This is a genomic window from Lutibacter citreus (assembly GCF_003260195.1).
GTDB classification, from domain to species: Bacteria; Bacteroidota; Bacteroidia; order Flavobacteriales; family Flavobacteriaceae; genus Lutibacter; species Lutibacter citreus.
Genome location: NZ_QEIH01000002.1, coordinates 576,714 through 634,384 on the forward strand (window position 1 = coordinate 576,714; position 57,671 = coordinate 634,384).

The 57,671-nt window shown below is 29.4% G+C and carries 55 protein-coding genes and 1 tRNA gene (2 of these 56 cut by a window edge); 26 read left to right on the forward strand and 30 right to left on the reverse strand.

The window, feature by feature from the left end; translation table 11 throughout:
- From DAD81_RS05530 to DAD81_RS05560, 7 genes are all read right to left on the reverse strand, one after another.
- Nucleotides 1-332 carry the beginning of a DEAD/DEAH box helicase gene (locus DAD81_RS05530; protein WP_111707235.1) on the reverse strand. It extends 907 nt beyond the left edge of the window, so 332 of the gene's 1,239 nt are visible here — the first part of the coding sequence; its start codon is at nucleotides 330-332; its stop codon lies off the left edge, out of view.
- A 54-nt stretch (nucleotides 333-386) separates the two neighbouring features.
- Nucleotides 387-2,582 (reverse strand): B12-binding domain-containing radical SAM protein, encoded by a 2,196-nt coding sequence (locus tag DAD81_RS05535; protein ID WP_111707236.1) that lies wholly within the window; start codon nucleotides 2,580-2,582, stop codon nucleotides 387-389.
- An 8-nt stretch (nucleotides 2,583-2,590) separates the two neighbouring features.
- Nucleotides 2,591-2,830: a VF530 family protein gene (locus DAD81_RS05540; RefSeq protein ID WP_111707237.1), complete on the reverse strand. Its 240-nt coding sequence runs from the start codon at nucleotides 2,828-2,830 to the stop codon at nucleotides 2,591-2,593.
- Between the two features lie 23 nt (nucleotides 2,831-2,853).
- A complete protein-coding gene (locus tag DAD81_RS05545; protein WP_111707238.1) occupies nucleotides 2,854-3,372 on the reverse strand; it encodes a TlpA family protein disulfide reductase in 519 nt (172 codons plus the stop codon).
- Between the two features lie 40 nt (nucleotides 3,373-3,412).
- Complete coding sequence (locus DAD81_RS05550) at nucleotides 3,413-3,784, reverse strand: VOC family protein (protein ID WP_111707239.1); 372 nt, start codon at nucleotides 3,782-3,784, stop codon at nucleotides 3,413-3,415.
- Between the two features lie 57 nt (nucleotides 3,785-3,841).
- Nucleotides 3,842-4,294, reverse strand: coding sequence for a GNAT family N-acetyltransferase (locus DAD81_RS05555; RefSeq protein WP_218939667.1), 453 nt, complete (start codon nucleotides 4,292-4,294; stop codon nucleotides 3,842-3,844).
- A gap of 98 nt (nucleotides 4,295-4,392) precedes the next feature.
- The gene (locus DAD81_RS05560) at nucleotides 4,393-6,294 is read right to left on the reverse strand and encodes a toll/interleukin-1 receptor domain-containing protein (protein WP_111707240.1); all 1,902 of its coding nucleotides are present in this window, start codon (nucleotides 6,292-6,294) and stop codon (nucleotides 4,393-4,395) included.
- A gap of 176 nt (nucleotides 6,295-6,470) precedes the next feature.
- Here DAD81_RS05560 and DAD81_RS05565 point away from each other — a divergent pair, with 176 nt between their 5' ends.
- Nucleotides 6,471-6,650: a hypothetical protein gene (locus DAD81_RS05565; protein WP_111707241.1), complete on the forward strand. Its 180-nt coding sequence runs from the start codon at nucleotides 6,471-6,473 to the stop codon at nucleotides 6,648-6,650.
- Nucleotides 6,634-6,813, forward strand: coding sequence for a LamG domain-containing protein (locus DAD81_RS05570; RefSeq protein ID WP_111707242.1), 180 nt, complete (start codon nucleotides 6,634-6,636; stop codon nucleotides 6,811-6,813). The genes DAD81_RS05565 and DAD81_RS05570 overlap by 17 nt, the downstream gene beginning before the upstream one ends.
- 65 nt (nucleotides 6,814-6,878) lie before the next feature.
- Here DAD81_RS05570 and DAD81_RS05575 read toward each other — a convergent pair whose 3' ends face one another.
- Nucleotides 6,879-7,118, reverse strand: coding sequence for a DUF1059 domain-containing protein (locus DAD81_RS05575; RefSeq protein WP_111707243.1), 240 nt, complete (start codon nucleotides 7,116-7,118; stop codon nucleotides 6,879-6,881).
- 219 nt (nucleotides 7,119-7,337) lie between these two features.
- Between DAD81_RS05575 and DAD81_RS05580 the strand changes: the two genes are divergently transcribed.
- Together DAD81_RS05580 and DAD81_RS05585 are read left to right on the forward strand one after the other, a co-directional pair.
- The gene (locus DAD81_RS05580; protein ID WP_111707244.1) at nucleotides 7,338-8,642 is read left to right on the forward strand and encodes a voltage-gated chloride channel family protein; all 1,305 of its coding nucleotides are present in this window, start codon (nucleotides 7,338-7,340) and stop codon (nucleotides 8,640-8,642) included.
- A 94-nt stretch (nucleotides 8,643-8,736) separates the two neighbouring features.
- Nucleotides 8,737-9,909: a carboxypeptidase-like regulatory domain-containing protein gene (locus DAD81_RS05585; protein WP_111707245.1), complete on the forward strand. Its 1,173-nt coding sequence runs from the start codon at nucleotides 8,737-8,739 to the stop codon at nucleotides 9,907-9,909.
- Nucleotides 9,910-9,920: 11 nt separating this feature from the next.
- Here DAD81_RS05585 and DAD81_RS05590 read toward each other — a convergent pair whose 3' ends face one another.
- Nucleotides 9,921-11,177, reverse strand: a complete 1,257-nt coding sequence (locus DAD81_RS05590; protein WP_111707246.1) for an ATP-binding cassette domain-containing protein — start codon at nucleotides 11,175-11,177, stop codon at nucleotides 9,921-9,923.
- A gap of 86 nt (nucleotides 11,178-11,263) precedes the next feature.
- Complete coding sequence (locus DAD81_RS05595) at nucleotides 11,264-13,303, reverse strand: sensor histidine kinase (protein ID WP_111707247.1); 2,040 nt, start codon at nucleotides 13,301-13,303, stop codon at nucleotides 11,264-11,266.
- A 207-nt stretch (nucleotides 13,304-13,510) separates the two neighbouring features.
- Between DAD81_RS05595 and DAD81_RS05600 the strand changes: the two genes are divergently transcribed.
- The 4 genes from DAD81_RS05600 (at nucleotide 13,511) to DAD81_RS05615 (ending at nucleotide 16,110) form a co-directional block, all read left to right on the forward strand.
- Nucleotides 13,511-14,032 carry a GNAT family N-acetyltransferase gene (locus DAD81_RS05600; protein WP_157961084.1) on the forward strand — a complete coding sequence of 174 codons (522 nt, stop codon included), beginning with the start codon at nucleotides 13,511-13,513 and terminating at the stop codon, nucleotides 14,030-14,032.
- Between the two features lie 173 nt (nucleotides 14,033-14,205).
- Nucleotides 14,206-14,979: a GNAT family N-acetyltransferase gene (locus DAD81_RS05605; RefSeq protein ID WP_111707249.1), complete on the forward strand. Its 774-nt coding sequence runs from the start codon at nucleotides 14,206-14,208 to the stop codon at nucleotides 14,977-14,979.
- A 46-nt stretch (nucleotides 14,980-15,025) separates the two neighbouring features.
- Nucleotides 15,026-15,553 (forward strand): GNAT family N-acetyltransferase, encoded by a 528-nt coding sequence (locus DAD81_RS05610; RefSeq protein ID WP_245949177.1) that lies wholly within the window; start codon nucleotides 15,026-15,028, stop codon nucleotides 15,551-15,553.
- Nucleotides 15,544-16,110: a DUF1572 family protein gene (locus tag DAD81_RS05615; RefSeq protein ID WP_111707251.1), complete on the forward strand. Its 567-nt coding sequence runs from the start codon at nucleotides 15,544-15,546 to the stop codon at nucleotides 16,108-16,110. Before DAD81_RS05610 ends, DAD81_RS05615 begins: the two co-directional genes overlap by 10 nt.
- A 12-nt stretch (nucleotides 16,111-16,122) precedes the next feature.
- On the opposite strand, the gene recJ is transcribed toward DAD81_RS05615, so the two are convergent.
- Together recJ and DAD81_RS05625 are read right to left on the reverse strand one after the other, a co-directional pair.
- On the reverse strand, nucleotides 16,123-17,820 hold the full coding sequence (gene recJ, locus DAD81_RS05620; RefSeq protein ID WP_111707252.1) for a single-stranded-DNA-specific exonuclease RecJ: 1,698 nt from the start codon (nucleotides 17,818-17,820) through the stop codon (nucleotides 16,123-16,125).
- 190 nt (nucleotides 17,821-18,010) lie between these two features.
- The gene (locus DAD81_RS05625) at nucleotides 18,011-18,430 is read right to left on the reverse strand and encodes an OsmC family protein (RefSeq protein ID WP_111707253.1); all 420 of its coding nucleotides are present in this window, start codon (nucleotides 18,428-18,430) and stop codon (nucleotides 18,011-18,013) included.
- A gap of 194 nt (nucleotides 18,431-18,624) precedes the next feature.
- Here DAD81_RS05625 and DAD81_RS05630 point away from each other — a divergent pair, with 194 nt between their 5' ends.
- The 8 genes from DAD81_RS05630 (at nucleotide 18,625) to ppnP (ending at nucleotide 25,532) form a co-directional block, all read left to right on the forward strand.
- Entirely contained in the window at nucleotides 18,625-19,203 is a 579-nt protein-coding gene (locus tag DAD81_RS05630) for a hypothetical protein (RefSeq protein ID WP_111707254.1), read from the forward strand.
- A gap of 8 nt (nucleotides 19,204-19,211) precedes the next feature.
- On the forward strand, nucleotides 19,212-20,843 hold the full coding sequence (locus DAD81_RS05635; RefSeq protein WP_111707255.1) for a flotillin family protein: 1,632 nt from the start codon (nucleotides 19,212-19,214) through the stop codon (nucleotides 20,841-20,843).
- A gap of 65 nt (nucleotides 20,844-20,908) precedes the next feature.
- Nucleotides 20,909-21,814 (forward strand): mechanosensitive ion channel family protein, encoded by a 906-nt coding sequence (locus DAD81_RS05640; RefSeq protein WP_111707256.1) that lies wholly within the window; start codon nucleotides 20,909-20,911, stop codon nucleotides 21,812-21,814.
- The gene (locus DAD81_RS05645) at nucleotides 21,815-23,017 is read left to right on the forward strand and encodes a cation:proton antiporter domain-containing protein (protein WP_111707257.1); all 1,203 of its coding nucleotides are present in this window, start codon (nucleotides 21,815-21,817) and stop codon (nucleotides 23,015-23,017) included. It begins immediately after the preceding gene.
- A gap of 11 nt (nucleotides 23,018-23,028) precedes the next feature.
- Entirely contained in the window at nucleotides 23,029-23,316 is a 288-nt protein-coding gene (locus DAD81_RS05650) for a hypothetical protein (protein WP_111707258.1), read from the forward strand.
- Between the two features lie 11 nt (nucleotides 23,317-23,327).
- Entirely contained in the window at nucleotides 23,328-24,614 is a 1,287-nt protein-coding gene (locus tag DAD81_RS05655) for a DUF2157 domain-containing protein (RefSeq protein WP_111707259.1), read from the forward strand.
- Nucleotides 24,604-25,191: a GDYXXLXY domain-containing protein gene (locus DAD81_RS05660; RefSeq protein WP_111707260.1), complete on the forward strand. Its 588-nt coding sequence runs from the start codon at nucleotides 24,604-24,606 to the stop codon at nucleotides 25,189-25,191. The genes DAD81_RS05655 and DAD81_RS05660 overlap by 11 nt, the downstream gene beginning before the upstream one ends.
- Before the next feature lie 59 nt (nucleotides 25,192-25,250).
- On the forward strand, nucleotides 25,251-25,532 hold the full coding sequence (gene ppnP / locus DAD81_RS05665; protein WP_111707261.1) for a pyrimidine/purine nucleoside phosphorylase: 282 nt from the start codon (nucleotides 25,251-25,253) through the stop codon (nucleotides 25,530-25,532).
- A gap of 53 nt (nucleotides 25,533-25,585) precedes the next feature.
- Here ppnP and DAD81_RS05670 read toward each other — a convergent pair whose 3' ends face one another.
- The gene (locus tag DAD81_RS05670) at nucleotides 25,586-27,685 is read right to left on the reverse strand and encodes an ATP-binding protein (protein ID WP_111707262.1); all 2,100 of its coding nucleotides are present in this window, start codon (nucleotides 27,683-27,685) and stop codon (nucleotides 25,586-25,588) included.
- A gap of 126 nt (nucleotides 27,686-27,811) precedes the next feature.
- Between DAD81_RS05670 and DAD81_RS05675 the strand changes: the two genes are divergently transcribed.
- Nucleotides 27,812-29,371: an NAD(P)/FAD-dependent oxidoreductase gene (locus DAD81_RS05675; RefSeq protein WP_111707263.1), complete on the forward strand. Its 1,560-nt coding sequence runs from the start codon at nucleotides 27,812-27,814 to the stop codon at nucleotides 29,369-29,371.
- Here DAD81_RS05675 and DAD81_RS05680 read toward each other — a convergent pair.
- Nucleotides 29,355-30,158, reverse strand: coding sequence for a Cof-type HAD-IIB family hydrolase (locus DAD81_RS05680; RefSeq protein WP_111707264.1), 804 nt, complete (start codon nucleotides 30,156-30,158; stop codon nucleotides 29,355-29,357). The genes DAD81_RS05675 and DAD81_RS05680 overlap by 17 nt on opposite strands.
- Before the next feature lie 167 nt (nucleotides 30,159-30,325).
- On the opposite strand from DAD81_RS05680, the gene DAD81_RS05685 reads away from it, so the two are divergent.
- Nucleotides 30,326-31,603, forward strand: a complete 1,278-nt coding sequence (locus DAD81_RS05685; RefSeq protein ID WP_111707265.1) for a DEAD/DEAH box helicase — start codon at nucleotides 30,326-30,328, stop codon at nucleotides 31,601-31,603.
- A 162-nt stretch (nucleotides 31,604-31,765) separates the two neighbouring features.
- On the opposite strand, the gene DAD81_RS05690 is transcribed toward DAD81_RS05685, so the two are convergent.
- From DAD81_RS05690 to DAD81_RS05705, 4 genes are all read right to left on the reverse strand, one after another.
- Nucleotides 31,766-33,100: a Gfo/Idh/MocA family protein gene (locus tag DAD81_RS05690; protein WP_111707266.1), complete on the reverse strand. Its 1,335-nt coding sequence runs from the start codon at nucleotides 33,098-33,100 to the stop codon at nucleotides 31,766-31,768.
- 32 nt (nucleotides 33,101-33,132) lie between these two features.
- Nucleotides 33,133-34,092 (reverse strand): formylglycine-generating enzyme family protein, encoded by a 960-nt coding sequence (locus DAD81_RS05695; RefSeq protein WP_111707267.1) that lies wholly within the window; start codon nucleotides 34,090-34,092, stop codon nucleotides 33,133-33,135.
- A gap of 132 nt (nucleotides 34,093-34,224) precedes the next feature.
- Nucleotides 34,225-34,815 carry a hypothetical protein gene (locus DAD81_RS05700; protein WP_111707268.1) on the reverse strand — a complete coding sequence of 197 codons (591 nt, stop codon included), beginning with the start codon at nucleotides 34,813-34,815 and terminating at the stop codon, nucleotides 34,225-34,227.
- 14 nt (nucleotides 34,816-34,829) lie between these two features.
- Complete coding sequence (locus DAD81_RS05705; protein WP_111707269.1) at nucleotides 34,830-35,810, reverse strand: FAD:protein FMN transferase; 981 nt, start codon at nucleotides 35,808-35,810, stop codon at nucleotides 34,830-34,832.
- 164 nt (nucleotides 35,811-35,974) lie between these two features.
- Here DAD81_RS05705 and DAD81_RS05710 point away from each other — a divergent pair, with 164 nt between their 5' ends.
- Complete coding sequence (locus DAD81_RS05710) at nucleotides 35,975-36,715, forward strand: helix-turn-helix domain-containing protein (protein WP_111707270.1); 741 nt, start codon at nucleotides 35,975-35,977, stop codon at nucleotides 36,713-36,715.
- Nucleotides 36,716-37,006: 291 nt separating this feature from the next.
- Here the strand turns inward: DAD81_RS05710 and DAD81_RS05715 are convergent.
- The 6 genes from DAD81_RS05715 to DAD81_RS05740 all read right to left on the reverse strand — a co-directional run bounded on the left by DAD81_RS05715 (nucleotide 37,007) and on the right by DAD81_RS05740 (nucleotide 43,498).
- Nucleotides 37,007-37,080 (reverse strand) — tRNA-Ala (locus DAD81_RS05715).
- A gap of 13 nt (nucleotides 37,081-37,093) precedes the next feature.
- Complete coding sequence (locus DAD81_RS05720; protein ID WP_111707271.1) at nucleotides 37,094-37,828, reverse strand: hypothetical protein; 735 nt, start codon at nucleotides 37,826-37,828, stop codon at nucleotides 37,094-37,096.
- Between the two features lie 133 nt (nucleotides 37,829-37,961).
- On the reverse strand, nucleotides 37,962-38,705 hold the full coding sequence (locus DAD81_RS05725) for an NYN domain-containing protein (RefSeq protein WP_111707272.1): 744 nt from the start codon (nucleotides 38,703-38,705) through the stop codon (nucleotides 37,962-37,964).
- 260 nt (nucleotides 38,706-38,965) lie between these two features.
- Nucleotides 38,966-40,165: a winged helix-turn-helix domain-containing protein gene (locus DAD81_RS05730; RefSeq protein ID WP_111707273.1), complete on the reverse strand. Its 1,200-nt coding sequence runs from the start codon at nucleotides 40,163-40,165 to the stop codon at nucleotides 38,966-38,968.
- 65 nt (nucleotides 40,166-40,230) lie between these two features.
- A complete protein-coding gene (locus tag DAD81_RS05735) occupies nucleotides 40,231-41,280 on the reverse strand; it encodes an endonuclease/exonuclease/phosphatase family protein (protein WP_111707274.1) in 1,050 nt (349 codons plus the stop codon).
- A gap of 208 nt (nucleotides 41,281-41,488) precedes the next feature.
- Nucleotides 41,489-43,498 (reverse strand): glycoside hydrolase family protein, encoded by a 2,010-nt coding sequence (locus DAD81_RS05740; protein ID WP_111707275.1) that lies wholly within the window; start codon nucleotides 43,496-43,498, stop codon nucleotides 41,489-41,491.
- Between the two features lie 153 nt (nucleotides 43,499-43,651).
- Here DAD81_RS05740 and DAD81_RS05745 point away from each other — a divergent pair, with 153 nt between their 5' ends.
- The 3 genes from DAD81_RS05745 (at nucleotide 43,652) to DAD81_RS05755 (ending at nucleotide 49,080) form a co-directional block, all read left to right on the forward strand.
- Nucleotides 43,652-46,405 carry a carboxypeptidase-like regulatory domain-containing protein gene (locus DAD81_RS05745; RefSeq protein WP_111707276.1) on the forward strand — a complete coding sequence of 918 codons (2,754 nt, stop codon included), beginning with the start codon at nucleotides 43,652-43,654 and terminating at the stop codon, nucleotides 46,403-46,405.
- Between the two features lie 87 nt (nucleotides 46,406-46,492).
- Nucleotides 46,493-48,559 carry a DUF5689 domain-containing protein gene (locus DAD81_RS05750; protein WP_111707277.1) on the forward strand — a complete coding sequence of 689 codons (2,067 nt, stop codon included), beginning with the start codon at nucleotides 46,493-46,495 and terminating at the stop codon, nucleotides 48,557-48,559.
- A 194-nt stretch (nucleotides 48,560-48,753) separates the two neighbouring features.
- Entirely contained in the window at nucleotides 48,754-49,080 is a 327-nt protein-coding gene (locus DAD81_RS05755) for a hypothetical protein (RefSeq protein WP_111707278.1), read from the forward strand.
- A 250-nt stretch (nucleotides 49,081-49,330) separates the two neighbouring features.
- Here DAD81_RS05755 and DAD81_RS05760 read toward each other — a convergent pair whose 3' ends face one another.
- From DAD81_RS05760 to DAD81_RS05775, 4 genes are all read right to left on the reverse strand, one after another.
- Nucleotides 49,331-50,257 (reverse strand): DUF3078 domain-containing protein, encoded by a 927-nt coding sequence (locus tag DAD81_RS05760; protein ID WP_111707279.1) that lies wholly within the window; start codon nucleotides 50,255-50,257, stop codon nucleotides 49,331-49,333.
- A 196-nt stretch (nucleotides 50,258-50,453) separates the two neighbouring features.
- Nucleotides 50,454-50,960, reverse strand: a complete 507-nt coding sequence (locus tag DAD81_RS05765; RefSeq protein ID WP_111707280.1) for a DUF2480 family protein — start codon at nucleotides 50,958-50,960, stop codon at nucleotides 50,454-50,456.
- Complete coding sequence (locus DAD81_RS05770; protein WP_111707281.1) at nucleotides 50,961-51,281, reverse strand: DUF59 domain-containing protein; 321 nt, start codon at nucleotides 51,279-51,281, stop codon at nucleotides 50,961-50,963. It abuts the gene before it with no gap.
- Nucleotides 51,282-51,331: 50 nt separating this feature from the next.
- Nucleotides 51,332-51,754, reverse strand: coding sequence for a SufE family protein (locus DAD81_RS05775; RefSeq protein WP_111707282.1), 423 nt, complete (start codon nucleotides 51,752-51,754; stop codon nucleotides 51,332-51,334).
- Between the two features lie 98 nt (nucleotides 51,755-51,852).
- On the opposite strand from DAD81_RS05775, the gene DAD81_RS05780 reads away from it, so the two are divergent.
- Together DAD81_RS05780 and DAD81_RS05785 are read left to right on the forward strand one after the other, a co-directional pair.
- Nucleotides 51,853-52,779, forward strand: coding sequence for a PfkB family carbohydrate kinase (locus DAD81_RS05780; protein ID WP_111707283.1), 927 nt, complete (start codon nucleotides 51,853-51,855; stop codon nucleotides 52,777-52,779).
- Nucleotides 52,780-52,851: 72 nt separating this feature from the next.
- Nucleotides 52,852-54,750, forward strand: a complete 1,899-nt coding sequence (locus DAD81_RS05785) for an amidophosphoribosyltransferase (protein ID WP_111707284.1) — start codon at nucleotides 52,852-52,854, stop codon at nucleotides 54,748-54,750.
- A gap of 63 nt (nucleotides 54,751-54,813) precedes the next feature.
- Here the strand turns inward: DAD81_RS05785 and DAD81_RS05790 are convergent, their stop codons facing one another.
- Both DAD81_RS05790 and fbp read right to left on the reverse strand, forming a co-directional pair.
- Nucleotides 54,814-55,422, reverse strand: a complete 609-nt coding sequence (locus DAD81_RS05790; protein ID WP_111707393.1) for a superoxide dismutase — start codon at nucleotides 55,420-55,422, stop codon at nucleotides 54,814-54,816.
- A 149-nt stretch (nucleotides 55,423-55,571) separates the two neighbouring features.
- The gene (gene fbp, locus DAD81_RS05795; protein ID WP_111707285.1) at nucleotides 55,572-56,594 is read right to left on the reverse strand and encodes a class 1 fructose-bisphosphatase; all 1,023 of its coding nucleotides are present in this window, start codon (nucleotides 56,592-56,594) and stop codon (nucleotides 55,572-55,574) included.
- Nucleotides 56,595-56,715: 121 nt separating this feature from the next.
- Here fbp and DAD81_RS05800 point away from each other — a divergent pair, with 121 nt between their 5' ends.
- On the forward strand, nucleotides 56,716-57,192 hold the full coding sequence (locus DAD81_RS05800) for a GNAT family N-acetyltransferase (protein WP_111707286.1): 477 nt from the start codon (nucleotides 56,716-56,718) through the stop codon (nucleotides 57,190-57,192).
- Between the two features lie 2 nt (nucleotides 57,193-57,194).
- Nucleotides 57,195-57,671, forward strand: the 5' portion of a protein-coding gene (locus DAD81_RS05805) for an aspartate kinase (protein ID WP_111707287.1). Its footprint extends 771 nt past the window's final position; the window shows 477 of its 1,248 coding nt (coding positions 1-477); it begins with the start codon at nucleotides 57,195-57,197; its stop codon lies off the right edge, out of view.

Genomic DNA, 57,671 nt, shown 5'->3' on the forward strand with positions numbered 1-57,671 from the left:
CCATAAACAACAGTTGATCTTAAGCTAGTGAACTTACTATAGTTATTAAAATTTTCTTCTATTTGTATTGCTAATTCACGAGTTGGACTGATAATTAGTGCTCTAATTTTCTTTGCTTTTTTTCCAGAATCTTGTCTGTTAAACAATAATTGCAAAATAGGCAATGCAAAAGCCGCTGTTTTTCCAGTTCCAGTTTGTGCTGTTGCAATAACATCTTTTTTAGCTAAAACTAACGGAATGGTTTCCGCTTGAATAGGTGTTGCCGAGGTATAATTTTTTTCAGCAATGGCTCTTAATATAGGTTTGTTTAACTGTAGTTCTGTAAATTGCATAGGTTTTGTTTAAAACAAGATTTTTGCAAAGATACAGAAAATAGGTAAGTTGAATTACAAAACTAGTAAGCCATAATTTCTTAACTTTTTTATAGGCTTTGAATACCAAAACAATTCAAAATCAATAAACTGTTGTTCAAAATTTTCTTTTAATTGTTTGTAGGTGCAGGGTTTTCCTTCTTGAATTGAAATTTCTTCTAATAAATCTAAAAGCCATTCTCCTTTTTCCTTTTCTAGGGAAGTTTCAAAAATTTCATTTTTAGTGTGAAATGCCAGTTGGATAAATTCTTGTGTTTTTCCTCTTTTCTTTTTTGAAGAATATGAAATTAAAGGTTCACCACCTAACCACACTATTTTTGCAGATGGTTTTGTTGTAAAACTTTCTTCGGAAACTAAAGAGTCTTCAATATAATGCGGTTGAATTGTTGTTTGTGGAACTTTAAAATCGAACCAATTTTGTAAATCTGCATCAAAACCAACTCCGTGCATAAAGTTGAAAATTGATTTTTTAAGACCATAACTAAATTTATCATGGTTTATTCCTGTAACATCTTTAAAATCAACATCATTGTTTGCGAAAGTAATTTCTTTGTAATTTGGAATAACTCCATAATCTGAAGGGTTTAATCCAATTGGGCTATGAGCTGTTAATGAAAATTGATGCCAAAATCCAGAATTTATAATACCCAATTCAAATTGTTGACGAACGAGTTCTAAACTATCAATTGTTTCTTGAATAGTTTGGGTTGGAAAACCATACATTAAATAGGCATGTACCATAATATCCGATTCGGTAAAATTCAAGTTTACCTGCGCTACTTGCTCAACGGTTACACCTTTGTCAATTAATTTTAAAAGGCGGTCTGAAGCTACTTCTAATCCACCAGAAACGGCTATTAACCCAGAAGCTTTTAAAAGTGTGCATAAATTTTTGGTGAAACTTTTTTCAAATCTAATATTTGCCCACCAAGTAACTGTTAAATCTCGCTTTAAAATTTCAAGTGCTAATGCTCTCATTAATGCTGGTGGAGCAGCTTCATCCACAAAATGGAAACCACTTTCACCGGTACACGCAATAATTGCCTCCATTCTATCCACTAACAATTTTGCTGTAATTGGTTCGTAAATTTTTATATAATCTAAAGAAACATCACAAAAAGTACACTTGCCCCAATAACAGCCGTGTGCCATGGTAAGTTTGTTCCAGCGACCATCACTCCATAAACTATGCATTGGATTTGCAATTTCAATTACAGAGATGTAATTATTTAATAATAAATCAGTATAATCAGGAATTCCTAATTCACTTTGTTTGTAATCGTTTTTAATTGTTGTGTTGTTATAAACAACTTTATTATTCTCCCTTAAAAATGTTCTTTTAAAAGAGTTGTTTTTTACAGTTGGATTTAGTGTATATTTATGCAGTAACTCTATTGGTAATTCACCGTCATCTAGTGAAATAAAATCGAAATAATCAAAAACACGAGTATCGGAAATAGAGCGTAATTCTGTATTTGGAAATCCACCACCCATAGAAACTATAATTTCTGGGTAATTTTTTTTAATGAATTCAGCACATCTAAAACCGCTATATAAATTACCTGGAAATGGTATTGAAAAACAAACCAATTTTGGTTGAACAGATTTTAATTTTTCATCTAAAATATGAAGTGTTATTGAATCAATATATGTTATGTTTTGTTGTAAATTAGTGTATAATTCATTAAAACTATTAGCACTTTTCCCAAGACTTTCTGCATAGCGGCTAAATCCAAAATTTTCATCTACACACTCCTTAATAAAATCTGATAAATCTTCTAAATATAAAGTAGCCAAATGTTTTGCTTTATCCTGAATTCCCATTGATCCAAACGCCCATTCTAAATCATCTAATTGTTCAAAACGTTCAGCTTTTGGCAAAAAGGATTCTGTACATATTTGGCGAGCTAGTGTTTCGTTTTTCCCTTGAAGAAAAGAAATTACAGGGTCTATGGTTGTAAAATAACTGGTTTTTAAAGCATAAATTCGTTGTGAATTTTCAGAATTAATAGTATTGTTTTCAACAGCAAAATTAAAAACATTTAACAAGCCTTCTTTTGTAAATAAAGCAGCAATAACTTCAATCCCTAAATCTGTTTGGAAGGAACTTATTTCTTTAGTATTTAAAAAACCTTTTAAATAAACAGTTGCAGGATACGGCGTATTTAGTTGTGTAAAAGGAGGTGTTATAAGTAGAATGTCTTTAACCATTATAGCTATTATTCTTTAATAGTTCTTAAATACAAATCTTCTACTTTTGATCTTGCCCAAGGTGTTTTTCTTAAAAACTTTAGACTTGATTTTATTGTAGGATTACTGTTAAAACAGTTTATTTTTACTCTAGAGCCTAATTCTTCCCAACCGTAATATGAAACTAAATATTGAACTATATCAGCTAGTTTTATTCCATGTAGTGGGTTATTTAGTTGCTCTTGTGGTTGATTTTTATTTTTCTCCATAAATAGTTAGTTAAAAGAATTTATTATTTTTTTAATTCAGTTTTAATTGTTTGAATCATTTTATTGAATTCTTTCTCTTTGTATAATCTTGATAGAAAAACAATTTTACCGTTTTTATCTAGTACAATATTTCTGGTAACCCCAGCATTTGGTAAAGTGAAACTTTCAAATAAAGAACCATCATAATCAATAGCGAAAGGATAGGTTACTTTCATTTGTGAAATGAATCTTTTTACCTTTTCTAAATTTTCTTTTAAATCGATTCCTATAAGAATAAAATCTTCATTTTTAAATTGTTGCCATACGTCACTTTCTAAATGAGGCATTTCTTTTCTGCAAACGCTGCACCAAGATGCGGTAAATTGTAAAACTATTACTTTTCCTTTTAAACTTTTGTTGGTGTGTTTTGTTCTATCCAATAAAGAAAAGTTTAAATTAGGACATTGCTCTCCTACTTTTACACTATAACCTCTGTTTGCATCTTCTTGACTGTAGCCAATAGATATAAAAATCAGAAAAGCGATTAGGATGATTTTTTTCATAAAAAAAATTAATCTGGCAAAGATACTCTAAAATTGAAAACTATACATGCTGATCAATTAAGATAACGTTTCCGTCTGGATCTAAAACTACTAAATTTGCTGGGCCAGTAGAATTTTCTTCAACTTCACTCTCTAATTTTTCTCCTTCATTTTTTAAATGTTCTTGTATTTCTCGAACATCATTAAATGAATCTAATTTATTAGCATTTTCGTCCCAACCGGGGTTAAAAGTTATAATATTTTTTTCGAACATTCCTTGGAAAAGTCCAATTAGTGAATGCTCATTTTTCATAATAAGATAGTTGTTTTTTAAATCTCCAGCGAATACAGAGAATCCTAATTTTTCATAGAACAACTTGGAAGCTTTGATATCTTTAACGCTCAAACTAACAGAAAACGCACCTAATTTCATATAAAGAAATTTTATAGTTAATGTTATAAAGTTACATTTTTTTTAGAATGATGAAAATTACAAGGCTTTTTCAAAGCAAACACTATTTTCTACATTTTCATACATACCAAAATTAGAGGTAATTTTATAATTACAACTTTTGTATAATTCAATGGCTTCAGGTTGTTGTTTACCGGTTTCTAGAATGCATTTTGTAAAATTTAATTCATTTGCCCAGTTTTCTAATTCAGTTAAAACTTTTGAAGCGATACCTTTTCTTCTTCCCTTTGGAGGAACATACATCCGTTTAATTTCTACAAAATTATTTTCGTGTATTTTAAAAGCTCCACAACCTAAAGGGATTTTATTTTCATAGGCAATTACCACATGTTTTAATCCACCAATTTTATTAAATTGATCATAAAAACCATGTTCAGGGCCATCACATATTTTTAAATATGCATCAAGTTGGTTTACTAGTTCAATAAAATCTTTGTTTGTTGAGTTGGTTCTTTTTAATTGAATTATCATTTTGTTTTGCTATTTTTTTAGGTTTGAACTCAATAAAATTTTAATTGATTTCAATTTACTTAAATATTATTATTTTGATTATCAAGTTATATTTGGGTCTATTCAATGAGGAAACGTTTTTTATCATCTGAATTTAAGGTGGCAATAGATCCCATGATTTTTGTATCATTAATTCTATTTAAAATAATTGTTGGATCTAATGCAAAAATGCGTTCTGGGCCATCTAGATAACTTAATTTAAAAAATTTGCCATCTTTAGAAAAGCAGTAAGCAACACCACTATTGTCTATAAAATAGGAACTTAAGGTAATTAATAATTCATTTTCTTTATTAAAAACACCTTGGTAGTTAACTAAATAATCTCCATTTGAACTTGAACTGCTTTTTGGAGAAATACCTATTGCATTTGGAAACTCTGCAACAAGAATCGAGTCTTGGTTTTTAAGTGTTTGAGCGTTATGAAACTTAAAGTAATCTTCTAAATCATTTTCAAGAGTAGTTATATAATGTACTCCACTTATTGAACTATTCCCTTGTTTTGAGTTTGAGTTAAAAATTTCAATATAAGGAAACGGTGTTGTTTTCCATATATTCACTTTGGTTCCTTTAACTTTATTTTGTTCAGAATTTATCCAAATTAATTCTAAGTTTTTAGTAATAATATAATTATTGTTTTCTGTAAAATCAACATCAAAAATAGCATCTCTACTACTGGTTTTGAGAATGGCTCTAGTTTTAAAAATATTACTATTATTTAAATCATTAAAAAATGCATTGTTATCAATTAATGCAGTTTTACTATTTGCAGCACTTAAAACAGAATAAAGACCATCTGATGAAATAGCAACATCTAAAAAGTAACCTGTAAAACCGCTAAAACCTTCTAATTTAACTTTTACTGATTGCTGGTTTTTAAAAGTATTGGTATTATTTGTAAAGTTATATAGCTCTGGAAATTCGAGTTTTCCTCCAGCAATTAAAAATTTAGTTTCATTTGTAAGTGGATTTATAACGATATCTGTTGAAGGCGCTCCTAAATATTCATGTGAAGGAACTTCATTAATAATTTCATGAATATTCTGTTTAAAAACTCCAATAATTTCTTCATTATAATGTTCTTTTTTTACATTTAAAGATGAAATTTTTAAATTAGGTTCCTGGTAAAATCCATAACCGCTATAAACTACCTTTATAAGTTGTTCAGTAGCTTTTTTTGTTGGTAAACTATTTTTATTTGCATAACGATAAGCATACTCTGCTAAGCGTAAAGATTTTGTTGGGTCTTCATTTAATTGTGCCTGTGAGCTAGCAATATAGGTGGATAATAGTGCTTTCTTAGTTTCAAATTTAGCAATATTTTTTTGTTTAGTTGCATATATAGATAACAGAATTGCGGCTACTAATAAAGCACTTAAAATACCAATTGCTGCGTTTCTAATACGCATAGTACGTTTGTGTTGTTTTACGGCTTCACCAACCATATCTCCTACAGTTTTTTTATGCAAGGTTGCTGCAATTAACACTAATTTGTTTTTAAAATCGGGATTGTCTAGTGTTAAATTCTCTGAGTTGTTTTCTCTAAAATCTACATAAAGTGGTTCGTTTTTAAATACACCCGATAAATTTTTGGGTACAGCCGTGGTTTTACTCCAATCAAAATCTGATTTAGCTTGATCCCAAATTAATTCTCCATCGGTTAAAACAATTAAAAATTTAGAGATAGATTTTGTTTCTATCCAATGAGTTACTTCTTTTTTACAATAATGAGATTGCGCAGCTAAGGGCGAAGCTAAAAAAATGAAATATTCTGAAGTATTTAAACCGTCTTCAATTTTACCCCATAAATCTGGTGAAATAGAAAGATCGTTCGAATCTCTAAAAATGTTAAGAGCTTTACGTTTAAATGTTGGTTTTGCAAACTTTTCGAGAGCAGTTTCAAGACTAGGTGCTAACTTAAAATCTTGTCCGTGGCTGTAGGAAATAAAGGCGTTATATTTCATTTTTTTGGTTAGTTAATTTAAATAATAAAATAAAGTAGTTGTTAAATATACTGAAATTCAGAAACTTATATATAAAATGCATTTGATTTTTGTTAAGTAATTTTGGCTGTTAAAATTTACAAATGAATGTGATTTCATATTTAAAATTTTATTAGAAAACAATTCATTCAACTTTTATGGCTCCAGTTGAGGTTGATAATGTTTTAGGTGTAAAAACGGAACAAACTTTAGGTTTGCTTTTAGTAAGTTCAGCTTCTTGTAGTTTTAATGTAACCGTAGTAAGAAATGCTCTAGCTCAGATAATCCTTATTTTGTGGAAAATAACAATCCCAAACCAGTATGGGAAAATGGGTTAAAGTTGAAAATTTAACGGATGAATTTAATGAAGATGTTTTAGATGAAGTTAAATGGAATAATAGAGATCCTTTTAAATGGTTTGTTAGGGTTCCAGGTTTATTCAAAAAGAATACAGTTTTTCAAATTAATGGTAATTTACAACTAACAGCAAATAATCAATAAGTGTAAATATTTACCTAAAAATTTATATTTATTTATTAATAGTAATCATTTGGTTTGTTTGAACCTTATTTATTATCGGGAAGTTGATCAAATTCTTTTCTTTTGTTTTCAAACCATTCATTCATGGTTTCTGGAGAGCTCATTAATTTTCTCATTTCACTCCTTGCTTTTAAATGTGCTTTGTCTCCTTTTAGAAACATTTCTTTTCCATGATTTTTGCTCATTGCAGTTATTCCTTCAAAAGTATTTGCTTTAAATTTAAGGTTACAGGCGCCACCTAATTGATTACAAGTCATTGTTTTCATAATTTCATTTTAATAGTTGTACCTAAAAATAGGGATTTAATTAGAGTAAATAACAATTATAAATTCAATATTATTTATACAACCAAAGAAACAGAAAACTATCGTTACTGTTTTTTTAGCTATTTTCTATTCAATCACAGGAATTAATTTAAATTTGCAACACTTTTAAATCGCACATTAGAGTTTAATCTTTTCTAGATTCTTATTATTTAAGAAATTATGAATATAAATAAAATTAAAAATTTTATACTATCAATTGAGCAAGTTCCATCTTTAATTTATCTGTTTAAATGGGTTTTTATCTGTTTACTTTTAGGAGCTGCAGCAGGAAGTGTATCTGCATTTTTTCTTATAAGTTTAAATTGGGCTACAGATTGGCGAGAATCACATTTATGGATAATATGGTTGCTTCCTATTGGTGGTTTTATAATAGGATTATCATATCATTTATACGGTAACAGTGTGGTTAAAGGTAATAATTTATTGCTTGAAGAATTTCACTCACCAAAAAAGATTATACCTTTTAGGATGGCACCGTTGGTATTATTAGGAACTATTCTTACCCACTTTTTTGGAGGTTCAGCAGGTAGAGAGGGAACTGCGGTACAAATTGGTGGTGCAATAGCAGACAGGTTTACAGAGGTTTTTAACCTTTCAAAACGCGATCGTCAAATAGTGTTAATTGCTGGTATTAGTGCTGGTTTTGCTTCAGTATTTGGAACACCGTTAGCTGGTGGAATTTTTGCACTTGAAGTGTTAGTATTAGGCCGTATTAGATTAGATGCCATTGTGCCTAGTTTTTTATCGGCTGTTTTAGCCAATTATTTTTGTGAAATTTGGAATGTATCGCATACACATTATCATATTTCTTCTGTAGCAGAAATGAACCCAGTAAACTTATTATGGGCTTTATTAGCGGGTATTATTTTTGGTTTAGTAGCAATGTTGTTTTCTAAATCAACACATTTTTGGAGTAATTTATTTAACAAACATATAAATTATCCTCCATTAAGGCCAGTAGTTGGAGGAGCTATTTTAGCTATCGTTGTTTTTTTAATGGGAACAACAAAATATATTGGACTAGGAATACCAACTATTGTTGATGCTTTTAGTATAAATTTAAACTCGTATGATTTTCTTTTAAAAGTGCTGTTGACATCATTTACTTTGGGAGCTGGATTTAAAGGAGGTGAAGTAACTCCATTGTTTTTTATTGGAGCTACATTAGGAAATGTGTTAGTTTGGTTTATTCCGTTACCAATGAGTATGCTGGCAGGTATGGGGTTTGTGGCTGTTTTTGCGGGGGCAACAAATACACCAATTGCCTGTACTATAATGGGAATTGAGTTGTTTGGAATTGAGGCAGGTGTTTTTATTGCATTGGCTTGTAGTACAGCTTATTTATTTTCTGGGCATTCAGGTGTTTATTCTTCGCAAATTATTGGAAGACCAAAAAATCACAAATATAAACGTGAAAAAGGAATGTCTCTTTCAGAGATTGAGAATAGCAGAAAAAAGAATTAAAGTGAGTTATAAAAAGGTTGCTTAACCATAACTTTTTTGAGGAATAAAAGATTTAATTATATTTGTTTCCAAGCATTTAATAATTGTTCTCAATATGTTTCAAAAAACTTACAATAAATTACCCTTAATAATTACATTCTTTTTAATCTATATTATTTCATTTTCAATAACTGCACAGGAAAAGAAAATTGAATTAAAAGGAACTATTTTTGATACAACAAATATTACTATTCCTTATGTTTCTGTAAGTATTATTGAAAAAGGGATAGGTACCTCTAGTACTGAAGATGGTGAGTTTTCTATTTTAATATCTAAAAACGAACTTCAAGACAGTCTTTCAATTTCATCCTTAGGATTTAATTCTTATAAAATAAAAGTACAAGACTATTTGTCTCAAACAGAGAAGAAAATTATTTTAAAAGAAAGCGTTGTAAAAATGACAGAAATAGTACTGTTAAAACCTTTTGAATATGTTGAAAAAGCAGTTAAAAATCTAAAAGAAAACACAATTAATACGCCTCATAAATTAGAATTATTGTATAGACGTGCAGCAACGGAAGGTGGAAAATCTAAATTTTTTGTTGAAAACTATATAAAAATAAGAGATAGAGGTCCAGCCTATAGTTTGGGTAGTGTTGAGGTTTCTGAAGTGAGAAAATCTGCTGATTATAGAATTTGGAAACGTACACAATGGACACATTCTATTAATTATATGGCGACTGGAAATCCGTTAAGACCATCAGATAAAAAACCAAATCTTAAAAAGTATAAATGGAAAAAAATTGGAGATACTTCTTATGAAGGTGAAGATGTTGTAATAATTAAAGGAACTCCAGAAAAAGGTTGGGGTTTTATTACATTTTATATAGGGCTAGATAATTATGGCGTTTATAGAATAGAACGTGAAAAATCATTGTATTTATATAAAAAACATAAAAGTGGAAAATTACACTTAAACTATTATTCTAAAGAATGGGGATTTGGGAGGGATATGATTCCAAAACAATATTGGGGTACGGAAGCAGAAAAAATGACTTACCGTTTAGAGGCTTTTGTATATAATGTTGAAACTGATAAAAAGAAAATTAGAGTTAGAAATTATGGAGGAGAAACAGATATGGGTTCAATAGAATTACCATATCACGAAGATTTTTGGAAAAACTTAAGTATGCCACCAGATACAAAGTTTTTTAAGAGAATAAAATCAGAGTTAGAGGGATTGTATGGTGTTCCTTTAGAGCGTCAGTTTGAGCTTGTTAATAAATAGATCTCGTATTTTTAATTATCAGTTAGTGTTTTTCCTATTGAACCTTCTTTGGTAGGGATAAGCTCATAAGTAACTTTAGGGTTTAATCCTTTTTCTTTCTTATGTGAAACATAGATAATTGCTGTTTTACTTTCTTTTGAAATCTTGTTTATAAGAGTGGTAAGCACCAAAACATTATAATCATCTAAGCCATGGGTTGGCTCATCTAAAATTAATAAGGGTGGGTGTTTTATCATAGAGCGTGCAATGAGTACCATACATTGTTGTTGTTCAGAAATATCTGAAAACCATGCTTGTTTTAAATTTGTAAGACCAATTAAATCAATCCATTTATTAGCTAAAGCGGTTTCCATAGATTTTGGTGATTTATACAACCCAATAGAATCATGCAAACCAGAAATAACCATACTCTCAACAGTATGTCTTCCTTCAAATAAAACTGTCATTGCAGGAGTTACGTAGCCAATTTTCTTTTTAATTTCCCAAACACTTTCTCCAGTTCCTTTTTTTCTTCCAAACAAAGTAATATCCTGTCCAAAGGCTTTAGGATTATCGCCAGTTATCATTGTTAAAAGTGTTGTTTTACCAGAACCATTAGGACCTTTAAGTTGCCAGAAATCTCCTTTTTTTATTTCCCAGTTAATGTTGTTTACAATGGTTTTGTCACCATATTTTACGGTTACATTTTTAAAATGAATTAAGGGATTATTTATTGAATCTATTTGATTTAATGGTGGAGGAATAGTACCATTTATGTTGAAAGTTTTTTCAACTTTATATTCATTTTCGTAATTAGATATTGAACCTGAATACACAATAGTGTCGTTTTCAATTTTTACCACATTTTCAATAAAAGACAAGACTCTTTCTTTTCTTCTAAAAATTTGAATAATTATTAACTTTTTAGAAAGTTCATAAAGTCTTAAAGATAAATCCTTTTGAGCTTCTGTATCTAACATATCAAAAGCATTGTCTAGAACTATAAAATCTGGATGTTTTAAAAGGAGATGATTCAATAAAGCTTTTTTCTGTTCACCACTTGAAAAGGTTCTAATACTTCTAGTTGTACCCTTTGAAAGTGTAAAATCACTGTGAATTTCTTCTTCTTTAATAAATTTATTTAAATTATGACTAGAAAAAAGAACACCGGTTTTTCCTGCAAGATGTTTAAATGGTTCTGGGGCATTTCCTTTTAGTAAATTTTTAAGAAATAAAGATTCAATTTTAATGTTGGAACCATAAATTGCGCAATGTTTTTTTTGTTTCAAACGATTAATTTTTGGAATAATTACTAACTATAATTAGGTTGTAAAGTTACCAAGATATTTAAAATTTATTGTAGTTTTTAACGTAATTAATCTTCTGGGATTAAAACTTTAAATGTTGAACCATTGCCAAGTTGACTTTCAACATTCATTTGCCAATTATTTTTCGCAACAATTCCCTTACAAATAAGCAAGCCTAAACCAGTTCCTTTTTCATTATTAGTTCCTGGCATTGATAAACTTTCATCTAATTTAAATAATTTATCAATGGTATCTTCACTCATTCCAATACCTGTATCTTTAATGCTAAGTTCAATAGTATCATTTATTTCATTTAAATCAAATTCAATACAGCCGCCATTTGGCGTAAATTTAATCGCATTTACCAATAAATTTCTAATAACTGAGTTAATTGAATTTAAATCAATATTTAATAAAGGACTTAGTTTTATTTTATTTTTTATTGAGATTCCTTTTAATTCTGCATCATTCAAATAAAGGTTTATGTTTTTCTTTATAATTAAATCAAGATAATCAGTTTTTTTATTAATTTCAAGATGATTATTTTGCAATCTTGCCCACTCTAACAAGTCTAATAATAACACAAATATTTTTTGAGAAGCTTGTAAAGATGCTTCAATCATTTTGCGTCGTTGACTATCACTGTAATTACTGTAGTTATTGTGTAAAATATCTAAAAGACCAAGTAAGCCGTTGAAAGGAGATTTTAAATCGTGAGCAATAATGGCAAAAAATTTGTCTTTATCATTGTTTTGCTTTAGTAATGAAGCTTCGCTTTCTTTTAAGTTTGCTTCTAATTTTTTAAGTTCGCTTATATCTATAAAAGCAGCCATTATACACAAGGTTTTTTTCTCATGTATAACGGGGCTAGCTAACACAATACTATTAAATATTGTACCATCCATTTTTTTAGGTTTAATTTCCCCAATATATACATCCCCTTTTTTTATTTTATCTAATATTGTTTTATCATAATCATTTTCTGAAGCGAATTTAGAAATATGTTTGCCAATTATTTCTTTTTTATCATCATAACCAAAAAGTTTTAAATAGCCATTATTAGAATAAGTGATATATCCATTTAAATCTGTAAAAGCAATGGCATTTGGTGAATTTTCTAGAGCATAATCTTTTAATCTAAGCTGTTCTTCTAACATTTTTTTTTCTGTAATGTCAGATGCAACACCTCCCATTTGAAAAGGTTTTCCAATTTTATCATACACGATTGATTTTCGTTCATGAAGCCACATTATAGTTCCGTCAGCTTTAATTATTCTATATTCACATTCTGCATTTCCATTAATTATTAATTCTTTATTTGATTGTATTGCAATCTTTTTGTCATCTTCATAAACAATATCTAACCACATATCTGGATTTTTCGCAAAATCAGATGAAGGATATCCAAAATATTTCATAAATGAATCATTTAAATCAATAATTTCTGTTCCATCTCCTTTAGCTACCCAAACAATATCATTCAGTTGATTTACAAGTTGATTAAATTTAGAATGAGCAATTGCTAATTCATTTTCTTTTTTTGTTATGGCTTCAAAATCCCGTAATTTATTAATTGCAAACGATGCTTGTGAGGCAAGGCTTTCAATAGCAAGTTTGCAATTTTTACTTGAACAACTTTGACTTTCATATGATTTTGGAATAAAAAAAGTTGCACCTCCAAAATAATTTTTAGAAATACAAAAACTAATAGCATAAACTTCAGAAACACCAAGAATCTTTTCAATTGTTTTACAAACAGTTTTATTAATTCTTCCATTCACAGCATCATATAACCCTTCAGGAAAATGATGAAGTTCTCTGTTTTGGAACTCTTCTTGTTCAGCTTCTGATAAATCACTAAAAGGGAAATCTATTTCAAAAGGATCCTTACCAACTAATGTTTTTATGGTTGTAAGATATTTATCTAATCCAAAACTATGAATTATCCTAAAATTCATATCATCGGGCTGAAGTTTAGTAATAAGAAAATAAGAGTCAGGTAGTATTTCCTTAATTGCATCATTCATTATCTGATAAATTTCAAGTTCATCATTAACATCAGTTAATTTATTAGAAACACTATGTATTATTTTAATAAGGTTACTCATCTTTAACTATCTATAGCTGTTTTTTTAATAGGAGTTGTTAGAGGTATGTTAAAACAACTACAAACCCAGTTTATAAAAACCGATTGAAAAATAGAAATATGCAATTTTTTTCTAGGTTAAAGATAAACAAACTAACTAAAAGAGCGTATAATAATTATCTTATTTTAAAGATATATCTTCGTAATTATTTAGTTGAAAAAAATAGAAATGATATTTGAAACAGAAAGATTATTGGTGCGAAAACTTAATATAAAAGATTCGGATTTATTTTATGAAATGATGAGCAACCCAAAAGTTATGGATCCCATTCCTCAAAAAGTATTTTCAAGAAGTGAAAGCGATGCAAAATTGAAGGTGTTAATTTCTCCAGAAAAAGGAATGAACCTAAAAATTTGGGGGTTATTAGAAAAAAGAAATAATTCGTTTATTGGAATTTGTGGTTTCTTAAAAAATAATGAAAATGATGATGAAATTGCCTACCGTTTAATTGAAAGGTATTGGGGAGTGGGTTATGGAACTGAAATAGCAAAAGCACTTGTTGAATACAGTTTTAATATTTTAAAAGTTGAAAAAATAACTGCAGATGTTAATATAGAAAATGAAAAATCAGCCAAAATATTACAAAAATTTATGAATCCAGTTAAAGAGTTTTTCAATAAAAGTGATAGTTGTACAGATAGGAGATATGCAATAACAAAAACGGAATACTATACCGCAAATAGTAGATAATTGTTTTAAAAATAATTAAAATGTTTTATATATTTAAACTTCTTATTTAGATGAAATTAATAATGAATTTAAAATAGAAAAAAGCATGTTTAACTCAAGGAAGGATGATCTTTTAGAAGGTAATTGTAGGGACATAACTTTTGTGAAAAATGGATTTATATTAGTATTATTAAATGAAACAGTTAATTAACCTAAATACAGAAAACATATCAGCAGAGCATATTTGCTGCGCCATATCTGATAAAAAATGCTCCAACAGTTATGAAGCTAAAAAAAATTGGTTAACTAAAGAATTTAATAACGGATATATATTTAAACGTATTAATGAAAGGGCAAAAGTATTTATAGAATACGGACCTGCAGAAACAGCTTGGGTTCCAATTACGGCCCCAAATCACCTAAATATCAATTGTTTTTGGGTGTCTGGAAAATATAAAAAGAATGGCTACGGAAAAAAACTTCTAAAATCAGCTATTAGTGATGCTGAAAATCAAGGAAAAGATGGTTTAGTAACGGTTGTAGGGGCTAAAAAATATCACTTTATGAGTGATACAAAATGGCTTTTAAAACAAGGGTTTGAGGTAGTTGAGCAAATTTCAAGTGGGTTTAATCTTTTAGTGAAAAAATTAAATCCTAAAGCTGAATTACCGAAATTTAATGAATCTGTTAAAAGCGGTGAATGCTCAGAGAAAAATGGCGTTGTAGTTTATTATTCCAATCGTTGCCCTTTTGCAGAATTTCATGCGCAAAACTCTTTGGTTGAAACTACTAAAAATAGAAAAATTCCATTAAAAATAATTAAGTTAAAAACAATGGAACAAGCTCAATCCGCACCAAGCCCAGCAACCATTTTTAGCTTATTTTATAATGGAAAATTTATTACAACCGATATTAGTATTTGTATGGATAAAAGGTATGATAAGATAATGGACAAAATATTAAAATAAATATGTTGTATTTTCACATAACTAAATCAAATCCAATAACCTTATTTTGATTGAATCAAAAAGAATTATTTTAAGACCATTAGAACCTTTAGACAACACTCAAATTTTTAAATATAGATCCGATACTGAAACAAATAAATACCAAAGTTGGATTCCTGAAAAATTAAAAGATGTTGATGAGTTTATTTCAAAACTTCCAATGGAGTTTAACAAAGCTGAAACCTGGTCTCAACTTGCTATAATTGAGAAAAGATCCAATATTGTTATTGGTGATATTGGAATTCATTTTATAGGTGAAGACAATTTACAAAGTGAAATAGGAATTACACTAAGTAAAAATAAACAAGGAAAAGGTTTTGCTACAGAAGCTATGAAAGCAACAATTGATTTTCTGTTTAAAGAATTAAATAAACATAGAATTATAACTTCTATAGACCCAGAAAATACAAGATCTATAAAGCTTGTTGAACGATTAGGTTTTAGAAAAGAAGCACATTTTAAAGAAAGTTTATTTATTAATGGAGAATGGGTTGATGATATTATTTATGCAATTTTATACAACGAATGGAGCTAGATTATATTAAAAATACAAAATCACAATTTGAGTATTACAAATCTCTTGGAGAAAAAACTATTGAACAATTAGATGAAAAAGATTTATTCTGGCAGTTTAATAAAGAGTCTAATTCTATTGCTATAATTGTTAATCATCTTTCGGGAAACATGAAATCTAGATGGACAGATTTTTTAATTGCAGATGGAGAAAAAGAATGGCGAAATAGAGATTTAGAATTTGATACTGTAATTAAAAATAAAGAAGAATTACTTATAAAATGGAATGAAGGTTGGCAATGTTTATTTGATGCTTTAAATTCTATAAATCAAGAAAATTTTAATACTAAAGTGTACATTAGAAATCAATCTCATTCAATTGTTGAAGCAATAAACCGGCAATTGGCTCATTATTCATATCATATTGGTCAACTAGTATTTATTGGGCGTATGATAAAAGGAACCGCTTGGAAAAGCCTATCAATTCCAAAAGGAAAATCGAATGATTTTAACAAAACTAAATTCTCTAAAGGGAAACATGGAGGTCATTTTACAGATGATTTAAAAGAGAAGATATAATTATTCAATCAACTATTCTTCTTGCAAATCTTTTAAAACCAACTGTAAAGAAGTGTTTCCATTCCAATGATTTTCATCAACGGTATAAGCTACTTTAAATGGTTTTCCTTGTGTAACAAATTCATGTTTTTCACCTAGCCCAAAACCAATAGCATTAAATGTTTGCTGATTACCTCCATCAATAATACTCAATTTTAAATGGGTTTCATCGGCGCCAACTTTTTTACCATAACCATTGTCTCTTAACCCTGATGTTGTAAATACGGGATTTAAATTTTGAGGTCCAAAAGGTGCTAATTGTTTTATAATTCTAAAAAATTTAGGAGTAATTTCAGATAAACTAATTTCAGAATCAATTGAAATTTCTGGTGTTCTTAATTCTTCAGGCAAAGTGCTTTTTACCACTTCTTCAAATTTGTTTTTAAATTTAGGATAATTTTCTTCAGTTAAAGTTAACCCTGCTGCGTATTTATGACCTCCAAATTGTTCAATAAATTCAGAACAAGCTTCCAAAGCATTGTAAACATCAAAACCTTTTACTGAACGTGCTGAGGCAGCCAATTTATCACCACTTTTGGTAAAAACTAAAGTTGGGCGGTAATAGGTTTCTATTAATCTAGAAGCCACAATACCAATAACACCTTTATGCCAATTTTCATTATAAACAACAGTTGAAAAGTTCTGCTGCTCATTATTTTCTTCAATTTGTTGTAATGCTTCAATTGTTATGGATTTATCTAAATCTTTACGTTCGTTATTGTTTTTTTCAATGGCCATTGCAAACTCAACTGCGGTATCAAAATTAGCTTCAGTTAATAATTCAACGGCATAATTTCCATGCTTTATTCTACCCGCGGCATTAATTCTTGGAGCAATATTAAAAACCACATCAGTAATTGTTAATTCACTTTTATCAATTTGATGAAGCATTGCTTTAATCCCAGTTCTTGGGTTAGAATTTATAACTTGTAACCCAAAATAAGTTAACACTCTATTTTCACCTGTAATTGGCACAATATCTGCTGCAATTGCTGTTGCAACTAAATCTAAATACGGGATTAAATCATCAATAGTTTCGCCACGTTCACTAGCTAATGCTTGTATTAATTTAAAACCAACTCCACAACCACATAATTCTTTATAAGGATATTCGCAATCTTCTCTTTTTGGGTCTAAAACGGCCACTGCCTTTGGTATTTCTTTTCCCGGCCTATGATGGTCACAAATTATAAAATCAATTCCTTTTTCTTTAGCGTAATTTACTTTATCAATTGCTTTAATTCCACAATCTAAAGCTATAATTAAACTAATATCGTTGTCTTCAGCAAAATCAATTCCTTTATATGAAACCCCGTAACCTTCGGCATATCTATCTGGAATATAGGTTGCAATATTAGGATGAATTGTTTTTAAATATGAAGAAAGTAACGAAACAGAAGTTGTTCCATCAACATCATAATCGCCAAAAACCATAATATTTTCGTTATTGGAAATTGCCAATTCAATTCTTTCAACAGCTTTATCCATATCTTTCATTAAATATGGATTGTGTAAATCGTTTAAACTTGGTCTAAAAAATAATTTAGCTTCATTAAAAGAGGCAATTCCTCGCTGTACCAATAACTTAGCCAAAGCGATATCAATTCCTAATTCTTTTGCAAGTGTTGATGTAATTTGAGGATCTGGATCTGGTTTTAATTTCCAACGCATTTTCTAGCTTTTTTTCAAAAGTAGGTAAAATATTTTATCGTTTATACTTTAAACTTTACTGAAATTACAGAAAACAGATGTCATTGCAAATGTAACGGAGCGAAATGTAGCAATCTCATAAAATAACGGTAAGCTAAGATTCTTTATTTCGCTTTCATTGCATTTAGAATGACAAGATATCTACCATCTATTATTTTTCAATATAAATAATTTCAGTAGTTACAGTTGCAAATTGTCTAAACATTTCCATAACTCCACAATACCTATCTACTGATAAATTTACGGCTTTTTCAATTTTGTCTTTTTTGAAGTCACTTCCAAAAAAACGATAAGTAACATGAACTTTATCATAAAATTTAGGATGTTCTTCAGTTAAATTAGCTTCAACTTCAATTTTAAAATCTTCAACTTCCGCACGCATCTTTTTTAATAAAGAAGCAACATCCATACCTGAACAACCCGCTAGTGATGTTAACATCATAGCTTTTGGACGTAATCCTTTTCCTTGTCCTCCAACATCTGGACCTGCATCAATCATTACATTTCCTTCTGGAGCAACAGATTCAAAAAGCATTTGACCTTTCCAGTTTAATTCAATTTTATTAGTCATAATTGTATTTTTATTTTAAGATAATAACAAATGTAAAAGAAATTTAGTCGAAAAAATGTAACATATTGTACAAAATTGGAACATATAATTAAAAGCTAAAGCATCTTTAAAAACCAAACAAAAAATTTACAATTCTAAGGTCTTTTATTTTTCAATATTTAGTATATTCGATAATTACTTAAAATTGTGAAGCTATGTTAGAATTCTTCAAAGAAATGTCTTCTCTTGAACAAACTTATTGGTTAATTGCTATCGCAGGATCTGCAGTGTTTTTAGTTATTTTTCTTTTAACATTTATTGGAGGTGGAGATACTGATATGGAAGCTGATGCTGACAATTTTGAAGCTGATGATGGAGGTGTAGGGTTTCAATTTTTCACATTTAAAGGGCTAGTAGGTTTTTTTACCATATTTGGGTGGACAGGAGTAACTTGTATTGATAACGGATTGTCTACTACTACAACATTAATAACTTCAACAATTGCTGGTTTGGTAATGATGATACTTACTTCATTACTTTTCTTTTGGATGCATAAATTAGCTGAATCGGGAACGTTACAAGTTAAAAATGCAATTGGGGTAATTTGCGAGGTTTATTTACCAATTGGTGCCAATCGTTCTAAAATGGGAAAAGTGCAAATTAAGGTACAAGGTAGTTTGCGAGAACTAGAAGCAATTACCGATGAAAATGAAGATTTAAAAACTGGTGCTATGGTAAAAGTTACCGAAATTGTTAGTGCCGAAATATTACTAGTACAGAAATTAACTCAATAAAAATAACTATGAATTTATTACCCTTACAAATAGCAGCAACGGGAGTTTACCTGGTTGGAGCTATTATTTTTATCTTAGTTGTATTCTTCTTTTCAATGATAAGAAGGTACAAACGTTGTCCGTCTGATAGAATTTTAGTCGTTTACGGAAAAACAGGCGGAGGACAATCTGCAAAATGTATTCATGGTGGAGCGGCTTTTATTTGGCCTATAATTCAAGATTATGAATTTTTAGATTTAACTCCAATGTCTATTGAAGTAAATCTAACAAATGCATTAAGTAAGCAAAATATTCGTGTAAACGTACCTTCTCGTTTTACAATTGGTATTTCAACAGAGCCAAGTGTTATGCAAAATGCTGCAGAACGTTTATTAGGTTTACAATTAGACGCTGTACAAGATTTGGCCCAAGAAATTATTTTTGGTCAATTGCGTTTAGTAGTTGCTTCAATGGATATTGAAGAAATTAATTCAGATAGAGATAAATTTTTATCACATATTACACATAGTGTTGAAGCTGAATTAAAGAAAGTTGGTTTAAAATTAATTAATGTTAATATTACTGATATTCATGATGAGTCTGGGTATATAGAAGCGTTAGGTAAAGAAGCTGCCGCAAAAGCAATTAATGAGGCTAAAGTATCGGTGGCTCAAAAATTAAGAGATGGATCTATTGGTGAAGCTGAAGCGCATCAAGATCAAAGAGTTCGTGTTGCCGATGCTTTAGCGAAAGCAAAAATTGGAGAAGCTGAAGCCAACCAAACAGAACGTGTACAAGTTGCAGATAAAGTTGCAACTGCAAAAATTGGAGAAGCAAATGCAAACCAAAAAGAACGTATTCAAACGGCTGATGCTAATGCAAAAGCAAAAATTGGTGAGGCAGAAGCACAACAAGTTGAACGTGTTAAAACTGCTGTTGCCAATGCAAAAGCAATTGAAGGAGAAAATATTTCTAAAATTGAAATTGCCGAATCTGATGCTTTAAGACGTGAACGTGAAGCTGAAGCTGCAAAAAGAGCAATTGCCGCTGAAAAAGTACAAGCTGCAAAAGCATTAGAAGAAGCATATGCTGCCGAACAAATAGCTGAAATAGCAAGAGCAAAACGTAAAGAAGCTGAACAATTAGCAGATATTGTTGTACCTGCTCAAATAGATAAACAAAAAGTTGAAATTAACGCAGAAGCCCAAGCGGAACAAATAAGACGTATTGCAAAAGGTGAAGCGGATGCTATTTTTATGAAAAAAGAAGCAGAAGCAAAAGGTATTTTTGAAATCTTAACAAAACAAGCACAAGGTTTAGATGAAATTGTAAAAGCTGCTGGCGATGACGCTCAAAATGCTGCTTTATTATTAATTGCAGATAAATTACCTGAGTTGGTTAAAACACAAGCTGAAGCGATTAAAAATATTAAAATTGATAAAATAACTGTTTGGGAAAATGGTGGAGGTAAAGATGGTAAAACATCAACTTCTAACTTTATTTCTGGTATGTATAAAGCAGTACCACCATTACAAGAAATGTTTAATATGGCTGGTATGGAATTGCCAGAATATTTAAAAGGAAAAGATATTAAAAACATTGATGCTGAAAACATTGTTGAGTCTAAAAGTAAAGCAGAACCGGATAGTGAAAAAGATTAATTTTTATTCAACTATCTATATTAATTCATTTCATATAGGTAGTTGAACTTAAAACTTTTATAAAGATGGAAGATCAATTAAAAGAATTATTATACAATCCTACTGTTGGAAAAATAGCAACTATTTTAATTGGTATCATTATTATTTGGTTTGTAATAAAAGCTATTCAGAAAAAATTTATTTCAAAATTAAAAAATAGCAACCACCGTTATAAAACAAAAAAGATCTCAACATTTGCAGGTTATTTGTTTTCTATTCTGCTAATAGCTATAATTTACAGCAACAAATTAGGTGGTTTTACAATTGCTTTAGGAGTTGCCGGAGCCGGTATTGCATTTGCTTTACAAGAAGTTATTGCGTCTTTTGCAGGTTGGTTGGCTATTTTATTTGGTGGTTTTTATAAAACGGGAGACAGAGTTCAATTAGGTGGAATTAAAGGTGATGTGATGGATATTGGAGTTTTAAGAACTACTGTTATGGAAATTGGCCAATGGGTTGATGGTGATTTATATAATGGAAGAATTGTGTTAATTGCCAATAGTTTTATTTTTAAAGAACCTGTTTTTAATTATTCGGGAGATTTTCCATTTTTATGGGATGAAATTAAAATTCCCATTCAATATGGAAGTAATTATGAAAAAGCGAAAATTTTATTTATTGAAATAGCTAAAAAAACTGTAGGTGATTTAACCAATGTTTCGCAGGAAAAATGGAATGCGCTTCAAAAAGAATTTTTATTAGAAAACGCTCAAACAGAGCCAATGGTTACTCTTGTAGCAAATGACAATTGGGTTGAATTTACCTTGCGATATGTTGTTCATTTTAGAAAAAGAAGGCTTACAAAATCCGAATTATTTACTCAAATATTAACTGAAGTTGAAAAAACAAATGGAGAAATTAAATTTGCTTCGGCAACCTTTCAATTAGTTGAAACTCCTGATTTTAATGTTAATATTTCAAACAAAACTTAAATGTTTTTATCCACACAATTAGATCCAACGGTGACCTTTGTATCTATTCTGGCTATACTTATTATAATATTTGGTTTAATTCTTAAAAGATTTAAACAACCTTACATTATTGGTTATATTATGATTGGCGCTTTAATAGGTGAACACGGAATTGGCTTGATAAAAGATTCTGATTCCATTCATCATTTAGGTGAAATTGGAATTATTTTACTGCTCTTTTTTATAGGGATGGAAATTAGCTTACCCGAATTGGTAAAGCAATGGAAATTAGCAGTTGTTAGTACTTTACTGCAAGTAGGTTTTAGTGTTTTAACTGTAATAATTATTGGTTATTTCTTTAATTGGAATATTGAGCGCTCTGTTATTTTAGGCTTTGTAATTGCTTTAAGTAGTTCTGCCGTTATTATAAAAATAATTCAGGATAAAAACCTGATATCTACTCGAATTGGTAAAAATGTATTAAGTATTTTATTAATGCAAGATATTATAATTGTTCCATTACTAATTATAACTTCGGTAGTTGGCGGTAAGGAAGAATCTTTAGAAAATATTATTTTAATGGTAATAGGAGGGTTAGTAGTAATGGCTATTTTAATTTACATTTATATTAAAAGAAGTATAAAATTACCATTTGCAAATAAAATTGAAAACGACCATGAATTACAGGTTTTTGCTGCCATTTTATTGTGTTTTGGAGGTGCTCTTTTAGTTTCAGCTTTTGGAATTTCTCCTGCCTTAGGAGCTTTTGTAGGTGGAATGGTAATGCACGTTTCTACTGCAACGGATTGGATTTATGACACCTTGCACTCTTTTCGGGTTTTATTTGTAGCGCTATTTTTTGTGAGTATTGGACTTCAAATTGATTTTCAATTTATTGTTGAAAATTATGTTGTAATCACACTAGTGTTATTATCGGTTTACTTAACCAATCATTTTATAAATTCATTTATCTTAAAATTATTTTCGTGTAAATGGCATGAGGCAATTTTAGGAGGTGCTTTATTGGCTCAAATTGGTGAGTTAAGTTTTTTAATCAGCTCATCTGCATTTTCGTTAGGAATTTTAGGTGATTTTGGTTATAAATTCACCATTAGTTTAATTTCATTAACATTATTAATAAGTCCGTTTTATATTTCAATTACTGAAAAACTATTAAAGATTTATCAGAAAAAGAAAATTATGAGACTTAATAATTTAAGTTAAAAAGGAAGATTATGAGTTTTGGAGGTCATGTAAATGATATGTTGAATAGAGTGAAGCAAAATGCAGCTTTAAAAAACGCACGAAAAGGAAAATTTAAAGGAGGGAATGATTATTCCCACACAAAGTACTCAAAAACAACATATGATCTTCCGGAACTATCAGAAGAAGAATTAACCAAGGTTAAACAAAAAATTAAAGATGAAGCAAAAGAAGACCAAAAAAAACAGAAAATTATTTGGGTTTCGGGAGCGTTAATACTTTTAATTCTATTGTTAATATTTAATTTTATTACTTTTTAAAAATCGTTTTAATGAACATTTCAAAAGATTTAAAAGAACTTGTTGAAGCTAACGTAATTTCAGAAGATATTGCGGGCAACATACAAGCTTTTTATAATAAGAAAGAAAACACTTCACCCAATAAACTGTTTATTGTATTTGGTATTTTAGGGGCGCTTTTAGTAGGGCTTGGAATAATCTTAATTTTAGCTCATAACTGGGATAACTTATCTAGGTTAACAAAAACAGTTATTGCTTTTATACCGTTAGTAATTGGCCAACTATTATGTGGGTTCACTTTATTAAAAAAGAATAACAATACAACTTGGATAGAAAGCTCCTCTGTATTTTTGTTTTTTGGTGTTGGAGCAAGTATTTCATTAATCAGTCAGATTTATAATATACCGGGTAACATTACTTCGTTTACAATTACTTGGATGCTTTTATGTTTGCCTTTGGTGTATTTAATGAAATCTAATTCAATTGGCTTTTTATATATTATTGGAATTACATTTTATGCTTGTAAAATAGGTTATTGGACTTACCCTCATGTTGAAACTTATGTGTATTGGCTTTTACTTTTATTAATACTTCCAAATTATTATTTACTTTATAAAAAGAGTCCTAAAAGTAATTTTCTGGTTTTTTATAATTGGTTAATTCCATTATCTATTATCATTTCATTGGGAACAGTTGCAACTTATTTTGAAGAAATTATGTTTGCTGCTTATTTAAGTATTTTAGGGGTTTATTATTTAATTGGAAATTCAAACTATTTTAAAGCTCAAAAATTAAGAAATAATAGTTTTTTAGTATTAGGGTCATTGGGAACTATTGGAGTGTTACTATCATTAAGTTTTAGTTGGTATTGGGATGATTTATTAAATATACAATTTCAATATAATGGGTTTAAACCTTATGCTGAAATAATTGTCACATCAATATTTTCAATAATTGCATTTATTCTTCTTTTGAAACAATTCAGAAAAGAATTTATTAAAAAAAGCACTTTAATAGAGTTTGTTTTTATCCTGTTTATTATATTGTTTTTAATAGGTTTAAAAACATCTTTTCCTGTAATAATTATCAATTTATTAGTTTTCTTAATTGGGATTTTAACCATTAGAGAAGGAGCGCGAAAAAATCATTTAGGCATTTTAAATTATGGTTTATTAATTATTACTGCATTAGTAATTTGCAGATTTTTTGATACAGATTTAAGCTTTATAATAAGAGGATTATTATTTATTTCTGTTGGAGTAGGGTTTTTTATAACAAATTATTGGATGCTAAAAAAAAGAAAAAGTAATGAAAAATAAAAAGTTATTATTCACATTATTTATTGCTGTTGTTATCGCTCAATTATTTGTTCCATTTAAAATGATTTTGAGTAAAGAGGACACATTAAAGACTGGGACACCGTATAAATTTATAACTGCCCCAATTGATCCAACAGATCCTTTTAGAGGAAAATTTATAGTACTTAGTTTTATAGAAAATGAGTTTAATATTGAAGATGAAAAAGAATGGAAAAGAAATGAAATAATTTTTGTACTTCTTCAAAATAATAAGGATGGTTTTGCAACTATAAAAAGTATTGTAAAAGAAAAACCAGCTGAAACTTCTAATGATTTTATTGAAGCAAAAGTTGATAGAGTATATGCAACTGAGAAAAATAAACGTATACTTATTCAGTATCCTTTTGAGCGATATTACATGGAAGAATTTAAAGCTAAAGATGCTGAAAATACTTATAGAGAATCTCAAAGAGATAACATGAACAAAACTTATGCTTTAGTTTATGTTAAAAATGGAGAAGCTGTTTTAAAAGATGTTTTAATAAATGGAAAACCTATAAAACAAATTGTAGAAGAAAATTCTGCCACAAATAAATAATAACTTTTTTAGTTTTAGTGAGTTCTTTATATTTACCAAAAAAATATAAAAACATTCTTATGATCTCAGTAAATGAATACTTTAACGCAACAGTAAAATCTCTTGGTTATTCTTCAAAAAATGGAAAGTCTACAATTGGAGTTATGGAAGATGGCGAATATGAATTTGGTACATCATCTCATGAAAAAATGACGGTTATTGAAGGTGAATTAATTGCTCAATTACCAAATACTACAGATTGGAAATCTTTTAAAGCAGGAGAATCATTTGAAGTTGAAGCGAATTCATCATTTAAAGTTAAATCTGTTGGACAAACTTCTTATTTATGTACTTATAATTAGTATTAATAAATTTAAAATACAAGTAAGCTTTTAAATAAAGCTTACTTGTTAAACTATTCGCATTTTAAAGGTAAAGAAACATAAAATTTACTTCCTTCTCCTTCTATACTTTCAACCCAAATTTTACTTTTATTTTTGGTTATAAATTCATAACATAGGATTAATCCCAATCCTGTTCCTTTTTCATTTGATGTTCCGTTACGACTAACATTTTTTTCAACCTTAAATAAATCATCAATAATAGATTTATCCATTCCAATTCCAAAATCTTGAAAACAAACCTCTACATTATTTTTATTTAACTTTGAGGTTAATAAAATTTCACCTCCAATTGAACTAAATTTGATGGCATTGTTAAATAGGTTAGAAAAGGCTATTTTCATAGTGTCATTATCAACACAAACTTCTATGTTTTTATCTATATGATTATTTACTTTAATTTTTTTAATTGAAGCGGAACCTAAATAAGCTATAATACTATTGTCAATTAAGTCTTTCAAATTAAGTTCCTCTCTTTTAATATCTATAAATCCTCTTTGAGACCTTGCCCAATTAAGTAAGTTTTCCAATAAATTAAAAGTTGATTCTGATACGTTTTCTATATTTTGAATCATCTGTATTCGTTTTTCATCACTATACAATTTATAATTATTGGATAGTAACTTACTAAAGCCAAAAATTGAGTTAAACGGACTTTTTAAATCGTGCGCAATTATTGAAAAAAACTTATCTTTTGTTGCGTTTAACTTTTGAAGTTTCTTTTCACTTTCCTCTAATTTTTTAATATTAGTTTCAAGTAATAATTTTTGACTAATAATAGTTGCATGCTGCTGTTTTAAAATCTTATTTTTTTTACGAACCTTTAAAAAATAATACATAACAACCCCTATAATTACCAAAAGAATTAATATGATAATAATAGTTCTACTAATTAATTCTTTTTTCTTTGTAGCTGCATTTTCTAATTGTTGATTTTTTAAAGTTTGTTCAAGTTTTAACTTTTCAATTTCATTCGTTCTTTTTTGATCATCAAAATCACTTAAAAAACTTGCAACACTGTTATTTTTTAAAGAATCTATGGATGTATTTGCCTTTTGTAAAGAATAAAAAGCCTTTTTATAAAGCCCCGTATTAACATATGCTTCAGCTCTTTTTTTATAAATTTCAGGAAATTCTTCATGTACATTTATAGATTTTGAATAGGATAAACACTTATCAAAATATTTAATACTTTCCTTAAATAAATTCTGATAAAAATACCATTCTGCTTGTTTTCTATAAACTCTAGATTTTATTTGCCTAATGTTTTTTTCTTCACTAATTACTGCAGCCGAGTCAATATAATTTTTAGCTAATTTAAAATCTTTTATACCTATATAATAACCCGATAAAGATAAATACAAATAAGACTGAAGATATTCACTATCTACACTAGGTAATAATTTTTTTACGTTTTTATAATCTTCTTCGGCTTCCTTAAACTTATTATTTTCAACTTTTACAACTCCTATATTTGAATATAAGATAGCTAAGCCACTTACTGTTCTTTTCTGTTTAAGAAGCTCTAATTTTAGTGATTTATTAAAATATAACAATGAGAAATTATAATTATCTAGCTTCTTGTAAATAGAACCAATATTATTATAAATGATAGCCATGCTAACTGTATCCTTTAGATGTTCAGCATAATTTAAAGCCTTTAAATTGTAATCCAGGCTTTTTAATTGACTAGAACCGTAAGAAGCCACATAAGCCATGCCTTTGTAACAATCTAAAATATTTACAGTATCTTTTTCTTCTTTAAAAAGCTCTAAAGCAGCATCAAAATTTTCAAGAGCAACATTAACATTACCCTTTTCAATCATTCCTCTAGCCGTAAATGAATAAGACACTGCCAGTTCTTTTCTGTACTTTATATCTTTTGCAATTTGCATTGCTTTATTGCTATAAAATAATGAACTATCAATATTTATTCCTCCAAATAAATAAGCTAATTTATTATTGTTTTCAACAAGTTTTTTTTGATTTTTTTCAAGGGAGTTTAAATTTCTAATTGAATCGATATCATGCTGTTCTTGTGCATTTATATTTGAAAAACATAAAATAGTTAAACAGTAAATGATAAAAACTACGAGGGGAATAGATGTTTTCATTTTTATTTTTAAATAACATATAAAGGTAGTTGTTTTCAGATGAATTAGTCCTATGTTTTTATTTAAAAAAAGAATCAAAAAATAAAGCAATAGTATTATCCTTTAAATTTGATTAATTTTGCCGCTATGGTAAAAGAAATTCAAATTCGTGTAAATCTTAAGGAAGAAAAATTCACAGGTTTTTTAGAAAAAAAAGCTGCGCGTATTTTAAGAGTTGAATTGAATGAAATTACCGCAGTAAAGGTATTACGTAAATCTATTGACGCCAGAAAAGCCAATATTATTTTCAATTATAAAGTAGCGGTTTACGTAAATGAAAAAATGCCAGAAACATCAGATTATAATTTTGAATACAAAGATGTTTCTTCAGCAAAAGAAGTTCATATTATTGGTTTTGGACCTGCAGGAATGTATGCCGCTTTGCGTTGTATAGAATTAGGTTACAAACCTATTGTTTTAGAACGAGGTAAAAATGTTCAGGATAGAAGAAGAGATTTACGAGCCATTAATCAGTTTCATATTGTTAACGAAGATTCTAATTATTGTTTTGGTGAAGGTGGTGCAGGAACTTATTCAGACGGAAAACTATATACCCGAAGTTTAAAAAGAGGTGATGTAAGAAGAATTTTTGAAAACTTAGTGTATCACGGAGCTACAGACCAAATATTAGTTGATGCACACCCACATATTGGAACCAATAAACTACCAAAAGTTGTAAAAAATATACGGGAAACTATTTTAAAATATGGAGGGGAAATCCATTTTGAAAGTCGTGTTGTAGATTTTGTTATTAAAGATAAGAAACTAAAGGCTATTCAATTGCTAAACGGTATAGAAATGACTGTAAACGCTGTAATTTTAGCAACTGGTCATTCAGCTAGAGATATTTATTATTTACTAAAAAGAAAGGATATTTTTATTAAATCAAAATCTTTTGCAATGGGAGTTCGTGTAGAGCATCCGCAAGAAATTATTGATTCAATTCAATACCACTGCAAAGGTAAAAGAGATGAGTTATTACCTGCAGCTGCATATAGTTTAGTACATCAAGTAAATGGGCGTGGTGTGTATTCTTTTTGTATGTGTCCTGGTGGTTTTATTGTGCCTGCGGCTACGGCAAATGAAGAGATTGTTGTAAATGGAATGTCTCCATCAAAACGAAATAACCTTTATGCAAATTCAGGAATTGTTGTAGAAATTAATGCAGATCAAGATTTAAAAAAATATGAGAAATTTGGAGAATTAAAAGGCTTAGAATTTCAAAAAGATTTAGAAAAATTAGCTTGGGTTGCTGGTGGAAAAACGCAAACAGCCCCAGCGCAAAGATTAACTGATTTTGTTGAAGGGAAATTATCCAACTCATTAAATCCTACATCTTACCAACCAGGTTTAAAATCTGCTTCAATGCATTCTATTCTTCCAAAACAAATAGGAGGAAGACTTAGAAAAGGTTTTGCTGAATTTGGTAGAAAAATGCACGGTTATTATACGGAAGAAGCAAATGTAATTGGTGTAGAATCTAGAACTTCTTCACCAATAAATATTCCTAGAACCGAAAAATTATCACATCCAGAAATTGAAGGATTATACCCTTGTGGAGAAGGTGGCGGTTATGCAGGTGGAATTGTATCTGCAGCTATGGATGGTGAACGATGTGCTGAGGCTGCTATTAAAAATATTCTTTAATAGCTTTTGCAACTCCATCATTTTTATTGGTATCCGTAACAACATCTGCAACTTGCATAACTTCGTGTTTTGCATTTCCAACGGCAATACCTAACCCAACTGCTTTTAACATTTCAATGTCGTTATAATTGTCTCCAAAAGCAACAACATTACCCATTGTAAGTGAAGGGTAACAATTTTTAAGAACAACATCAATCGCTGTTTTTTTGGAAATATCTTTATGTGAAATTTCAATATATGTTTCCTTAGACCTGTATAAAATAATTTCACTAGAAAATTCTAGTTCTAAGGAATTATACAACGCATCAATTTCAGCTTCATCTCCCATACACATAATTTTATGCGCTCCTTTTCCTTCTACTTCCCAAGTTGATAAAACCTCTTTATTTGCTTTTACAACAGGAGTTACTTTTGTGTTATTCTGTTCTCTTTTTGCCCAATAATCCATTGATGGTACATACCATTCATCTGCGTGGTATAAACTTAAATGAATGGAAGTTTCAATACATTTATTAATTACTTCAGCCAAAACACTATTTTTAATAAAAGTTGAATGTAAAACTTCAGAGTTATTTAGTACCAAACCTCCGTTATAGGCAATTAAAGGAGTTTTCTCATTTCCAAATTCATTTTGTAAATGACGTAAAGCACTTGGCATACGAGATGAAATTAAAACAAAAGGAATAGGAGCAACCCTTTTTACTTGCTCAATTGTTGCTTTTGATAATTCTCTGTCCTTATTTAATAGCGTTCCGTCTATATCAGAACAAATTAATTGATAATCCATCTTTATGTTTAAAAATAATCTCACAAAACTAAGGAATCCGTTTTTTAATGGAAAAAGTAATTAAGGTATTTAACGAAAACGTTTCATATTTCTTTGAAATTTAGTTAATTAGATATTTGAAATTAGATTAAAACTAATAATGTACCTTTGCCAACTTAATAAACTATATGGAATTCAAAGAATTAGGAATTATTAGGCCTATTTTAAAGGCTTTAAATGAAGAAGGATATACGAACCCAACACCAATACAGGAACAGGCAATCCCTATTTTATTAGATAGAAAAGACTTATTAGGTTGCGCACAAACAGGAACAGGAAAAACTGCTGCTTTTACCATACCAATATTGCAACACCTATTTAATAGTAAAGAAGATTATAAAGGAAAACGAAAAATTAGATCATTAATTGTTACTCCTACTAGAGAGCTTGCAATTCAAATAGATGAAAGCATTAGAACTTACGGAAAGTATACTGGTATTAAAAATACGGTTATTTTTGGTGGAGTAAAACAAAGAGCTCAAACAGATGCATTGAATAGAGGGGTAGATATTTTAGTCGCAACACCAGGACGTTTGTTAGATTTAATCTCTCAAGGTCATATAAGTTTGCAAAATATAAAGTATTTTGTTTTAGATGAAGCCGATCAAATGTTAGATATGGGTTTTATTCACGATATAAAAAAGATTATAGCTAAACTTCCTTTTAAAAGACAATCACTTTTCTTTTCAGCTACAATGCCTTCATCAATAGTTGAGTTATCTGGTAAGATTTTAGGTAAACCTGAAAAAGTTACGATTAAACCAGAGCAGGCAACAGCAGAAAAAGTTGAACAAGCGTTATATTTTGTTAGTAAACCTAATAAATCTAAACTACTTATTCATTTAATTGAAGAAAATGAAAATGCTTCTGTATTAGTTTTTTCAAGAACAAAACATGGTTCTGATAAAATTGTACGTCAATTATTAAAAGCTAATATTAAGGCTGCTGCCATTCACGGAAACAAATCTCAAAATGCCAGACAACGTGCATTAGGAAGTTTTAAAAAAGGTGAATTAAATGTTTTAATTGCTACAGATATTGCTGCCAGAGGAATTGATGTTTCAGATTTATCTCTTGTAATAAATTACGATTTACCAAACATACCTGAAACCTATGTGCATAGAATTGGTAGAACGGGAAGAGCTAAAGCTAGTGGAATTGCACTATCTTTTTGCAACCAAGAAGAGAAAGCGTATTTAAGAGATATTCAAAAACTAATTAAACAGCAAATACCGGTTATTGAGGAACATCCATATGTTTTAGATGAAAATGAAGAAATTCCTTTAGCTCCAAAACCGACTAAAAATCAACGTAAAAAGTCAACACGTAAAACTGGAAATCAGCAAAAAGTGGGAGAACAGACTACAAATAAAAAAAGGAAATATTATCCTAAAAGAAATAAGTAGAATAAAAAGAGGCTGTTTAAAAAGTGTTGAAAACCGTCATTCTGAATTTATTTCAGAATCTCATCATACTGATAATCAATCATTATGAGAACCTAAATCAAGTTCAGGTTGACGAAAATTTCACGTCTTAAACAGTCTCTTTTTTTTGTTTAAAATTTCATTCTACAATACTATAGTTTTCCCGGGTGTTGGCACTGGGTAATTTCCTAAAGCATCAGGTAAAACAGGAGGTGTAGTACTCATATTAGTTCCATCGGTATAATTAAATAAGGCTACTTTAGATTCAATTGCTTTATCCCATTTCATTTCTTTTCCAGACCAACCAGACATTCTACCAAAAGCACCTGTCATAGATGATTGAGCCGCATAAAAGCCATCATTAATATATTTTTTACCGTGGTAAATACTCTCCATTAATACTTTTTGAACTTTATCATGTGCACCATGAAATTTTCCGTATTTTTCACTACTTGCTGAGAAAATTTCTTTGCCTTTATGGTTGTATATTTTTGCATTTCCATTAATTACACATTTACCTTTTGTCCCATAAAAATATTCTCCATTTTTATTTTTACAATTAGGTATATTTCTGCTATAACTATGAACAGAAACACCATTTTTATATTTAAAATTTGAAGTTAAACTATCAAAACCACCTAAAGAACCTGAGAAATCTTTACCTGGAGATTTTCCTCCCATTGCTATTACAGATTCTGGATGAGGCTCATTTAAAACCCAGTTTATAATATCTAAATTATGAACATGATATTCTTCTACATTTCCACCACTTACCCAAGAAAATGATCTCCAATGTCTGTTTTGAAACTCCATTTCTGTCCAATTTTCTTTTCTAGGTCTAGACAAATCACCAATAGGTCTTCCCATCCAATAACATTCAGCAGTTAAAATATCTCCAATTGCACCATTATGAATTTCATTAACAACAGCCTGGTAACCACTTGAGTATCTTCTTTGAAGGCCTGCTGCTAAATATAATTTTTTTTGCTTAGCCAATGCAGCAGCAGCCATAACTTGTTGAAATCCTATTGAATCTACACATACAGGTTTCTCCATAAATACATGCTTATTTTGCTTTATAGCTTCCTCTAAAATTTGAGGTTTAAATGCCGCTGGAGTGGTAATAAAAACAACATCTGCTAACGCTATTGCATCTTTATAACCTTGAAAACCAGTGAATTTAGTTTCTTCAGTTACTTTAATTCTACTTTTATCTTTTACAGCATCTAAAAGTACTTTTTCCTTAACATCTATTTTGTCTTTAAACAAATCACACATTGCAACAAGTTCTGTTGGAATTTCTAAATCTAATGCCGCTTTTACTGCTCTTGCTCCTCTTCCTCCACAACCAATAAATGCTATTTTAAGAGCATCACCTGAACCGCTATTAAAACCTAATCCATTTGCCAATACTCCTGTTGAAGTTAAAAGTCCAGCGCTAACTAAAGCAGAATTTTTTATAAAATCTCTTCTTTCCATGATACTATATATATTTATTACTATTTGGTTTATTATTCTAACATAGAAGAAAAGAACATTTCTGCTTCTTCTTTGCTTGGTTGTTTTAGTGGTCTTACCAATCTGAATCCAACAAATTCAGAGTCTGTATTCCACCAAAAACTTTTTGGTAATTGAGGGTCTCTAGCTTTCCAATCATCTGTTGAGGTTATTCTGTTTGTACTTCTACAACCGGTTTCATCATCCATAAATGAACCTCCACGAACTGATCTAGGATACAATGCATCTGGCATTCCTCTAGGATCTTTTTCTCCGTCTTTAAGTTTTGAATAAAAATCTGCATAATATTGGTCTAAACACCATTCTGCAACATTTCCATAAATATCATACAGCCCATTTGGATTTGGTTTTTTTAATCCAACTAGGTGAAGTTGCTCTTCTGCATTTTTAGCATACCAGGCATATTCGGCCAATTTTTTCTTCTTTTTCCCAAAAAAGTAAGGAGTTTCTGTTCCTGCTTTTGCTGCAAATTCCCATTCTGCTTCGGTAGGAATTCTGTAAAAAACACCAGTTCTTTTGTACAGCCAGCGACAATATGATAAAGCTCCATATTGTGTTAATCCAACGGTTGGTTTCATATCTTCATCCTCCAAACCTTTTGAAGGGTCTTCATAAGGGCTTGATGGTCTTGAAATAACTTCAGGGTTTGGTTTTCCGTTTGCTAATAAATCTCTTGTAGCATCTGTAAATAATAAAAACTCTTTGTGAGTTACTTCATATGCTCCCATCCAAAAAGAACTTACTTCAACTTGTTTTTGGGGCAATTCATCTGTTTCTTTTTTCTTATCTTTTTTTGCCGCTCCTAACAAAAAGGAACCACCTTTAATTGGTACCATTTTAAACGAAACATCAGTTCCATCTATATTTTGTGTGTAAGGTGAAAATTCATTTTGAGCAATTCCTTCAATTGAAAAAAGGACTATTGCTAAGATTAAAACTTGTAATAATTTCATGTATCTACATTTTTATTTTAATGGTCATTCTTTAACTTCGCTCAGCACAAGCATGGTGCTCGTTATTAGTGATTTCCTTGTATGTTAAAATTGGTTCTGCGTGTTTTATAAATATATAATTTGTAATTTTAATTATTTGGTAAAACTCACTTTAAATTTTACATTCAACTCGTCTTTTGTTTTTAATTTTCCAAAAAAGGCTGTTGGCTTAACAATATTAAACATAGACATTAAAACGTCTTTATTTCCTTCAAAAGAAATTGTGTTCAATTCAGTATCAAATGAGCTGTTTAAAGATACGCTAAATGGTTTTTCTACTCCTGCAGCAGCAATTGTTCCTTTTGACTCTAAAACAAACGTAGAATCAGTTATGGAAACAATTTTATTTTCAGTTGATTTATATACAATTGAAGGGGTTTCGGTACTTTTTAATGCTTTTTTTATTTTTGAATTCATAATAGGCCCACGCCCACTTTCCATTTTATCTACAGGGAAACTAAATTCTAAATTTGAATATAAAATAGCTCCAACCTCAATTTTAAAATCATTAATTAACGTGAAACTACCTGTAGCTTTTAAAACTTCTACAGACCAATCGCTAACAGTTGAAGTGCCATCAATTTTCATTGCTGCATTTTCAGATAGCGTGTATGTTGTTTGTGCTTGAATTCCATAATTTAGTAAGAATAGTGTTACAAACAGTTTTATTATTTTTATGTTCATTAGGTATATATTATTTACTTGTTGTTAAAAAAATGTGTTGTTTCAAAAAATATTCCGTTGTTATTAAACAACAATAATTCTACGTTGCTATGCTTATTTAAAATTGTATTTATTTCAATTTTATCTGTCACTATATTAAATGTTGAGGCCAAATAATCAGCAGTTGTTGCGCTAGTTGCAATAACTGAAGATGTATAATTATGTATAACGGGCATTAAATTTTTAGGATTAATTATATGTGAATACTTTTTGCCTTCAATAATTTTATATCTATACGTTTTCCCAGAAGTAGCAATTGCTTGTCCTGATTTTAAATTTACTGAATAATTTGTATACTTATTTGCAGATACTCCAACTGTCCAATATTTGGCGTTTTCGGGGTTTCCATAAACTCTAATATCTCCTGCGGCTTCAATTAAAAAGGACTTGAATTTTTTATTTTTTAAAAACTGATAAACTTTATCTATTATATAACCTTTGGCTATTCCGCCTAATTGCAGTTCACTTTTTTTATTTAGTAAATAAGAATTGTTTTCAATTTTTAAAACCTTAGGTAAACCTATTCTATCACCATATTTACGGATGCATTTTTTGGTGGGATATTTTCCTTTGTCTCCGGCTTTATTCCAAAGATTAATTAAAGGTTGAATAGAAATATCAAAATAACCATCGGTTTTGTTAAAGGCAATTTGAGCATATTTTAGTATCTGAATTAATTCGTTTGAAGGGTTTGTTATTTTTCTCTTTTTATTTAGAATGCTAATTTCACTTGATTTTAAATAATTGCTGAAAATTTTATTTAATGAATCAACATACAAATAGGTTTCAATAGCAAGAGCATCTGCACTATTTTTATCGGATGTGTAAAAAACTAATTTAAAATCTCCTCCTAACTTATTTTCGATATAGGAAAATCTTTTTGCATACATATTAACTGCCGTAAATACAGCTATTAATAACACTATTTTTTTACAAAATATTCTATTTTTTTTCAACCTTATTGACTTCAAAAATTATCAACTGCTCAAAGTTATTTTATTAATCACTTTTTTTATATGATTAAATCATCTATTTATTGTAAAATATAACCAAACTAAAATATATTTCCTTTAAAAATTAATACTTTAGGCAATTGTAAAAAGAATAAAATATCCATATTATGATTTATGAAGAGTTGCTTAATCAGAAAATAAATTCCATAAATTTCACCCAAAAATTATTTGAACGTACCAATTTAGGCTTTTTCGCGAAGAATATTGAAGGAAAAATAATTAGTCTAAATACATTTATGTTATCTATTTATGGAGTTGATAAAAAATCTACCGTATTGGGAAAATGTGATTATGATTTTTTACCTGCTCATTTTGCTAAATCAATTATTAAAGATGACCAATTTGTGCTAAAAGAAGGGAAATCTATTATTGATAAAATTGAAATGGTACCTTTTGTTGATTTTAAAACTTATTGGTTAAAAACGTCAAAGTATCCAATATTTGATAATAAAAATAATGTTATTGGATTAATTGGAGTTACATCAAAACTGAATGAAAACGGAGCTTATAATTTTAAAAATAAAAAGCTAATTAAGGTTTTAAAATATATGGAGACGCATATTGACAAAAAAATATCTTTAGATGATTTATGTGAAATTGCTTTAATGTCCAAAACATCATTATTAAGAAATTTTAAAGAAGATTTTAAAATATCCCCTATTGCTTATTTAAAGAAAGTACGATTGCATTTAGCTTGTAAGATGCTTAGAAATTCAGATAAAGATTTAAGTTCAATTGCATATTCTTGTGGCTACCACGACCAGAGTCATTTTAATAAAGATTTTAAAGCTATGCTAAATGAGACTCCTAAAAAATATAAAATAAGGTATGAAAACTTAAATTCTTAAATAAAAAATGAAATGGAAAAACCACTATCTACAATGTAAAAAGTGGTTTTTCACCTTATCAAACAATTATACTCAGGGATCCAAGTGAATATAATGAGTAGTAAATTTATAGTTTGTTTTAAATTATCTCTATGATAAATATCATTTTATTAAAATAAATTTAAAAAAAAGTTAATTTTATTTAAATTTTTATAATTTTCATTTCCGAAGTGACCTTGCTATTTACAATTTTTCAGAAATATAAAGGCGTAAAAAAAACTTCCAATCTCTTGAAAGTCTTACTATCACTAGTGGAGAAGATGGGAGTCGAACCCACTACCTCTTGACTGCCAGTCAAGCGCTCTAGCCAGATGAGCTACATCCCCAAAACCAAAATTCTTAATTTATATATTCTTTCAATATATCTTTAAGTATTTCAATATCTTTCTCTTTGTTACGTACAATTTTTAATTGATCATCATACTCAAAACTATAATAATTAATTTCAATTAAATTTACGTTCTTTCTTGAAAGAACATCTCTTTTACGTTCATTATACAATTTTTGTTGTTCTTCTCTAGAAACGCCACTAATTGTTCTAGTTTCGGATTTGGGATCTTCATTAAATTGTTGCTTTACACGATATTCAATCACAAGATTTAAACTGTGGTAAAAACCATCTAATGGAAGTTTAGTTCTACTAATTTTATCTTTATGAAAATCCCCTAAAAGGAATGGGAAAGTATATTGTCTTGATGCTTTTTCATTAAGTATTTCATCACATAAATTTAAAACGTAGTATTCGTCGCTATTTTCTCTTTTTTGTATACCAAGCTGTTTTTTTGTTATCTCTGCTGTTTTTTCAACTGGAGAATATTCAGATCCTTCTCTTACCAAATACCAATACGTATTTTTTTCGTTTCGTTCTGCATGAACAAAAGGAATTTTGTCAAGTGCATTTTCTTTATCTAACTCTCTTAAAACTTTTCTTAGCGGCATACCCTTTTTAAAGTCTCTTGTAAAAACACCTGCACTTATTAATGCTGGCATAATATCTTTTGCAGGTATCCAATCTTCTTTATGAGTATTAAAATATTCAGCAATTACTCCATTAATTTGTTCTATGTTATCCATACTCATCTCTTTAATACTCTTGTTTATAATTGTAGAATTCTACCTTTTTTAAGAAAGCGCAAAATTATTAATATTAAATGGACTTACAATCTATTTCTTGATAATAAATTACGGTATTTATATCTGAAAAGTATTACTTTTTTTGTTTATTTCTAACATAAATTAGTTTAAAACGACCTTTACTTTGGTTATCACGTTGTTCAATTTCAAATTGAGGTAGTGATTTAAATAAAGGTGTTAGTTTATCAAACCCAAAATTACGTGAATCAAAATTTGGTTGCTTCTTTAAAATTAATGAACCAACATCACCCATAAAAGCCCAACCATCATCATCTGCAGTATCATCAACAGAGTTTCTTAGCAAGCGTATTATTTTAGGTGTAATTTTATCGATACTCGCTTTTTTAACTTTTGGTTTTCCAGTTTCAGCATCATCATCTAATTTATCTAAAATTTCTAAATAGATAAACTTATCACATGCTACAATAAACGGGTCTGGTGTTTTCTTTTCTCCAATTCCGTAAACAACCAAACCAGCTTCTCTTAAACGTGTTGCCAGTTTTGTGAAATCACTATCTGATGAAACTAAACAAAAACCATTTACCTTTTCTGAATATAAAATATCCATGGCGTCAATTATCATGGCTGAATCTGTTGCGTTTTTACCCGTAGTATAACCGTACTGTTGAATTGGAGTTATTGCATTTTCTAATAAAATGGCTTTCCATTTAGATAGATGAGGCTTGGTCCAATCTCCATAAATACGTTTTATAGTTGGTGTACCATATTTGGTAATTTCCTCCATCATTTCTTTAATATAACGTGATGGAATATTATCGCCGTCTATTAAAACGGCTAGTTTTATATCTTTAATCATAATGGATAAAGATACGGAATAAATCACTTAAAATAAATTAGAAAACAGGTGATTTTTATACATTAATTTAAAAATATAGTATAATAAATATTAAGTATTTAATTTTCTTTCTTTTACTAATTTGTTTTTTAGCTGAAGTACTAATGATGGGGAAGAATTAAATAGCCCGGCTGTTAATGAAATTTTAAAGGTGTATTATTTTCTGATAATTCAGAACAAATTATTAGTGTAGCTTTTATTTCACGAATTATCATTTCCCTTTATCTATTAATTTTTTGTTGCAACTCAAATTTAATAGAAGAAGGAAGAGTTTTGTGGAGTACAATTTTAGTGCAATTATTAAACTGAGAAAAAGGAATAAGCTCTTTTTGAAAAGCGTTAACAAAAGCAGCTGTGATATTAAGCCAAGGCTCAATTGAAAGCTGGTAAATATTTAATGTTGAGGTTTTCCTATCTGCTTTGCAATCCATACGAGCCGCTAATTTTCCATTCCATAAAATTGGTAGTGTAAAATAACCAAATTTGCGTTTTGCAGCAGGGACATAGCACTCTAATAAATAATCAAAATTAAACAATTCTTTAGTGCGTTTTCGCTGTATTAAAAGATTGTCAAAAGGAGATAGTATTTTAAGTTTATTGATTTTTAATGGTGTGTTCAATAATTGCAATGTAGATGGCAATGTATAGTAAACAGAATCTTTAATAGTTATTTGTATTAATTCTCCATTTAAAATCATTTCCTGTAAGGTTTTTGATACTAGAGGTTTGGTGTTTTTTAGCAAATATGCAATTTGCAAAGCTTGTCCAATTCCGTTTGCTTTTAAATATCGTGTAATTATAAAACGAGCGTATTCATTAGAACTTGGAGTTGATGTGTTAATAGTATTTGGTAATATACGTTCAGTTAAATCATAAACTTTATGAAAATTGTTTCGGTGAGAAATCATTAATTCACCTTGCATAAAAAGTAATTCCAATGCTTGTTTAGCTGGTTTGGTTTGCCATTCGCCAAATTTGTCTCCTTTATTGTCAAAATCTTTGGACATTAAAGGACCTTCATTTGATATTCGCTTTAATACCATTTTCATTAAAGATTCATCGCGTTTATACCAATGATTTTCTTTTTCAGTAGCAATGGCATGTTTACGGGGTAAACTAAAACGAAAATCTTTTATGGGTAAATATGCAGCTGCATGCGACCAGTATTCAAAGATCTGTTTATTGGTCATTAAATCATCTAAGTGAGAAATTGAATATTTTGGGTTTCTATTCCAAAGTGTATGATGGTGCGCTCTCTGAATTACAGAGATTGTATCAATTTGAATGTAACCAAGATGTTCAATTGCATACAGTGTGGAGTCTAGAGGGTTTTTATGCTGTTTAATAGGAGGGATTCTCTGGGATAACAACACCAACTTTCTAGCTTCTTGTATGGAGAGTTTTTCTTTTTTATTAACCATCTTACACTATCATTTAGATACCTCTCTTTTGTTCTTTTGAATCTTGTTTTTAAAAAGTGTTATAATTATTTTTTTGGTTCACGTATTAATTGAATATAAACAGGGTAGTGGTCGCTATAACCATTTATAAATCTGTTTCCAGCAAAACTTCTATGAGGATATCCTTTGTATTTTCCTGTTTGTGTGGTTAAATATTGCGGATTAAATACATTTGCTTTATACATTTTATAGGTTGAGAAATCTTTTTTTGTTGTTAGCAACGGTGAAGTAAACATTATTTGATCAAACAAGTTAATATTGTCTCTGTATACTAGTGTGTTTTGCCCACGTCTAAACATATCTTCCATTGGGTTGTAAATATCACCTTTTTTAACCTTAGATTTTTTTGCTTTTGTTTTTAAAACTTTTTTTAGGCTGGTGTTTGTTGGATCATCGTTTAAATCTCCCATAATAATCACTTTTGGATTTGGATCTGAGAGTTTTATTTTTTCAATTATTTGAGTATTTAAATAGGCTGCTTTTTCTCTTTTAGAGCGGCTTTTCTCTTCGCCACCTCTTCTAGATGGCCAGTGATTAACAATTATATGTATTAATTCATCGTTTAAATAACCCGAAACCAATAATTGATCTCTGGTGTAAATACGTCTTCCTTTTTCATCCCAAAGTTTTAGTTCAAAATTTTCATGATGTATTGGTCTAAATGCATTTTCTTTATATAATAAAGCCACATCTATTCCTCTTAAATCAGGTGAATCATAATGAATTATTTGATAGTTTTTATCTTTTAAATTATCAGTATTTAAAAGGTCTTCTAGCACTTTCCTGTTTTCAACTTCTGCAACGCCAATAATATCTGGGCTATTGTTAGTTTCTTTAACTCCGATTTCTGAAAGAACTTTAGACATGTTTTCAAGTTTTTGTTTGTAAACTCCTTCTCGGTTCTCTTTTATTCCCATTATTGGACTTTTCTCATCGTCCTTTTCAATATCATTAATAGTATCAAATAAGTTCTCAAGGTTGTAAAAAGCAATCGTTTTTATTTGGTAATTTTTTTGAGAAAATACCGTGTTAGATACTAGTAAAAAGGTAATTATAAATAGTAAAATTCTTTTCATTGGTTTATTTTATTGTTTTTTATCGGTCATACTTTTCATTTGTAAACTTTAAGCCTGGAGTTAATAATTCCTTTGAGTGATAAAAAGGTTAACATGCTTACTTTACAAATAGTACTGAAACAGATGCTAATGTACTAACAAACTTTAAGCCAAGTTAAATTAATTCAGGCTGAAATATTATATTAATTATTGTTTTTGCTGTGATTTATTATTCTTTGTATGAAAAAGCGTCAATAGCAATTGGTCCCGTTAAATTTCCTTTATAATGTTTTCCTGTAACTCTAATTTCTAGTTTATGCAGACCCTTTGGTAACGTGCAAGTTTCATATATAACCACATTATGGAGGTTAGTGCCAAAATAACAATCTATTTTTTCAATAAAATTATCATCAATATAAACTTCAGCGCTACCCATTTTTTTGTTAATATTTCCGTAGCATTTAGCTTGAGTTCCATGAAAAAAGTAAACGGCTGATGCTCCTTCTTGCTCAGATACTTGTTCACTTCCCTTATAAATATTTTTACCGTTTAAATTTTTTGTCCAATTTCCGTTATATATAATTGAATAGTGAGAATCATCTACTTTATTCAGAAGTTTATTAGTGTAATTGTCTTCTAAAATTACAATTTCGTATTCAGCTTCATCTTTGGTGTTTATAGGGTATTCAATAGCAAAACTTTCATAAGGTTTTAAATTAGGGATTTCAAATTCTTTGATTTTATTTCTCTTTTGATTTAAATATTGATATATGTTTAGTTTGGAAGGAGTTGAATTTTTTAGACCAAAATTCTCAACTACAGTAGTTAAATATTGTTTATTGTTTTTAGTTTCAATTTTAAATGGAACTGTTACTAAAGAAGCTGGGTCTTCAGTTTTTTGTGGCAATAAAGCGTAACCAAAAACTATTGCGTTTGTTTTAGATTTCCCTAAGAGTTTTAAATCATAATCTGCTGAGGTGATTTTTGTTTTATTCCAATTAAATGTAAGGATTAAACCATCTTTTGTAGCTGTAAAGCTTTTAACTTTAGCGCCTTTTCCAAAATTTACTTCATCTGAGCTTCCTAACCGTAAAGATTCCATGTTAATGTCGCTTTGAGGGTTAAAGTTTTTTTCAGCTTTTATACTAACTTTTACCTCGGTTGTTTTATTGTCTATTGGTTTGGTGTTTACAATTTCTATCAAACGTTCAACAGCTAAAGGCATTATTACATGTTTAGAACTGTGATTGTCGTTGCCTAAATCTAAATGTTTTTCAACATCAATAACAGCTAATGATAAGTGTGTTGCTCTCCCATAGCTGTCTTGCTGAACCTTTGGTCTTTCAAATTTGGCCCACTTGTTTTTAGTACCATCGGTATATCTAAATACGGTTACGTCATATGGTTTTCCAGATTCTATTTTCCAATTTATTCCGTCTAAAGAACGCATATAAACAGATTTTTTGTCCACTGCATGATTGAAGATTACATGATACTGATGGCGACTTTTCCAAATTACAGGATCTTCAGGGTAACCACTATAACGATCGTAATTACGTACAGAAACTATTTTATAAGGGCCAAGTAAACTTGTATTTGAAATCATTACATCACCACGTTTTGTAAAAAAGAGAAAACTCTCATCTTTACGTTGTAAACCTGTTAAATTGGTAAATAAGTGAGATAGGCCTTTGTATCCACGAATATCAATTTTAATTTTTCCAAGCTTTTCCCAAGGACCTTGTAATTGTTTTGAAGTAAAAATTTCTCCTCCACTAATATGTAGCATATAACCTCCATCATTAAGTTTTACAACCTCAGGATTATGCGCTTTGGGGAGCACAGTTCCGGTAACTTTAAAAGGACCAAAAGGGTTATTTGCAATTGCATGTGCTACTTCCGATTTTGGCCAACCCCAATGTCCTGTTTCTTCTTTCCACCTTGCAATTGAAATATGGTATTTTCTATCTTTTCCCAACATAGGGTTTCCGCCCCAATAACACCATTTATTATCTTCTAAGCCATTTTTTACGTCTCTTGGGAGCACGTTTTTAGCTCCCCATATTTTTTTATCAGTTAACTTTATGTGAATTGGCATTGGCAATATAAAATCTTTGAATTGGCCACCGGTTACGATCTTTTGGTTAGGAACATAAGGTACTTGAGATATGCAATTAATTGAAGGGTTTAAGCCGAAGATTAAGCAAATTGTGAAAGTTATATTTTTTAAATAATTCATTTTATAATCCTATTTGGTATTGCGTTTTTTTAAAGTATAGTTTAAGTTAAAAAAAAGCTTTTGTATGCTAATTTACTATTAAAACTTTGAGCTAAGTTCTATATTCAATTTTTAATAATGAAAATAATTTTGTAGTTTGAGAAAAAATTGTGAATGAAAAAGCTAATTATTTTAGGTTTTTTGTGTGTCTTCTATTGTCAAAATTCAAGAGCGCAAAAAACTTCTTCTATTAGAGGGGAAATCTATGCCGTAACTTTAAATACACCTTTAGAAGGTGTTGAAGTAAAAGTTGTAGAATTGTTAACCTCTTCAGAAACTAATAAAAATGGTGAATTTAAAATAAACAACTTACCTACGGGGAATTACCTTGTTTCTTTATTCTTGGAAGGTTATGAATCTCAAAAAATCCCAGTTCATTTAAAAGATGAAGAGGATTTAGATTTAGGGGTAATTTATTTAACACCTGTAAGAAATGAACTTCAAGAAGCTAATTTAATAGCAATTTCTGATGAAGATTTTTTGGATAATGAAAATCAAAATTCAGATTATATTGCCGGATTATTTCAGTCTTCTAAAGATGCTTATTTAAGAGCTGCGGCATTTAATTTTAGTCAGGCTTGGTTTAAGGTTCGTGGTTATGATTCTAGTTATGGAACAATTTCTATAAATGGAGTTGAAATGAACAAACTTTACGATGGAAGACCGCAGTGGAGCAATTGGGGCGGTTTAAATGATGCTTTAAGAAATCAACAATTTTCTAATGGAATACAAGCTTCTGAAACTGCTTTTGGTGGCGTTTTAGGAACTACAAATTTTATAACAAGAGCTTCAGAATATCAAAAAGTATCAAAAGTTTCAGTGAGCTCTACAAATAGAAGTTACACAAGCAGACTTATGGCAACTTACGCCAGTGGGGTATTAGAAAATAATTGGTCTTATGTAGTTTCAGGCTCCAGAAGAGCAGCTCAAAATGGCTATTTTGAAGGGACTACTTACAATTCTTGGGCAGCTTATATTTCTGCGGAAAAAATATTAAACGACAATCATAGTTTAAGCCTTACTGCATTTACGTCATTTAACCGAAGAGGGAAATCATCACCAAACACAGAAGAGGTTTTGGATTTGAGAGGTTATAAATACAATTCCTATTGGGGAAAACAAGAAGGCAATAAAAGGAATTCTAGAATGAAAGAGATTTTTGAACCTGTTGTAATGCTAAGTCATTATTTCGATTCAGATAGTTTTTCCTTACAAAATTCTTTAACCTATCAATTTGGTCATATAAGTAACAGCAGGTTGGGGTATTTTAACACTCCAAATCCAGATCCTACTTATTGGAAATATTTACCAAGTAGTTTTTTAAGGTTTGAAGATAATTTAGATTTTTCAAATGCTTATTTAACAGAACAAGAATTTTTAAAAAATGGTCAAATTAATTGGCAAAATCTGTATGATATAAATAATGAAAATGGAAACTCATTATACTATTTATATGAAGATAGGGTTGATGATTCCCAAATCACTTTTAATACATTGTTAAATGCAAGTATAAGTAGTAGTCTTAATTTAAATGCAGGATTAACTTATAAAAATTTAACATCGAACAATTATGGAAATATGTTGGATTTGCTGGGTGGTAGCGGGTTTGTAGATTTAGATCAATACGCAATAGGTGAAGCGCAACAAAATAATTTAAACAACCCAAATAATATAGTTTCTGTAGATGATGAGTTTCAATATAATTATAAAGTTTTTGCAAATGTAGCAAGTGCTTTTGGGCAATTGCAATTCACTAAAAATAAAGTAGATTATTTTGTTGGTGTAAATTTAAAAAGTACAACTTACCAAAGAAATGGCTTGTTTAAAAATGGTACCTATTCAGAAAATTCCTTTGGTAAAGGTGAAAAACAAGTTTTTTTTGATGTTGGTGTCAAAACAGGATTAACTTATAAATTTTCTGGGAGGCATTTAATTAATACCAATTTAGCCTATGTTTCAAATGCTCCTAACATTAGAAATACATTTTCTAACTCAAGAGTAAATAATAATGTTACTCTTAATTTAACAAGTGAAAAAATACTAACAGGAGATGTTAGCTATCTTTTTAGATCTCCAAAAGTTCAATCGAGAGTCACTGCTTTTTACACTAATTTTAGCGATGCTATTGAAAATTCTTTCTTTTTTGCAGAGGGTTTATTGGGTGATCAGGCTGATTTTGTAAATGAGATTATTACTGGAGTTGAGAAAAGAAATATTGGTATTGAGTTAAGTGCAGAATATCAATTAACGCCATCGGTTAAATTAATAGCGGTTGGTTCAGTTGGGCAATATACCTATAATAACAATCCTCAATTATATCTTCAATCTGAAAGTTTTACAGATGAAAATAGTGATTTTGGGATATCTTATCTAAAAAATTATCGAATTTCCGGAACTCCTCAAAGAGCATATTCTTTGGGTTTTGAATATCGAGACCCTAATTATTGGTGGTTTCAAACAAATGTAAATCTATTAGCGAATAATTATCTGGATATTTCACCATTACTGAGAACTGATAATTTTTATTTAGATGCAGATGGAGTTCCTTTTGTAGATAATGAAACGGGTGTAGAAGTAAATCAATTACAGGTTGATGCCTTGCTAAATCAAGAGAAGTTTGAAGATGCATTTCTTGTGAATTTAGTAGGAGGTAAGTCCTGGAAGATTAAGGATGCTTATTTAGGTGTTTTTGTTGGTGTAAATAATTTGCTAGGTGAAGTATTTAAAACTGGTGGGTTTGAACAATCGCGAAATGCTAATTATCCAGAATTAAAAGAAGATAAACAATTAGATAAGCCAATTTTTGGACCTAAGTATTGGTATGGAAATGATACCTCATACTATTTAAATTTATATGTAAGATTTTAAATAAAATAAGCTTATTCAAATTTGACACATAAGTTGGGCCTATTAGCGAATACCAGGTGTCATCAAATAAAATAAAAATATAGACACATGAAAATGTATAAAATTTTAAAATTAAGCCTACAAGCTGTTTTTGCCTTTAGTGTATTAGTAGCTTGCGTAAAAGATAATGATTATTCAACGCCAGAAGTTGGCTGTGTTGAACCTCTTATAACAGCGACAAATTCAATAGACCAGATAAAAGAAATGTACACTTTTGGAGGAGCAACAATAATTGAAAAAGATGTTGTCATTAGCGGTTATGTTGTTTCAAATGATAGAGCAGGAAATATATATAAATCCATATCTATTCAAGATAAACCGGTAAACCCAACTTCAGCCATAAAAATTGCTATTGATGAAACCGATTTGTACACCAAATATAATTTAGGAAGAAAGATTTATATAAAACTGAAAGGTTTGGCAGTAGGCTATAGTTTTGGAAGTATTCAAATAGGAAAAGCGAAGGATGGTGAATTAGGTAGAATTCCATCTTCCATTCTTAATGATTTTGTGGTGCGTTCTTGTGAAGTGACAGAGATAATACCAAAGATAATTTCTATTGATGAGATTGATAAAAGTATGTTGGAAATGTTAGTTGAGATTGAAAATGTTCAATTTAAGGAAAATGAATTGGGACAATCTTTCGCTAATATTGATAATACGGAAACAGTTAATAGAACGTTGGAAAACTTCACTACAGATTGTGAGTTAAAAAATGTAGTAATGCTCAGAAATAGTGGTTTTGCGGAATTTAAAAATCAATTATTACCAGAAGGAAAAGGTACTATTATTGGGGTTTTGGGGAATTATTATGAAGATTTTCAACTATACATAAGAGATGTTAATGATGTTCAGTTTACCGAAACCAGATGTGATTATGCAAATGCATTTCAGCCAAATGTTACTTTATCTGAAGTAAACCAGTTATTTACTGGTGATAGAATAGAATTTGGAGTTAAAAATAATTATGTGGTTGAGGGTTTTGTAATTTCAAGTGATGAAAAAGGGAGTTTTCAAAATCGCTTGGTTGTTCAAGATGCTATTGAAAATCCAAGCGCAGGAATTCAATTATTAATTGATCAAGAATTAATTTTTGAACAATTTAATGTTGGCGATAAAGTGTTAATTAAACTAGATAAATTGTATGCTGTTAACCAAGACGGATTCTTAACTATTGGTTTTCCTAAAGGAACAGGCGTTACAGAGATAGATATAGAATACGTTAATGATTACGTTTATAATACAAAAGAGCACTTTACTATTATTCCAAAAGAAATTTTATTAAGTGAAACTAGTGATGTAGAAAACAAAAATATTTTAGTAAAAGTATCTGATGTGCAGTTAATGAAAAGCGAATTGGGTAAAGCATTTGCCTATTTTAGTGGTGATGATAACGGATTTAGAACCTTAGAAACGTGTAATGAATCAACTAAACTATCAGTTTTTACAAATGGAAAAGCAGAATTTGCAAATGAAATGTTTCCTGAAGGTCATGGAAGTATTACAGGTGTATTGTCTAACACAATAGAAATTAGGGCAACTAAAGATTTAGAGTTTAATTCAATTTTTGAAGTATGTCCTATTATTATTCCTAAAATAATGATTACTGAAATTGCAGATCCTAAAAATAGCGTTTCTTCAAGATTTGTTGAATTGTATAATGCAGGAGAAACTGAAGTTAATTTAACGGGGTGGAAATTAAATAAATATTTGAACGGATCATTAAAAGTTTCTGGCAGCGCACTTGAGTTAAATGGAATAATAATTCCAGTAGGAGGTTTTGTGATAATTGCCAATACCGGATTTGAGGAGGTGTTTTCTATAATTCCAACAATTGAATCGACCTATATTTCGGGTAATGGAGATGATGTTTATGAGTTAATGGATACTGCAGGAAATAGAGTAGATATATATGGTGTAATTGGTGAAGATGGAAGCGGAACTAATTGGGAATATTTAGATGGGCAGGCAAAACGTAATTTAGAGGTGAAAAATCCTAATAAAAAGTTCATAATTAGCGAATGGGAAGTGTCTTCAAATGTGAATAATATTTTCATTAATCACCCAAATACGCAGAAAATCGCTCCAAATGACTTCCTTCCAAATTATAGATAACGCAATACGAACACTTAAAAGTGTTAAAAAGTTGCGGAATAATTTAACGAAAACGTATTTTAATTAAGAATAGTGTAAGTTTTGAAAAAAACGTTATTGATGTGCTAAATTTTTTAAAATTTAAAAATATATGCTTTTTTGTGATAAATTTGAATAGTTAAAACAAAGAAAAATAATTACTAAAATTTAATATTATGAATAAGTTTAAATTATTAACAATTGCGTTATTTTTAGGATCAGCAAGTTTATTTGCAAGTACAATTATTAACCCTGTAGTTTCAAAAGATGAAATCAGAAAACAAATTGTAGAATTAGTAGCGTCTTCAACAGGAAGCGTTGAAAATGAAATAGTAGTTGATGTAACTTTTACTTTTAGTACAGAAGGAGAGATAGTTGTAAAGAAATTAAGTACTAGAGATAAACATGTTTTAAAATTTGTTCGTGAGAATTTAAATGGGAAAAAAATAGCAAACCCAGGTAGAGCAAATAGAAATTATACAATGCCAATTATAATAAAATAGGCATTATAAAGATTGAATTAATTAAAAAGACTCAAGCTGAAAGGTTTGAGTTTTTTTGTGCCTTAGTTTTAATAAATAAACCGCTATTTAAAGCTTTTTAACTTAATTTATATTGCGTTTAGGGTGTTCAGTAAATTTATAGAATAACCTATAAGATAAAAAATAGAGAATTGTGTTAAACAAATAAAAAGCTCAAATTAAACTAATTTGAGCTTTTTTATTGTGTTGTTTTTTAAGAAGTTACATTCTTTTAGAAAGAATAGTTCAGTCCAAATACCCAGTAAGTTTGTAATTTATTGTCTACAGTGTCAAATGTTTCTGTTAAATTATTATCGTTAACTAAAGAGTAGTTTAAAGCTTCTTGTTTATTTTTTCTTAAACCTAAATCAAATCCTACACCAATCCCTTTCCATAAGGTATATCCAAATGAGTTTGTCCAAGTCCAGTTTGAATAATCAGAACTTTTATAACTTTGAAATGTTGAGAAATTAGTTTTAAATTTAATAGCTCCTATTTGTTTTGTGTAATCTGCTACTATTTTTGCACCTAAAGATGATTCAAATATTGTTTCACCACTACTAAAAACAAAATTATAGTTTAATGGGTGAATAACTACAACTAAATCTTTAATAGGTGTCCAAGTAGCACCAACCCCAATATCTAAATATCCAGGATCATTAAAGTTACTTAAAACTGAAGTTCTGTATTCACCTAATGTAGATATGGCAAATTTTTCACTTAGTTTTTTACCGTATAATGAAGAAATAGTTAATACATCATTACCTTCTTGAAAATCACTATTATCAGTATCGTCATCTTTATCGTCGTATTTTACCCAGCTTAAGTTTACATTTGCTGAATTTCTCCAGAAAAACTTTTCTTCTAGTAAATTAGCAAAAGCATTTACTGTAAATCCAATATTTCCTGTTGCTGAATTTGGATTTCCTTTTGAATACCAATTGTCAAAACCAGATAAATTCCCTCCAATTGTTCCAAAAGCTCCTTTTTTCCATCCAGGAAGAGCGTTAATTTTACCCTGAATAGCATCTACTTCAGCTTTTAAAGCTGAAATTTTAGCTTTTTTGGGTGCTTGTTCGGCTTTTAGCTCTTCTAAAGTTTGTGCCTGACTTAATGTTGCAATTAAAATAAACGCAACAAGTAAATAAATTCTCTTCATAATGTGCTTTTTTAAATTTATGTATATCAAAAATATATATTATAAGACAAATTGTTAACCATAAAGTCACAATTATTTAGAAATTTAAGAAAAAAAAAGATTTAAAGATCTAAAATACAGGAGTATATTTTTAAAATAGTGTTTGTAATACTTCAAAACAGCCTAATTTTTGGTGTATTATTAGGCTGTTTAATTTTTATTTAGCCTTAAAAAGAGGTACCGTTGAGCAGGCTTCTCCAAACATAATTGATTTTGCTACAGGTTGTAGTTTTTCAATAAGTTGAATATAGGCTGTTTGCGGTATTGGTTTATTGGCACAACCTTTTATAATAATAGGCCTTTCTGTATAGTCTTCAATCTTAAAGTTTGAAATTATTTCTTGAAATATAGAATTTTCTAAATCAGAAAGGTTTCCAACAACTGTTTTTTTAGCAACTGGTGCTAGGTAAGTGGTTATTAACATAAAAGCCCAAGAAGGTATAATGGCATCAGCCGAACAGGACAATGCTACAAAATGATCTTTATATTTACTCCAATCATGATTTTTTAAATGTTCACGAAAATCAGACTCTTTTAATATGAGTTCATGAAATAGCCAATGTTTAATATCTATAACTGTCCTTTCGCCTTTAGGATAATAATCCTCAAGGTCAATTGTTTTCAATTTGCTATTGGCAACTCTATTTACAATTTCGTCACTCATTTATAGAAAACCTAATTCAAGTTTAGCTTCTTCACTCATCATGTCTTGTGTCCAAATAGGGTCGAAAGTAATTTCAACCTCAGCATTTGACACTTCTTCAAGTGTTTTAACTTTTTCCTCTATTTCAACGGGTAATGTTTCTGCTACTGGGCAATTAGGTGATGTAAGGGTCATTAATATTTTAACATCGTTGTTTTCACTAACAAATACATCATATATTAATCCCAATTCAAAAATATCAACCGGAATTTCAGGGTCATAAATAGTTTTTAATACTTCAACTATTTTGTTACCTAATTCTTCAACTCTAGTACTACTCATGTCTTAATTCTTCTTTATATTCATTCTAAATAAGAGCAAATATACAATTATTAACTTAATTTTGAATGAAAAGCTAGAGCGTAAAGTTTAATTTGTTTTATCATGGAAACTAAACCATTTGCGCGTGTTGGAGAAAGGTGTTCTTTAAGCCCTATTTCATCAACAAAAAATAGGTCAGCTTCTAAAATATCGGATGGTTTTTGATTGTTAAAAACACGTAATAATAGAGCAACAATACCTTTGGTTAAAATGGCATCACTATCAGCTGTAAAATTTAGTTTATCTTCTTGTATTTCAGAATGTAACCAAACTTTTGATTGGCATCCCATTATTAAATTTTTATCCAATTTATAAGCATCATCAATTATTGGTAGTGATTTTCCAAGATCTATAATGTACTCATATCTCTCCATCCAATCTTCAAACATTGAAAACTCGTCTATAATTTCTTCTTGTATTTCTTTGATAGTCATTTTTTAAACTTATTTTTGCAAAAATAATCACATATAGTGTGATAAAAAAGAATATAATCACATATTATGCCTTTTAGGTGGCATTAAGAAACATTTATATGAGTAAATTATTAGTAGTTGGTACGGTTGCATTTGATGCTATTGAAACACCATTTGGAAAAACAGATAAAATTTTAGGAGGAGCGGCAACGTATATTTCACTATCAGCAGCTCAATTTGGTGTAAAACCGGGAATTGTATCAGTTGTAGGAGGAGATTTTCCGAAAGAGTATTTAAAAAAGTTAAATGAAAAAAATATCAATACAGAAGGTATTGAAATTGTTGAAGATGGAAAGACATTTTTTTGGAAAGGAAAATATCATAATGATTTAAATACAAGAGACACTTTAATTACAGATTTAAATGTTTTAGCAGATTTTAATCCTGTTGTACCTAAAGAATTTATGGATGCCGAATTTTTAATGTTAGGTAATTTACACCCAGCAGTTCAAATGAGTGTAATTAATCAACTTGCAAAACGACCAAAGTTAATAGTTCTAGATACTATGAATTTTTGGATGGATAATGCATTGGATTTATTGATGGAAGTTATAGCTAAAATTGATGTTATAACTATAAATGATGAAGAAGCCCGTCAGTTATCAGGTGAATATTCTTTGGTTAAAGCTGCACATAAAATTCACAAAATGGGACCAAAATATGTAGTTATTAAAAAAGGAGAACATGGTGCATTGTTATTTAATAACGGAAATGTATTTTTTGCTCCAGCTTTACCTTTAGAAGAAGTTTTTGATCCAACAGGAGCGGGAGATACTTTTGCTGGGGGATTTATTGGGCATATGGCTAGAACTGGAGATATTTCATTTGAAAATATGAAAAGAGCCGTAATTTGTGGATCTAATTTAGCTTCATTTTCTGTTGAAAAATTTGGAACAGAGCGAATGGAAAGTTTAACCAATGATGAAATACAAAAAAGGCTTTTGCAATTTAAATTACTAACCCAATTTGAAATTGAATTAAACTAAAAAATCACTAAAATTCTGCATACGTGCAGAATTTTTTATTTTAAATATTACTACTATACTAAAACTAATACTATGAGCGACGCTATTAAGCATGAATGTGGAATTGCAATGGTTCGATTATTAAAGCCACTGCAATATTATAAAGACAAATATGGCTCTGCATTTTATGGGTTAAATAAAATGTATTTGTTAATGGAAAAACAGCATAACCGTGGTCAGGATGGAGCTGGAATTGCAAGTATAAAATTTGATGTAGAGGCTGGGACAAGATATATAAGTAGAGTTCGTTCAAATAAATCGCAGCCAATTCAAGATATATTTTCTCAAATTAATGGAAGATTAAACTCCTTAAATGAAGAAAATCCAGATAAAATTGATGATGTAGAATGGCAGAATAACAATGCCCCATATATAGGTAACTTGTTTTTGGGTCATGTACGTTATGGAACTTTTGGGAAAAATGGTTTAGAAAGTGTACATCCTTTCTTGCGCCAAAGTAACTGGAGACATAAAAGTTTAATTGTTGCGGGAAATTTTAATATGACCAATTCAAAAAGGTTGTTTAATGATTTAGTTGAAATAGGTCAGCATCCAAAAGAGTTAACAGATACTGTAACTGTAATGGAGAAAATCGGTCATTTTATTGATGATGAAGTAACCAGATTATATAAAGAGGTTAAGGGTGAAGGGATTGGCAAGAAAGAGGCTTCGCCAATTATAGAAGAACGAATGAACGTTAAAAAGATTTTAAAAAGATCTGCCAAAAACTGGGATGGTGGTTATGCAATGGCTGGATTATTAGGTCATGGAGATGCATTTGTTTTACGTGATCCTGCAGGTATAAGACCGGCATTTTATTATAAAGATGATGAGGTTGTTGTAGTTGCTTCAGAGCGACCGGTTATACAAACAGTATTTAATGTAAAAATTAATGATGTAAAAGAAATTGAACCAGGTCATGCTTTAATTATAAAAAGAGATGGTAGTATTACCACTCCGCGAGTAACAAAAATTTTACCTAAAAAAGCATGTTCTTTTGAACGAATATATTTTTCAAGAGGTAGTGATACGGATATTTATAAGGAGCGTAAAATGTTAGGGAAATTAGTATTTCCTCAAATTTTAGAAAAGATAGATAGAAATTTAAAAAACACAGTTTTTTCTTATATTCCAAATACAGCTGAGACTTCATTTTATGGAATGCGTGAAGCAGCTGAAGATTTTTTAATTTCAAGAAAAACGAGAAGAATTTTAAATGGAAAAGGAACACTTTCTGCTGAAAAAGTAACTCAAATTATTTCAGAAAGACCACGTGTTGAAAAATTAGCTATAAAAGATGCAAAATTAAGAACCTTTATTGCGGATGACAGTAGTAGGGATGATTTAGTAGCGCATGTTTATGATGTTACTTATGGAATTGTAAAACCAAATGACAATTTGGTTATTATAGATGATAGTATTGTAAGAGGTACTACTTTAAAGAAAAGTATTATTAAAATATTAGATAGACTAAATCCTAAAAAGATTGTAGTTGTGTCATCTGCGCCTCAAATTCGTTATCCAGATTGTTATGGGATTGATATGGCGAGAATGGGTGATTTTATAGCCTTTAGAGCCGCTTTAGAATTGTTAAAAGAGGCAAATAGATTTAATGTAGTTGAAGAGGTTTATAAAAGATGTAAAGCTCAACAATCTTTAGATGATACAGAAATAGAAAACGCAGTTAAAGCAGTTTATGATTCATTTACAGATGAACAAATTTCTAATAAAATTGCTGAAATGCTTAAAACTGACGGAATCACTGCTGAAGTTGAGATAATTTACCAATCGGTTGATAATTTACACAAGGCATGTCCAAATCATTTAGGTGATTGGTATTTTACAGGTAATTATCCAACACCAGGAGGAAATAGAGTTGTAAACGATTCATTCATTAATTTTTATGAAGGATCAGATAAAAGAGCTTATTAAAGTTCTAAAAAAAAGTAACAAAAAAAGCGCCATTGGCGCTTTTTTTTATGTAAAATGATTTTTTTATTTGTTTTCAGCATAAAGCTTTTCAACATGATTCCAGTTTATTACATTAAAAAATGCATTTATATAATCTGGTCTTCTGTTTTGGTAGTTTAAGTAATAAGCATGTTCCCAAACATCTAAAGCTAAAATAGGGAAACCTCCACAACTTACACCTGGCATTAATGGATTGTCTTGATTTGGAGTAGAACAAATTTCTACTTTTCCTCCTTTATGAACACATAACCATGCCCATCCAGATCCAAAACGTGTTGCAGCCGCTTTAGCGAAAGCATCTTTAAAAGCATCAACTGATCCATATTCAGCAATAATAGCATCTTTTAATTCACCAGATAAATAACCTTTACCTTCAGGATTCATTACATCCCAAAATAAACTATGATTGTAAAAACCACCACCATTATTTCTAACAGCTGCATTATTCATATCTAATCCGCTTAAGATTTCTTCAATAGAATTTCCATCTAAATCAGTTCCTTTAATTGCATTATTTAAATTATTAGTATATCCTGCATGATGCTTTGTATGGTGTATTTCCATTGTTCTTGCATCAATATTTGGCTCTAACGCATTGTAAGCGTACGGTAATTTTGGTAATTCGAATGACATAGTGTTATATTTTTTTATTAAACTAATTTTTTTCTTGCTACCCAAAGGTAACGAACCAAGTTCATTATAAAAAATCCTAAAAATCGAATGTTTTTATAGTAGTATTGGTTTATCTTATAAAGTTAAAGAAACTTTTGGAGAATAGGCAATTAGTAAATGGCATTTTCAGGGTATTTTGCCATAAATTCTTCAGCCTTATCAACCATATTTTTACTTCCGCAAAAGAATGGAACTCTTTGGTGTAATTCCGTTGGTTTTATATCTAAAATTCGTTTATAACCATCAGTTGCTTTTCCGTTTGCTTGTTCGGCTAAAAAGGCCATTGGATTGCATTCATATAATAATCTAAGTTTACCTTTTGGACCTATGGAGCTAGTTGGATATAAATAAATCCCTCCTTTAATCATATTTCTATGAAAATCTGAAACTAAAGAACCAATGTAACGGGATGTATAGGGTCTGTCATCTTTTTCTTCCTGACAATATTTTAAATAATCTTTTACTCCTTGAGGGAAATGTACATAATTACCTTCGTTTATTGAGTATATTTTTCCGTCTTCAGGAAATTGGAAATTTGGATGTGATAAGTAAAATGATCCTATTGCAGGATTTAATGTAAATCCATTAACCCCATGACCAGAGGTGTAAACTAACATGGTTGAAGTTCCATAAACTACATAGCCTGCGGCAACTTGTAAATTTCCTGGCTGTAAAAAATCTGACATTTCAACCGGAGTTCCAATTGGAGTTATTCTTTTATATATTGAAAATATGGTTCCAACTGAAACATTAACATCTATGTTTGATGAACCATCAAGCGGATCGATTAAAACAACATATTTATTTTCATTGGTCTCGTTTTTTCCTTTAATGGTAACAAAAGTGTCTTCTTCTTCACTAGCTATTCCACATACAATTTCTCTGTTAATTAAGGTTTTCATAAAAACATCATTGGCATAAACATCTAGTTTTTGCTGATTTTCACCTTGTATATTAACTTCCCCAGCATTTCCCATAATATCAACTAACCCCGCTTTATTTACGTTGTAGTTTACAATTTTTGCGGCTAATTTAATTGAACTTAATAATCTTGAAAATTCACCAGAAGTAGATTTATAATGTTTTTGATTCTCAATTATAAATTCTCCTAATGTTAAGTTGTTAGTTTCCATATTGTTTATATTATGATTTATACAAATATCGAAAAAATTAATTTTAAAATTGAACTTGTTTATAAGTAACTTTTAACTAAAGATTTTTACTTTAGCCAACAATAATTTAAATAGTAATTATATGAGTTTTGCAATAAGAGAAGCTGAAAAAGGAGATATGCCGTCTGTGCTTAAATTAGTTCAAGAATTAGCAGATTTTGAAAAAGAGTCCAACGCTGTTATAGTTACGGTTAAAGATTTAGAAAAAGATGGTTTTGGAGAAACTCCATTGTTTAAGTGTTTTATTGCAGAAATGGATAATGAAATTGTTGGAATGTCTTTGTTTTATCCAAGATATTCAACTTGGAAAGGACCTACTATTCATCTTGAAGACCTTATAGTTACAGAGCATAAAAGAGGAAATAAAATAGGAAAGGCCTTGTACAAAAAAGTAATTGAATATGGTTATAATATTGGTGTAGAACGTATAGAATGGGCTGTGTTAGATTGGAATGAACCTGCAATAAATTTTTATGAAAGTACAGGGGCTAAAGTTTTACGAGATTGGGATACGGCTCAAATTGATAGAGCATCCATAAAAAAGTATTTAAAGTTATAAACGTGAGGGTATTTAAGTTTGGTGGAGCTTCGGTTAAGGATGCTAATAGCATTAAAAATGTAGTTCGTGTTTTAAAACATGAAGGTTTTAGTGATGTGCTCATTATTATTTCTGCAATGGGGAAAATGACCAATGCATTTGAAAATATTGTTGATTCATATATTAAAGAATCTGACGATTTAACCGTTAATATTGAATATGTTAGAGAATTTCATAGAACTATAATAGTTGACTTGTTTAAAAACAACAAGGAAAATATGTTGTTTGATTTAGAAAAATTACTAGGACAATTGTCTGGTTTTTTTATTTCCAATAAAAACAATGATTATAATTTTATATATGATCAAATTGTTGGTTACGGAGAGTTAATTTCTACTGCAATTGTTAGTTGTTATTTAAATGAAATTGGGATTTCTAATAAATGGATTGATGTAAGAGAATTTGTAAAAACAGATTCAAATTATAGAGATGCTCATGTT

Excerpts from the sequence above, each read along its gene's own strand:
- DAD81_RS05535 (WP_111707236.1), bottom strand. The coding sequence starts at position 2,582 with ATGGTTAAAGACATTCTACTTATAACACCTCCTTTTACACAACTAAAT.
- DAD81_RS05540 (WP_111707237.1), bottom strand. The coding sequence starts at position 2,830 with ATGGAGAAAAATAAAAATCAACCACAAGAGCAACTAAATAACCCACTA.
- DAD81_RS05545 (WP_111707238.1), bottom strand. The coding sequence starts at position 3,372 with ATGAAAAAAATCATCCTAATCGCTTTTCTGATTTTTATATCTATTGGC.
- DAD81_RS05550 (WP_111707239.1), bottom strand. The coding sequence starts at position 3,784 with ATGAAATTAGGTGCGTTTTCTGTTAGTTTGAGCGTTAAAGATATCAAA.
- DAD81_RS05555 (WP_218939667.1), bottom strand. The coding sequence starts at position 4,294 with ATGATAATTCAATTAAAAAGAACCAACTCAACAAACAAAGATTTTATT.
- DAD81_RS05560 (WP_111707240.1), bottom strand. The coding sequence starts at position 6,294 with ATGAAATATAACGCCTTTATTTCCTACAGCCACGGACAAGATTTTAAG.
- DAD81_RS05565 (WP_111707241.1), top strand. The coding sequence starts at position 6,471 with ATGGCTCCAGTTGAGGTTGATAATGTTTTAGGTGTAAAAACGGAACAA.
- DAD81_RS05570 (WP_111707242.1), top strand. The coding sequence starts at position 6,634 with ATGGGAAAATGGGTTAAAGTTGAAAATTTAACGGATGAATTTAATGAA.
- DAD81_RS05575 (WP_111707243.1), bottom strand. The coding sequence starts at position 7,118 with ATGAAAACAATGACTTGTAATCAATTAGGTGGCGCCTGTAACCTTAAA.
- DAD81_RS05580 (WP_111707244.1), top strand. The coding sequence starts at position 7,338 with ATGAATATAAATAAAATTAAAAATTTTATACTATCAATTGAGCAAGTT.
- DAD81_RS05585 (WP_111707245.1), top strand. The coding sequence starts at position 8,737 with ATGTTTCAAAAAACTTACAATAAATTACCCTTAATAATTACATTCTTT.
- DAD81_RS05595 (WP_111707247.1), bottom strand. The coding sequence starts at position 13,303 with ATGAGTAACCTTATTAAAATAATACATAGTGTTTCTAATAAATTAACT.
- DAD81_RS05600 (WP_157961084.1), top strand. The coding sequence starts at position 13,511 with ATGATATTTGAAACAGAAAGATTATTGGTGCGAAAACTTAATATAAAA.
- DAD81_RS05605 (WP_111707249.1), top strand. The coding sequence starts at position 14,206 with ATGAAACAGTTAATTAACCTAAATACAGAAAACATATCAGCAGAGCAT.
- DAD81_RS05615 (WP_111707251.1), top strand. The coding sequence starts at position 15,544 with ATGGAGCTAGATTATATTAAAAATACAAAATCACAATTTGAGTATTAC.
- recJ (WP_111707252.1), bottom strand. The coding sequence starts at position 17,820 with ATGCGTTGGAAATTAAAACCAGATCCAGATCCTCAAATTACATCAACA.
- DAD81_RS05625 (WP_111707253.1), bottom strand. The coding sequence starts at position 18,430 with ATGACTAATAAAATTGAATTAAACTGGAAAGGTCAAATGCTTTTTGAA.
- DAD81_RS05630 (WP_111707254.1), top strand. The coding sequence starts at position 18,625 with ATGTTAGAATTCTTCAAAGAAATGTCTTCTCTTGAACAAACTTATTGG.
- DAD81_RS05635 (WP_111707255.1), top strand. The coding sequence starts at position 19,212 with ATGAATTTATTACCCTTACAAATAGCAGCAACGGGAGTTTACCTGGTT.
- DAD81_RS05640 (WP_111707256.1), top strand. The coding sequence starts at position 20,909 with ATGGAAGATCAATTAAAAGAATTATTATACAATCCTACTGTTGGAAAA.
- DAD81_RS05645 (WP_111707257.1), top strand. The coding sequence starts at position 21,815 with ATGTTTTTATCCACACAATTAGATCCAACGGTGACCTTTGTATCTATT.
- DAD81_RS05650 (WP_111707258.1), top strand. The coding sequence starts at position 23,029 with ATGAGTTTTGGAGGTCATGTAAATGATATGTTGAATAGAGTGAAGCAA.
- DAD81_RS05655 (WP_111707259.1), top strand. The coding sequence starts at position 23,328 with ATGAACATTTCAAAAGATTTAAAAGAACTTGTTGAAGCTAACGTAATT.
- DAD81_RS05660 (WP_111707260.1), top strand. The coding sequence starts at position 24,604 with ATGAAAAATAAAAAGTTATTATTCACATTATTTATTGCTGTTGTTATC.
- ppnP (WP_111707261.1), top strand. The coding sequence starts at position 25,251 with ATGATCTCAGTAAATGAATACTTTAACGCAACAGTAAAATCTCTTGGT.
- DAD81_RS05670 (WP_111707262.1), bottom strand. The coding sequence starts at position 27,685 with ATGAAAACATCTATTCCCCTCGTAGTTTTTATCATTTACTGTTTAACT.
- DAD81_RS05675 (WP_111707263.1), top strand. The coding sequence starts at position 27,812 with ATGGTAAAAGAAATTCAAATTCGTGTAAATCTTAAGGAAGAAAAATTC.
- DAD81_RS05680 (WP_111707264.1), bottom strand. The coding sequence starts at position 30,158 with ATGGATTATCAATTAATTTGTTCTGATATAGACGGAACGCTATTAAAT.
- DAD81_RS05685 (WP_111707265.1), top strand. The coding sequence starts at position 30,326 with ATGGAATTCAAAGAATTAGGAATTATTAGGCCTATTTTAAAGGCTTTA.
- DAD81_RS05690 (WP_111707266.1), bottom strand. The coding sequence starts at position 33,100 with ATGGAAAGAAGAGATTTTATAAAAAATTCTGCTTTAGTTAGCGCTGGA.
- DAD81_RS05695 (WP_111707267.1), bottom strand. The coding sequence starts at position 34,092 with ATGAAATTATTACAAGTTTTAATCTTAGCAATAGTCCTTTTTTCAATT.
- DAD81_RS05700 (WP_111707268.1), bottom strand. The coding sequence starts at position 34,815 with ATGAACATAAAAATAATAAAACTGTTTGTAACACTATTCTTACTAAAT.
- DAD81_RS05710 (WP_111707270.1), top strand. The coding sequence starts at position 35,975 with ATGATTTATGAAGAGTTGCTTAATCAGAAAATAAATTCCATAAATTTC.
- DAD81_RS05720 (WP_111707271.1), bottom strand. The coding sequence starts at position 37,828 with ATGGATAACATAGAACAAATTAATGGAGTAATTGCTGAATATTTTAAT.
- DAD81_RS05725 (WP_111707272.1), bottom strand. The coding sequence starts at position 38,705 with ATGATTAAAGATATAAAACTAGCCGTTTTAATAGACGGCGATAATATT.
- DAD81_RS05730 (WP_111707273.1), bottom strand. The coding sequence starts at position 40,165 with ATGGTTAATAAAAAAGAAAAACTCTCCATACAAGAAGCTAGAAAGTTG.
- DAD81_RS05735 (WP_111707274.1), bottom strand. The coding sequence starts at position 41,280 with ATGAAAAGAATTTTACTATTTATAATTACCTTTTTACTAGTATCTAAC.
- DAD81_RS05740 (WP_111707275.1), bottom strand. The coding sequence starts at position 43,498 with ATGAATTATTTAAAAAATATAACTTTCACAATTTGCTTAATCTTCGGC.
- DAD81_RS05745 (WP_111707276.1), top strand. The coding sequence starts at position 43,652 with ATGAAAAAGCTAATTATTTTAGGTTTTTTGTGTGTCTTCTATTGTCAA.
- DAD81_RS05750 (WP_111707277.1), top strand. The coding sequence starts at position 46,493 with ATGAAAATGTATAAAATTTTAAAATTAAGCCTACAAGCTGTTTTTGCC.
- DAD81_RS05755 (WP_111707278.1), top strand. The coding sequence starts at position 48,754 with ATGAATAAGTTTAAATTATTAACAATTGCGTTATTTTTAGGATCAGCA.
- DAD81_RS05760 (WP_111707279.1), bottom strand. The coding sequence starts at position 50,257 with ATGAAGAGAATTTATTTACTTGTTGCGTTTATTTTAATTGCAACATTA.
- DAD81_RS05765 (WP_111707280.1), bottom strand. The coding sequence starts at position 50,960 with ATGAGTGACGAAATTGTAAATAGAGTTGCCAATAGCAAATTGAAAACA.
- DAD81_RS05770 (WP_111707281.1), bottom strand. The coding sequence starts at position 51,281 with ATGAGTAGTACTAGAGTTGAAGAATTAGGTAACAAAATAGTTGAAGTA.
- DAD81_RS05775 (WP_111707282.1), bottom strand. The coding sequence starts at position 51,754 with ATGACTATCAAAGAAATACAAGAAGAAATTATAGACGAGTTTTCAATG.
- DAD81_RS05780 (WP_111707283.1), top strand. The coding sequence starts at position 51,853 with ATGAGTAAATTATTAGTAGTTGGTACGGTTGCATTTGATGCTATTGAA.
- DAD81_RS05785 (WP_111707284.1), top strand. The coding sequence starts at position 52,852 with ATGAGCGACGCTATTAAGCATGAATGTGGAATTGCAATGGTTCGATTA.
- DAD81_RS05790 (WP_111707393.1), bottom strand. The coding sequence starts at position 55,422 with ATGTCATTCGAATTACCAAAATTACCGTACGCTTACAATGCGTTAGAG.
- fbp (WP_111707285.1), bottom strand. The coding sequence starts at position 56,594 with ATGGAAACTAACAACTTAACATTAGGAGAATTTATAATTGAGAATCAA.
- DAD81_RS05800 (WP_111707286.1), top strand. The coding sequence starts at position 56,716 with ATGAGTTTTGCAATAAGAGAAGCTGAAAAAGGAGATATGCCGTCTGTG.